51 protein-coding genes, 3 tRNA genes and 1 other RNA gene (2 of these 55 only partly in view) are annotated in these 56,816 nt (G+C 70.7%); 38 read left to right on the plus strand and 17 right to left on the minus strand.

Going from position 1 to position 56,816, the window contains the following annotated elements; all coding sequences use genetic code 11:
• Window positions 1-716 carry the 3' portion of an oxygen-dependent tRNA uridine(34) hydroxylase TrhO gene (trhO, locus tag M4D53_RS00290; RefSeq protein ID WP_259951374.1) on the plus strand. It extends 193 nt beyond the left edge of the window, so the window shows 716 of its 909 coding nt (coding positions 194-909); its start codon lies off the left edge, out of view; the stop codon is at window positions 714-716.
• An 18-nt stretch (window positions 717-734) separates the two neighbouring features.
• Here the strand turns inward: trhO and M4D53_RS00295 are convergent, their stop codons facing one another.
• The 4 genes from M4D53_RS00295 to M4D53_RS00310 all read right to left on the minus strand — a co-directional run bounded on the left by M4D53_RS00295 (window position 735) and on the right by M4D53_RS00310 (window position 8,222).
• Entirely contained in the window at window positions 735-3,002 is a 2,268-nt protein-coding gene (locus M4D53_RS00295; RefSeq protein WP_259951375.1) for a transglutaminase TgpA family protein, read from the minus strand.
• On the minus strand, window positions 2,989-4,179 hold the full coding sequence (locus M4D53_RS00300; protein WP_259951376.1) for a DUF58 domain-containing protein: 1,191 nt from the start codon (window positions 4,177-4,179) through the stop codon (window positions 2,989-2,991). The genes M4D53_RS00295 and M4D53_RS00300 overlap by 14 nt, the downstream gene beginning before the upstream one ends.
• Window positions 4,180-4,189: 10 nt before the next feature.
• Entirely contained in the window at window positions 4,190-5,179 is a 990-nt protein-coding gene (locus tag M4D53_RS00305; RefSeq protein ID WP_187662170.1) for an AAA family ATPase, read from the minus strand.
• 109 nt (window positions 5,180-5,288) lie between these two features.
• Window positions 5,289-8,222, minus strand: coding sequence for a DEAD/DEAH box helicase family protein (locus tag M4D53_RS00310; RefSeq protein WP_259951377.1), 2,934 nt, complete (start codon window positions 8,220-8,222; stop codon window positions 5,289-5,291).
• A gap of 65 nt (window positions 8,223-8,287) precedes the next feature.
• Between M4D53_RS00310 and ffs the strand changes: the two genes are divergently transcribed.
• The 16 genes from ffs to M4D53_RS00390 all read left to right on the plus strand — a co-directional run bounded on the left by ffs (window position 8,288) and on the right by M4D53_RS00390 (window position 27,556).
• Window positions 8,288-8,384: signal recognition particle sRNA small type (gene ffs, locus M4D53_RS00315), an RNA gene on the plus strand.
• A gap of 48 nt (window positions 8,385-8,432) precedes the next feature.
• Window positions 8,433-9,041, plus strand: coding sequence for a rhomboid family intramembrane serine protease (locus tag M4D53_RS00320; RefSeq protein ID WP_259951378.1), 609 nt, complete (start codon window positions 8,433-8,435; stop codon window positions 9,039-9,041).
• A complete protein-coding gene (locus M4D53_RS00325; protein ID WP_259951379.1) occupies window positions 9,038-9,736 on the plus strand; it encodes a hypothetical protein in 699 nt (232 codons plus the stop codon). The genes M4D53_RS00320 and M4D53_RS00325 overlap by 4 nt, the downstream gene beginning before the upstream one ends.
• Before the next feature lie 62 nt (window positions 9,737-9,798).
• The gene (pta, locus tag M4D53_RS00330; protein WP_259951380.1) at window positions 9,799-11,928 is read left to right on the plus strand and encodes a phosphate acetyltransferase; all 2,130 of its coding nucleotides are present in this window, start codon (window positions 9,799-9,801) and stop codon (window positions 11,926-11,928) included.
• Window positions 11,925-13,145: an acetate/propionate family kinase gene (locus M4D53_RS00335; RefSeq protein WP_259951381.1), complete on the plus strand. Its 1,221-nt coding sequence runs from the start codon at window positions 11,925-11,927 to the stop codon at window positions 13,143-13,145. The genes pta and M4D53_RS00335 overlap by 4 nt, the downstream gene beginning before the upstream one ends.
• Before the next feature lie 99 nt (window positions 13,146-13,244).
• Window positions 13,245-14,003 (plus strand): beta-phosphoglucomutase family hydrolase, encoded by a 759-nt coding sequence (locus M4D53_RS00340; RefSeq protein ID WP_187662165.1) that lies wholly within the window; start codon window positions 13,245-13,247, stop codon window positions 14,001-14,003.
• A complete protein-coding gene (locus tag M4D53_RS00345) occupies window positions 14,000-16,507 on the plus strand; it encodes a glycoside hydrolase family 65 protein (protein WP_187662164.1) in 2,508 nt (835 codons plus the stop codon). The genes M4D53_RS00340 and M4D53_RS00345 overlap by 4 nt, the downstream gene beginning before the upstream one ends.
• A gap of 126 nt (window positions 16,508-16,633) precedes the next feature.
• Entirely contained in the window at window positions 16,634-18,922 is a 2,289-nt protein-coding gene (locus tag M4D53_RS00350) for a DNA polymerase III subunit gamma and tau (protein ID WP_259951382.1), read from the plus strand.
• Window positions 18,922-19,515, plus strand: coding sequence for a recombination mediator RecR (gene recR, locus M4D53_RS00355; RefSeq protein ID WP_025104255.1), 594 nt, complete (start codon window positions 18,922-18,924; stop codon window positions 19,513-19,515). The genes M4D53_RS00350 and recR overlap by 1 nt, the downstream gene beginning before the upstream one ends.
• Window positions 19,512-20,426 carry a DMT family transporter gene (locus M4D53_RS00360; protein WP_187662162.1) on the plus strand — a complete coding sequence of 305 codons (915 nt, stop codon included), beginning with the start codon at window positions 19,512-19,514 and terminating at the stop codon, window positions 20,424-20,426. Before recR ends, M4D53_RS00360 begins: the two co-directional genes overlap by 4 nt.
• A gap of 81 nt (window positions 20,427-20,507) precedes the next feature.
• Entirely contained in the window at window positions 20,508-21,788 is a 1,281-nt protein-coding gene (locus tag M4D53_RS00365) for an aspartate kinase (RefSeq protein ID WP_025104257.1), read from the plus strand.
• A gap of 346 nt (window positions 21,789-22,134) precedes the next feature.
• Window positions 22,135-23,205 carry an aspartate-semialdehyde dehydrogenase gene (locus M4D53_RS00370; protein WP_187662161.1) on the plus strand — a complete coding sequence of 357 codons (1,071 nt, stop codon included), beginning with the start codon at window positions 22,135-22,137 and terminating at the stop codon, window positions 23,203-23,205.
• Window positions 23,206-23,251: 46 nt separating this feature from the next.
• Entirely contained in the window at window positions 23,252-24,724 is a 1,473-nt protein-coding gene (locus M4D53_RS00375) for a malate:quinone oxidoreductase (RefSeq protein ID WP_187662160.1), read from the plus strand.
• Between the two features lie 9 nt (window positions 24,725-24,733).
• Entirely contained in the window at window positions 24,734-25,387 is a 654-nt protein-coding gene (locus M4D53_RS00380; RefSeq protein WP_187662159.1) for a thymidine kinase, read from the plus strand.
• Window positions 25,388-25,545: 158 nt separating this feature from the next.
• Window positions 25,546-26,268 carry a FadR/GntR family transcriptional regulator gene (locus M4D53_RS00385; protein ID WP_259951383.1) on the plus strand — a complete coding sequence of 241 codons (723 nt, stop codon included), beginning with the start codon at window positions 25,546-25,548 and terminating at the stop codon, window positions 26,266-26,268.
• 10 nt (window positions 26,269-26,278) lie between these two features.
• Window positions 26,279-27,556: an alpha-hydroxy acid oxidase gene (locus tag M4D53_RS00390; RefSeq protein WP_259951384.1), complete on the plus strand. Its 1,278-nt coding sequence runs from the start codon at window positions 26,279-26,281 to the stop codon at window positions 27,554-27,556.
• Between the two features lie 85 nt (window positions 27,557-27,641).
• Here M4D53_RS00390 and M4D53_RS00395 read toward each other — a convergent pair whose 3' ends face one another.
• The 5 genes from M4D53_RS00395 to M4D53_RS00415 all read right to left on the minus strand — a co-directional run bounded on the left by M4D53_RS00395 (window position 27,642) and on the right by M4D53_RS00415 (window position 32,605).
• Entirely contained in the window at window positions 27,642-28,409 is a 768-nt protein-coding gene (locus M4D53_RS00395; RefSeq protein WP_187662156.1) for an HAD-IIB family hydrolase, read from the minus strand.
• Window positions 28,406-28,882: a VanZ family protein gene (locus tag M4D53_RS00400; protein ID WP_187662155.1), complete on the minus strand. Its 477-nt coding sequence runs from the start codon at window positions 28,880-28,882 to the stop codon at window positions 28,406-28,408. The genes M4D53_RS00395 and M4D53_RS00400 overlap by 4 nt, the downstream gene beginning before the upstream one ends.
• A gap of 68 nt (window positions 28,883-28,950) precedes the next feature.
• Window positions 28,951-29,027, minus strand: a tRNA-Pro gene (locus tag M4D53_RS00405).
• 84 nt (window positions 29,028-29,111) lie between these two features.
• On the minus strand, window positions 29,112-30,053 hold the full coding sequence (locus M4D53_RS00410; protein WP_259951386.1) for a metallophosphoesterase: 942 nt from the start codon (window positions 30,051-30,053) through the stop codon (window positions 29,112-29,114).
• Window positions 30,044-32,605 (minus strand): transglycosylase domain-containing protein, encoded by a 2,562-nt coding sequence (locus M4D53_RS00415; RefSeq protein ID WP_259951387.1) that lies wholly within the window; start codon window positions 32,603-32,605, stop codon window positions 30,044-30,046. Before M4D53_RS00415 ends, M4D53_RS00410 begins: the two co-directional genes overlap by 10 nt.
• Window positions 32,606-32,694: 89 nt before the next feature.
• Here M4D53_RS00415 and sp36 point away from each other — a divergent pair, with 89 nt between their 5' ends.
• Together sp36 and M4D53_RS00425 are read left to right on the plus strand one after the other, a co-directional pair.
• Window positions 32,695-32,919 carry a Sp36 family protein gene (gene sp36 / locus M4D53_RS00420; RefSeq protein WP_060921874.1) on the plus strand — a complete coding sequence of 75 codons (225 nt, stop codon included), beginning with the start codon at window positions 32,695-32,697 and terminating at the stop codon, window positions 32,917-32,919.
• Window positions 32,916-33,374: a RidA family protein gene (locus M4D53_RS00425; RefSeq protein ID WP_187662153.1), complete on the plus strand. Its 459-nt coding sequence runs from the start codon at window positions 32,916-32,918 to the stop codon at window positions 33,372-33,374. Before sp36 ends, M4D53_RS00425 begins: the two co-directional genes overlap by 4 nt.
• A gap of 98 nt (window positions 33,375-33,472) precedes the next feature.
• Here the strand turns inward: M4D53_RS00425 and acs are convergent, their stop codons facing one another.
• Complete coding sequence (gene acs, locus M4D53_RS00430; RefSeq protein ID WP_259951388.1) at window positions 33,473-35,440, minus strand: acetate--CoA ligase; 1,968 nt, start codon at window positions 35,438-35,440, stop codon at window positions 33,473-33,475.
• Between the two features lie 399 nt (window positions 35,441-35,839).
• Here acs and M4D53_RS00435 point away from each other — a divergent pair, with 399 nt between their 5' ends.
• From M4D53_RS00435 to M4D53_RS00490, 12 genes are all read left to right on the plus strand, one after another.
• Window positions 35,840-36,844, plus strand: a complete 1,005-nt coding sequence (locus M4D53_RS00435) for a TadA family conjugal transfer-associated ATPase (RefSeq protein WP_259951389.1) — start codon at window positions 35,840-35,842, stop codon at window positions 36,842-36,844.
• Complete coding sequence (locus M4D53_RS00440; RefSeq protein ID WP_259951390.1) at window positions 36,838-37,737, plus strand: type II secretion system F family protein; 900 nt, start codon at window positions 36,838-36,840, stop codon at window positions 37,735-37,737. The genes M4D53_RS00435 and M4D53_RS00440 overlap by 7 nt, the downstream gene beginning before the upstream one ends.
• A 38-nt stretch (window positions 37,738-37,775) precedes the next feature.
• Window positions 37,776-37,976 carry a DUF4244 domain-containing protein gene (locus M4D53_RS00445; protein ID WP_259951391.1) on the plus strand — a complete coding sequence of 67 codons (201 nt, stop codon included), beginning with the start codon at window positions 37,776-37,778 and terminating at the stop codon, window positions 37,974-37,976.
• Window positions 37,977-38,038: 62 nt separating this feature from the next.
• On the plus strand, window positions 38,039-38,332 hold the full coding sequence (locus M4D53_RS00450) for a TadE family type IV pilus minor pilin (RefSeq protein ID WP_259951392.1): 294 nt from the start codon (window positions 38,039-38,041) through the stop codon (window positions 38,330-38,332).
• On the plus strand, window positions 38,332-38,661 hold the full coding sequence (locus tag M4D53_RS00455) for a helicase (protein WP_187662110.1): 330 nt from the start codon (window positions 38,332-38,334) through the stop codon (window positions 38,659-38,661). Before M4D53_RS00450 ends, M4D53_RS00455 begins: the two co-directional genes overlap by 1 nt.
• Before the next feature lie 78 nt (window positions 38,662-38,739).
• On the plus strand, window positions 38,740-41,619 hold the full coding sequence (gene topA, locus M4D53_RS00460) for a type I DNA topoisomerase (protein ID WP_259951393.1): 2,880 nt from the start codon (window positions 38,740-38,742) through the stop codon (window positions 41,617-41,619).
• Window positions 41,616-42,245: a dTMP kinase gene (tmk, locus tag M4D53_RS00465; protein ID WP_259951394.1), complete on the plus strand. Its 630-nt coding sequence runs from the start codon at window positions 41,616-41,618 to the stop codon at window positions 42,243-42,245. The genes topA and tmk overlap by 4 nt, the downstream gene beginning before the upstream one ends.
• A gap of 83 nt (window positions 42,246-42,328) precedes the next feature.
• Window positions 42,329-43,486: a DNA polymerase III subunit delta' gene (locus M4D53_RS00470; RefSeq protein WP_187662107.1), complete on the plus strand. Its 1,158-nt coding sequence runs from the start codon at window positions 42,329-42,331 to the stop codon at window positions 43,484-43,486.
• Window positions 43,483-45,036, plus strand: coding sequence for an alpha/beta hydrolase (locus M4D53_RS00475; protein WP_259951395.1), 1,554 nt, complete (start codon window positions 43,483-43,485; stop codon window positions 45,034-45,036). The genes M4D53_RS00470 and M4D53_RS00475 overlap by 4 nt, the downstream gene beginning before the upstream one ends.
• A 69-nt stretch (window positions 45,037-45,105) precedes the next feature.
• Window positions 45,106-45,178, plus strand: a tRNA-Thr gene (locus M4D53_RS00480).
• A 78-nt stretch (window positions 45,179-45,256) separates the two neighbouring features.
• Window positions 45,257-45,838, plus strand: a complete 582-nt coding sequence (locus M4D53_RS00485; protein WP_187662105.1) for an isochorismatase family protein — start codon at window positions 45,257-45,259, stop codon at window positions 45,836-45,838.
• Window positions 45,835-46,368, plus strand: coding sequence for a DUF1697 domain-containing protein (locus M4D53_RS00490; protein ID WP_259951396.1), 534 nt, complete (start codon window positions 45,835-45,837; stop codon window positions 46,366-46,368). Before M4D53_RS00485 ends, M4D53_RS00490 begins: the two co-directional genes overlap by 4 nt.
• Here the strand turns inward: M4D53_RS00490 and M4D53_RS00495 are convergent.
• Window positions 46,349-46,567 (minus strand): hypothetical protein, encoded by a 219-nt coding sequence (locus tag M4D53_RS00495; RefSeq protein ID WP_259951397.1) that lies wholly within the window; start codon window positions 46,565-46,567, stop codon window positions 46,349-46,351. The two genes, M4D53_RS00490 and M4D53_RS00495, sit on opposite strands and share 20 nt — an antisense overlap.
• 25 nt (window positions 46,568-46,592) lie before the next feature.
• Between M4D53_RS00495 and M4D53_RS00500 the strand changes: the two genes are divergently transcribed.
• Complete coding sequence (locus M4D53_RS00500; protein WP_259951398.1) at window positions 46,593-47,111, plus strand: CGNR zinc finger domain-containing protein; 519 nt, start codon at window positions 46,593-46,595, stop codon at window positions 47,109-47,111.
• Window positions 47,112-47,114: 3 nt separating this feature from the next.
• Here the strand turns inward: M4D53_RS00500 and M4D53_RS00505 are convergent, their stop codons facing one another.
• Window positions 47,115-47,660 carry a type 1 glutamine amidotransferase domain-containing protein gene (locus M4D53_RS00505; protein WP_025104283.1) on the minus strand — a complete coding sequence of 182 codons (546 nt, stop codon included), beginning with the start codon at window positions 47,658-47,660 and terminating at the stop codon, window positions 47,115-47,117.
• A gap of 157 nt (window positions 47,661-47,817) precedes the next feature.
• Between M4D53_RS00505 and M4D53_RS00510 the strand changes: the two genes are divergently transcribed.
• Window positions 47,818-48,282, plus strand: a complete 465-nt coding sequence (locus M4D53_RS00510) for a hypothetical protein (protein ID WP_259951399.1) — start codon at window positions 47,818-47,820, stop codon at window positions 48,280-48,282.
• A gap of 8 nt (window positions 48,283-48,290) precedes the next feature.
• Here M4D53_RS00510 and M4D53_RS00515 read toward each other — a convergent pair.
• Window positions 48,291-48,363 (minus strand) — tRNA-Lys (locus tag M4D53_RS00515).
• A 135-nt stretch (window positions 48,364-48,498) separates the two neighbouring features.
• On the minus strand, window positions 48,499-49,158 hold the full coding sequence (locus M4D53_RS00520) for a fasciclin domain-containing protein (RefSeq protein ID WP_187662100.1): 660 nt from the start codon (window positions 49,156-49,158) through the stop codon (window positions 48,499-48,501).
• 167 nt (window positions 49,159-49,325) lie between these two features.
• Between M4D53_RS00520 and M4D53_RS00525 the strand changes: the two genes are divergently transcribed.
• From M4D53_RS00525 to M4D53_RS00545, 5 genes are all read left to right on the plus strand, one after another.
• Window positions 49,326-51,038, plus strand: coding sequence for a cytochrome c biogenesis protein DipZ (locus M4D53_RS00525; protein WP_259951400.1), 1,713 nt, complete (start codon window positions 49,326-49,328; stop codon window positions 51,036-51,038).
• Window positions 51,039-51,069: 31 nt separating this feature from the next.
• On the plus strand, window positions 51,070-51,672 hold the full coding sequence (gene sigK / locus M4D53_RS00530; RefSeq protein ID WP_187662098.1) for an ECF RNA polymerase sigma factor SigK: 603 nt from the start codon (window positions 51,070-51,072) through the stop codon (window positions 51,670-51,672).
• On the plus strand, window positions 51,669-52,442 hold the full coding sequence (locus tag M4D53_RS00535) for an anti-sigma factor (RefSeq protein ID WP_187662097.1): 774 nt from the start codon (window positions 51,669-51,671) through the stop codon (window positions 52,440-52,442). The genes sigK and M4D53_RS00535 overlap by 4 nt, the downstream gene beginning before the upstream one ends.
• A 29-nt stretch (window positions 52,443-52,471) precedes the next feature.
• Window positions 52,472-53,101 carry a hypothetical protein gene (locus M4D53_RS00540; RefSeq protein WP_060923078.1) on the plus strand — a complete coding sequence of 210 codons (630 nt, stop codon included), beginning with the start codon at window positions 52,472-52,474 and terminating at the stop codon, window positions 53,099-53,101.
• Window positions 53,102-53,272: 171 nt separating this feature from the next.
• Entirely contained in the window at window positions 53,273-54,157 is an 885-nt protein-coding gene (locus M4D53_RS00545; protein ID WP_187662096.1) for an aminodeoxychorismate lyase, read from the plus strand.
• 132 nt (window positions 54,158-54,289) lie between these two features.
• Here M4D53_RS00545 and M4D53_RS00550 read toward each other — a convergent pair whose 3' ends face one another.
• The 3 genes from M4D53_RS00550 to pstA form a co-directional block, all read right to left on the minus strand.
• The gene (locus M4D53_RS00550; protein WP_259951401.1) at window positions 54,290-55,102 is read right to left on the minus strand and encodes a hypothetical protein; all 813 of its coding nucleotides are present in this window, start codon (window positions 55,100-55,102) and stop codon (window positions 54,290-54,292) included.
• Between the two features lie 288 nt (window positions 55,103-55,390).
• On the minus strand, window positions 55,391-56,170 hold the full coding sequence (gene pstB / locus M4D53_RS00555; RefSeq protein ID WP_025104291.1) for a phosphate ABC transporter ATP-binding protein PstB: 780 nt from the start codon (window positions 56,168-56,170) through the stop codon (window positions 55,391-55,393).
• 29 nt (window positions 56,171-56,199) lie between these two features.
• Window positions 56,200-56,816: the 3' portion of a phosphate ABC transporter permease PstA gene (gene pstA, locus M4D53_RS00560; RefSeq protein ID WP_259951402.1), read on the minus strand. 481 nt of this gene lie beyond the right edge of the window; only the last 617 of its 1,098 coding nucleotides appear in the window; its start codon lies off the right edge, out of view — the gene reads right to left on this strand; its stop codon occupies window positions 56,200-56,202.

Here is a 56,816-nt window from a genome sequence, read left to right on the forward strand (position 1 = left end):
CCTATGCGCCCTTCCGCGACGCCGACATCAAGTGGAGCGAGGGCACCGGGCTCGACGCGTCGGGTCGCAGCCTCGACTTCCCGAAGTTGAGTGTGAAGGTGCGCGACGAGATCGTGTCGTTCGGCGCCCCGGATGAGCTGCGGGTCGACGCGGACGGCGTCGTCGGCGGGGGCGCGCGGCTCACCCCCGAACAGCTGCACGCCCTGGTCGCCGAGCGCGGGGACGAGGTCGTGTTCTTCGACGGACGGAACGCGCTGGAGGCCGAGATCGGACGCTTCCGTGGCGCCGTCGTGCCGGATACGGAGACCACCAGGGACTTCGTGCGCCTGCTCGACTCCGGCACCTACGACGACCTGAAGGGCAAGCTCGTCGTCACGTACTGCACCGGCGGCATCCGCTGCGAGGTGCTGTCGAGTCTCATGGTCGCCCGCGGCTTCGGCGAGGTGTATCAGCTGGAGGGCGGCATCGTCCGCTACGGGGAGACCTTCGGCGACGACGGCCTCTGGGACGGATCGCTCTACGTCTTCGACGGGCGTGGATCCGTCGACTTCTCGGACCACGCGCGGGTCATCGGTGTGTGCGTGGGATGCGGCGCGGCGACCAAGCGCACCGCCAACTGCCCTGACCCGTCGTGCCGCGTGCAGTCCGTCGTCTGCGCGGACTGCGAGGCCGTCGCGTGCCCGGCGCATGCGGCCACCGTGCCGACGCGGGCCTGAGCGGCGCGACGACGACGGTCACACCAGGAGCCGGGCGTCTGATCCGCGCGGGGCGTAGAGCGACCGCGGCAGCAGCAGTGCGCGTGCCCGCGTCGACCCGTCGACATGCGCGCGGAGACTGGCGAGCACGGACTGCAAGGGCGCGCCGAGGTCGTCCTCCGCCGCGGACGCGCGGGCGTAGTTGGCGCGCTCCACCGCCGCGATGAGCCGCCCCAGCGCAGCCTCGTCGGCTCCCGCATCCCTGACGAGCCCGGCGGCCCGCATCCGCGGACTGTCCGCATCCGAGACCGCGATCCGGAGATCGATCAGGGTGTCGCGCAGTTCCGCCCAGGCCGCGGCGGCGTCTCCGCGTGCGGCACGGCGCAGCCGGAGGCGCCGCTCGACGAGCCGGACGAGCGCGGGAAGGAGGAGGAGCGCCACGACGCCGAGCACGGTGAGGACCACCGGCATCGGGTCCAGCCGGCGCAGCTCTCCGGAGTCCGTCGAGCCGGCATCGGCATCCCGCCGATCGACCTCGGGGCCGGAGGTCTCCTCCGTCTGCGGTGCGGTCGTCGGCGCAGGAGTGGCGGGGCCTCCGCCGGTCCCGCCTGCGGTCGTGCCCGCCCGGAAGGCCGTGGGGACGCCGAGCGAGGCGGTCGGCTCGAACGGCACCCAGCCGATCCCGGGGAACAGCACCTCGGGCCAGGAATGCAGCTGATCGCTCGACACCGAGAAGATCGACTCGTCTCCGCGCTTCTCGTCCGTGAGGGCCCCGGGGAGGTAGCCCACCACGATGCGCACCTGCATGCCCAGGCTCTCGGCCATGAGGGCGAAGGAGCCGGCGAAGTGCACGCAGTATCCGGACCGCTCTTCGAGGAATCGTGCCACCGCGTCCGCGCCGGTCCCGTCGAACCCCTCGTCGACCGGCGTCTCCAGCGAGTACTCGAACTGCGACCGGAACCAGTTCTGCAGGGCGACGAGGCGGTCGTAGTCGGTCTCCTCGTCCGCGGTGACCTCCGTCGCCAGCCGGGAGATGATCCCCGGAAGCTCGACGTCCTCGTCCTCCGCGTCCGCGAGGGGCGGGGCGGCCTCCGCGGCGCGGATCTGCTCCAGGGTCGGCGTCACGCGGAGCGAGGTGACCGTGTAGTCGTTGCCGACCGCATCGGCGCGGCGGGAGAAGAGGGTGCGGTTCTCGGGCGACACGCGCCACGCGGCGCTCAGACCCTGCACTTCCGTCGCCGGATACGGCAGCGGGAGCCAGGAGCTCGACATGCGCAGCACCCGGATCGAGGTCGTCTGCTCCGCGGTGGTGATGTCGTCCCCCCACTCCGGATCCCCGAAGCCGTCGACCTGAGACTGCAGGTCCCCGCGATCCGGCTGCCAGACGCGGCCGTCGAACCGGGAGAGCGTCGTGAGGCGGAGATACGGGGCGGTGTCGGTCTTCGCGGCCACCGTCAGCACCTCGACCGGACTCGGCTGCCGCAGATCGTCGCCCAGCCGTAGCGAGGCATCGACGGTCACGCCGACCCCGGTGCCGGTGATGGTCGAGCCGACCGGGAGCAGCGGCGTCACGACGAGGGTGGTCGCGACCGCGGCGGCACCGACGGCGACCGCGACGCCGGCCGACGCGCGGCGCGGTGACTCCGGATGCCGACGTGCAGTGAAGCGGAACACGAGGAGCGCCACGACCGCCGCGAGGGCGAACCAGGCCACATTCGGGGCACCCAGGGTGATGATCATGGGCACCGCACCGGTGACGCCCAGCAGAACGGTCGTGAGCACGGCGGAGCGACTCGCGATCAGGAGATCGAGCAGGATCGCGACGACCGCGAAGCCTGCTCCGAGGGCGGCCGCAAGCCCCGGGGAGGCCTCCAGCGGGGCCGAACCGAAGACGATCTCCTCCGCCGCGGCGGAGGCGAGGGCCTGGAACAGGCCGAAGGTGCGGGGCGTCGGCACGACCCCCGCGATCGCGGTGTCTCCGGCGAGGAGCAGCGTGAGGACGCCGACCGCCACGATGACCTGCGCCACAAGGGCGAGCAGCCCGGCGATACCCTCCGAACGCCCGCGTAGGAGATGACGCACGAGCGCGCCGACCCCCACGACCGCGATGATGACGACGGTCGCGACGAACGACCAGGTCCCCGGAGCGATGACGGCGGTGAACGGCCACAGCGCCGTGAGGGCCGCGAGGCCGGCGAGGGCCGCCGGAGCGAGGACACCGGACGGCGGCTCCTCCCGGTCACGGTGCCAGCGTGCGCGGGTGTCGGCGGGCACGGGGGCGGGTCGCGTGCGCTCAGCGCGGAACATCGGCGGCTCCCGTCCGCGCCGACAGCGCGTCGTCCCAGGCATCCGCGACGTCGACGCCGAGCCGGGTCACGGTCCAGCCGTGCTGGCGGGCGGCGTCCTCCGTTCCCGGGAGCGGATCGGTACTGAACAGCAGCGGCGCTGCGGCCCCCGCCGGACGCAGGAGCGCGGCGTCCTCCTCGTCCAGCCGACCGGTCACGTAGACGAGCGGCCCCGGCGGTGTCCCGCCCAGGAGCGCGGCGAGGTCGCGCCTCTCGCCGCGCGGCGTCACCATCGCCAGGGAGACCAGCAGGCCGTCCCTGTCGTCCTCGTGTCCGCGGAGCACGCCGAGGAGCGTGCCGGCGCTGTCCAGCACGTCGACGCTGTACCCCTCCGCAGCGAGGTGCACGGCGGCGGACGCGCACAGGGAGACCGCGGCCTCGAACGCCGGGTCGACGGCATCGGTCCCCGTGGTCCAGCCGCCGGCGGCGCGGTCGAGCACGACGACCGCGTCGGGGCTCGACTCCTCCTCCTCCTGCCGGACCATGAGTTCGCCGCGGTGCGCCGTCGCCCTCCAGTGGATGCGTCGCATCGAGTCACCCGGTGCGTAGCCGCGGGGGGAGAGGTTGTCGCTGCCCTGGCCCAGGCGGGTGGACGAGGTGTGCGCGGTCCCGCCCGCGGCGCCGATCCGCACGGCGAGCGGGGTGAGCGCGAAGACCTCCGGCACGACCGTGATGGTGCGCGTGTCGCCGAAGGCCTGCTCGCGCTGGGCGAGACCGAACGGGTCGACGGTGCGCAGCAGGAGGGGGCCCAGCGGCCAGACACCCCGGCGGACACCGGTGATGAGGTAGTTCAGCTGGGGTGTGTCCCCGGGATACTCGCCCCCCGAGTCGCCGGCGACCGCGGTGGGGAGGACGTCGTGCCAGAGCCCGTGCGGGACCCGGAGGGCGCGCAGCGTGAAGCGGACCGTCACCCGCGAGGTCTCCGAGACCGTGAGCAGGTCGGTCGAGATCTGTCGGCTGACCGTTCCGGAGCGTCGCGGGAGACGCACGGCGAGGGCGGCGAACAGCGTGAGCGCAGCCAGCAGGATCCCGAGGTACAGGAGGATCCTGGCGCCGAGGACGTTGGCCGCGATCACGCACCCGAGCGCGGCGACGAGCGCACCGGTGCCGCGCGGCGTGAGCAGTCGACGTCGGCGCATGATCGCGTCCTCAGGAGCGGGTCGCGACGGGGACGCGGACGCGCTCGGCGATCTGGGTGAGTGCGGCCTCGACCGGCTGCGCGCCGGCACGGTGGGCCCCGCGGGCGGGGAGCAGCCGGTGCGCGAACACGGGGATCAGCAGGTCGGTGATGTCGTCCGGGATGACGTAGTCGCGGCCGTCCAGCGCGGCCCAGACCTTCGCGGCGCGGACGAGCTGCAGCGTGGCCCGCGGGCTGGCGCCGAGGTGCAGGCTGGGGTCGTTCCGCGTCGCCTGGGCGAGGGAGACGGCGTACTCCTCGAGGGCGGGCGCCACGTGCACGGCGCGCGCCCACGCGATGAGCTGGGAGATCGCGGCGGCGTCCGCGACGGGGGTGACGGTCGCCAGCGGATTCACGACGTCGCGCTGCCGGAGCATGAGGGCCTCGGCCGCGGGATCGGGGTAGCCCATCGAGATGCGCATCATGAAGCGGTCGCGCTGCGCCTCGGGGAGCGCGTACGTGCCCTCCATCTCCAGCGGGTTCTGCGTGGCGACCACGAGGAACGGATCGGGCAGCCGGTGGGTGGAGCCGTCGACCGTGACCTGCCCCTCCTCCATGGCCTCCAGCAGCGCCGACTGGGTCTTGGGGGAGGAGCGGTTGATCTCGTCGGCGATGACGATGTGCGCGAAGATGGCGCCGCGTTTGAACTCGAACTCGCGGTCGACGGGGTTGTAGACGGACACGCCCGTCACGTCGCCGGGAAGGAGATCCGGGGTGAACTGGATGCGCCGGACGGTGGCATCGACGGTGGCGGCGAGGGCGCGCGCCAGCATGGTCTTCCCGACCCCGGGCACGTCCTCGATGAGCAGATGGCCTTCGGCGAGCAGGCAGACGAGGGCGCTGCGCACGGCCTCGGGCTTCCCGTCGATCACCTGGCTGATCGAGCCGAGGATGGCCGCCGTCTGTGCGGCGAATCCGTCGGCGTCGATCGCGACCGGGCTCAGGGGGGCGTTCTCTGGCATGCGTTCCCTCTCGTCCGGCGCAACGATGCGCGTGCATCGATCGTACGCTCCGCACGGCCTGCGGGACCATGTCGGGCTGGCCGGTCTGCGGGGACGGCAGGGTCGGCCGTCAGCCCCAGATCCGGTACCGCGGCTCCGCGGGGTCGAGCAGCGCAGGGGTGAGGCGGGCGACCTGGAGCAGCGCGAGACCCGTCGTCCCCCGGAGTTCGTGGAGCTCGCACTGCCCGACCGTCTCCCGCCACCGCGCGGCGAAAGCCTCGGCGTCGGCTCGGCGGCGGGAGAGCGCTGCGGGAACCGGCAGCAGACGACGACCGGGGACGGCGCGGTCGACGATCGAGCGGATGCGGTCGAGCACGGGACCGGGCCGGCCGAAGATCCCCTGGTCGACCCGCAGGAGGAAGCGCGGGCTCTCGGCCACGGCGAACAGCTCCTGCAGGGCATCGGCGATCAGTGCGCGGTCGCTCCGCGGTCCGGCGATCTCGATCCAGAAGTCGGCGGCGGAGCGGTTGCGCACCCGGACGGTCGAGGCATCGAAGGGCCCCACCCGTCCGGCGTCGTGGAGGGACCGGGCGATGGCCAGCGCGGCGCCGCCGTACAGAGCAGCGGGGTCACGGAGGCGGTGCAACGCGCGCAGCACGCTGGACCCGCACACCACAGCGGTCGCCAGCACGCCGCCGAGCGCCGCGACGGTGACGCCCGCCTCCAGCGGGAGGGAGACTGCGCCGATCGCCCCCAACGCCGCCGTTCCGAGGGCGATGCCGGTCGCGCTGAATCCGAATGTCAGGGGCACGGCAGCGGCGAGGGTCGGTCCCGTCCGCAGCAGGCGGGCCTCCGGCGTCGTGCGGACGGAGACCACGTCGCGCTCCCGGGAGTCGTGAGGCTCGCCGATCCGCCAGTCCGCTCTGGTCTGGGCGCGGGTGGGGAGCCGCGAGAGCGTCTCCTCGTTGATCCTCTCGATCGTGGCGCCGGGGACCTTCTCGAGGACGTCGTCGAGTGCGGCGATCGCGGCGGAGGGGAGCGCGTGGTCCAGTCCCGAGACGATCCGGGTGCCGTCGTCGGCGCTGAGCCCCCAGAGGTGTCCGTGTCGTCGTCGCAGGCGCTGCGTCTCGGCGGGGCTGTCCAGGTCGACGGACGCGGGGATGACGCACGCCACCGACCAGTTGTGCGCCACCTTCTCCGGCCATGCGGGGTCGAGACGCAGGGTGCGCCCCCGGAGCTGCTGGGTGCCGGTGCTCGTCGCCACCGCGGTCAGATCGATCAGCGTGTTCACCGACGGGCAGTCCCACCCCTCGCCGAGGAGTCCTCGGGTGCCGACGAGCACCCGCACGGTGCCGCGTCGGATCAGCTCCGAGACGGCCGCGACGACCTGGCCCCGTCCGGCCTCGGCGACGCGGAGATCCCGCGTGCCTCCTGCTCCGTCGACGACCGTCACCTCGTCCCCGAGCACCGCGGACAGCTGCTCCGCGAGGTCGGCGGCATCGACGGCCCGCACCCGCAGATGATGGGCGGTCAGCAGCACCGGACGCAGCGTCCCTGTCACCTCGTCGGCGGCCAGGAGGTCGAAGACGCGGAGCGCGCCGGCGGGCTGCCCGGTGAGCCCGCGGCGGCTCCCGTGCTCGACGAAGTCGGTCACGATCACCGCCCGCATCCGGGCGCCGGCGTCTCCGCTCAGCTCGCGGCGCAGGATGTCCACGGCTGCGCGGTCCTTCGCCACCGAAGACGTCAGTGTGGTCTCCACCGGGTCCCGGCCGCGTCGCAGCCCCCGATCGGTCAGGTGCAGGCCGAAATCCGCGAGAGCTCCGCGCACGTGCTCCCATTGGCGCAGGGCGGTGGGGTCGGTGAGTAGGCGCGTCTGCGCGAAACGGGTGAGGACGGTGAGGAGGTCGTCGGTCGTGCAGCGGCCGAACAGCCCCGGCGGCAGGAGCGCGCCGAGCGGATGCCCCGGCGCCGCGGCTCGGAGGACGACGCCGGCGGCCCGGGTGAGCGTGAAGTCCGTGGAGAGCGCGTGCTCCAGCCGTGCCCGCCGCGCGATGTCGGGGTCATCCGTCCCCGTCGGTGGCACGGAGCCCGCCGCCGGCTCCGGCTGCAACGTCGCCTCCAGATACGCCACGCCATCCGGCGAGGACAACACCTGCCCGACGAGATCCGCGAGCAGGGCTTCGTGCCGGCGGATGAAGGCGGCCTCGGTCGGGTCCGGCTGGGTGAACCAGATCGAGTCCCGATAGGGCGCGAGGTGGCCCTCCTTCACCACCGCGGGGGCGGGCACCTCGTAGTCCACGTCTCCGAGCAGGCGCGTGTAGTTCTCGTACTCGACACCGTCGTCGGGGGAGGGGAGCGTCGCCGTCAGGCCGATCAGGACCGGGGGCGATCCCGCGGCCCGGATGCGCGCCGCCAGGTAGGCGACGACCAGCGCCCAGTGGTCGAGCAGGTGATGGCACTCGTCCAGGACGATCGTGCGCACTCCGGAGCCGACGATCGCGTCGATGACCTCCACGGCGTTGGGGTGCAGCACCCGGGCCAGCTCCTCCGGGCGCTGCTGCGAGAACGAGCGGCGCACCCGGCGTACCCGCCGCCGCAGTCCTGAGCGGTAGCGATCGGGATTGTCGACCTCGAGTGTGGCGAGCCAGGTCGCCGCATCGGCCTCGGACCGATCGGTCTCGGCGAGCTCGGCGATCCACCGATGACGCGCCAGCTCCTCGAACGGCGAACCGTCGCCGGTGACGCTGAGGAGTTGGTAGGTCAGCACGGTGAGGTCTCCGAGCCGCCGCGGATCGTCCGAGACAGCGTCGTCCTCGGGGGCGAGCTTCCGCGCCTCCCGGAGCCATTGCTGGCGGATGGTGAGCGTCGGAGTCAGGACGAGCGTGCGGTGTCCCTCCCGCGCGGCGAGCAGCAGTCCGAGCAGGGTCTTGCCGGAACCCGGCGGTGCGACGACGTGCATCTTCTCGTCGGAGCCGACCTCGATGCGCTCCAGCACCTCGGCCTGGTACGTGCGCAGCGGTCCGCGGAACCGCCACGACGAGAGCGGGTGGGCGAGCGGATCCATGACCTGCACAGTCTCTCAAAGAGTGCGGTGTGTCATCGCGCCGGTCGGCGTCGGGTAGAGTGGACGACGGCTCTCCGCGTGGCGGCATCCAGGCCAATTCCCCCAGGGCGGAAACGCAGCAAGGGTAACCGGGCTCTGCTGGGTGCGCGGAGGGTCTTTTCTTTTGCCCGCGTCCAGCCGGCCCCAGGGTGCTCCTGCGACAATCGAGCGGTGACCGTTCCTCCGCCGGCCAGACCCGAGCATCCGCTGCGGCGATTCGCGTCGCCCGTGCTGCTGCTCGCGGCGATGTGGGCGGTGCAGTTCGCGGACGCCGTGCTGCCGGGCTCGTTCAGCGGCCTCGGCATCCGCTCGTGGGATCCCGCCGGGCTGCTCGGGATCGTGTTCGCGCCGCTGCTGCACGCGAGCTGGGCGCATCTGATCGCGAACTCCGTCCCGTTCCTCGTGCTGGGCTGCCTGGTGGCCGTCGAGGGCACGCGCCGATTCTGGGCGGTCACCGTGATCGTCGCGGTCGTCGGCGGGCTCGGGACCTGGCTCGTGAACGCGCCCGGCACGCTGACGGTCGGCGCCTCCGGACTCGTGTTCGGCTACTTCGGCTACGTGGTGATGCGGGTGTTCGCCCCCGGCCGCGTGGCGCATCGCATCCTCTACGCGGTGATCGCCGTCGTCGTGATCGGCCTCTACGGCGGCACCATGCTGGCCGGGGTGTTCGGAGTGGCGGACGGCGTGTCCTGGCAGGGCCATCTGTTCGGTGCCATCGGGGGCGGTGCGGCCGCGCTCGCCGGACGGCGTCCCGACCAGCGCCGCGCCGTCGGACGATGACGGCTCCGCGCACGAGAGGGACGACGGGGACGCGGACCACGTCGACCCGGCGGCCCGCCGCGTCGCGCGAGGCCGCCAACCGCCGACGCCGCGAGGCCCGCCGTCGAGCCGCCCGGCGCGCACAGCGGAAGCGGACCCTGCGGCGCGTCGCCGTGTCCGCCGCCGTGGTGGCCGCGGGGGCGGCGCTGCTCGTGCTCATCCCGCTGGGGCTGGCGAGGGATCCGGCGCCGGTCTGCCTCGACCGTCCGTCGACCTTCCCCCAGGCAGGGGTGGCCGGATGGAGCGGTGAACAGCTCGAGAACGCTGCGACCATCATCCGCACCGCCGACGAGCTCGGGTTCGCGCGGGACGGCCAGATCCTCGGCGTCATGACCGCGATGGGCGAGAGCAGTCTGCGCAACATCGACTACGGGGACTGGGAGACGCGCGGCTGGACCAATCCGGATGGATCGCGCACGACGAGCATCGGCCTCTTCCAGCAGCAGGACTGGTGGGGGAGCGTGGAGCAGCGGATGGATCCGGCCACCGCCGCCCGGTTGTTCTTCGAGCGCCTCGGACGCGTGCCCGACTGGCCGTCGATGGCGCCCTCGCATGCCATCCACCGGGTGCAGGTGAACACCGATCGGGACTACTACACGCGGTATCAGGAGGACGCGACGGCGGTCGTCGACGTGCTCTCCGGCCCGTGCGAGTGACCGCCGCGATTGTCACGGCAGCTGTGGGGTGCGGTGTCGGGGCGCCCGCCTAAGCTGGAGCCGTGTCGCGGAGCATCTACATCACCTCGGCCGAAGGCCACACCGGGAAGTCGACGATCGCCCTGGGGGCGCTCGACGCGCTGATGCGCGTGTCACCGCGCGTCGGGGTCTTCCGCCCGATCGCCCGGGCGGTCGCGGAGCGCGACGAGATCCTCGAGCTGCTGCTCGCCCATGACGGCGTCCAGCTCGACTACGAGGACTGCATCGGCGTCACCTACGACGATGTGCGCGCCGATCCGGAGGGCGCGCTGTCGACCATCGTCGCCCGCTTCAAGGCCGTCGAGGCGCAGTGCGACGCGGTGGTGATCGTCGGCAGCGACTACACCGACGTCGCGAGCCCCGCGGAGCTCGGCTTCAACGCCCGGATCGCGGCGAACCTCGGCGCCCCCGTCCTGCTCGTGCTGAGCGGGCGCGACCAGCAGCGGCAGGCCGAGCAGCTCGGCACCACGACCGCGCGGGTGCCCGCCGCCGTCGGCCAGATCGCCGCCCTCGCGCTGCCGGAACTCGCCGAGGAGCGCGCGGAGCTGTTCGCGGTGGCCGTGAACAGGGCCGACCCGGACGGGCTCGATGCCATCGTCGACGCGGTGCGCGCCGTCCTCCCCGCCGGCACCCCGGTCTGGGCGCTGCCCGAGGACCGCGCGCTCGTCGCACCGTCCATCCGCGGCATCGTCTCCGCCGTCGACGGGACGCTGCTCAAGGGCGACGAGGATCGCCTGACCGCGGTCGCGCTGTCCATCGTCGTGGCCGGGATGTCGATGGTGAACGTCCTGCCGCGTCTCACCGACGAGGCCGTCGTCGTGATCCCCGCCGACCGCACCGAGGTGCTGCTCGCCGCCCTCCTCGCCGACTCCTCCGGCACGTTCCCGCGGATCGCCGGGATCATCCTCAACGGTCCCTTCCCCCTGCCCGAACCGATCCTCCAGCTGCTCGACGGCTTCGCCTCCTCGGTGCCGATCATCACGACCGACCTCGGCACCTACGACACGGCGGTACGGGTGATGGGCGCCCGCGGTCGCATCTCCGCCGACTCGCGCGGTCGCTACGACCGGGCACTCGGACTCTTCCAGGCGCATGTCGACGTGGCCGAGCTCACCGAGCAGCTCGGGCTCGCCGAGTCGCACGTCGTCACGCCGCTCATGTTCCAGTACGGACTGATGGAGCGCGCGCGGTCCGACCGTCGCCATATCGTCCTCCCCGAGGGCGACGACGACCGCATCCTCCGCGCGGCGGCGGCGCTGCTGTCCCGTGAGGTGGCGGAGCTGACCATCCTCGGCGACGACGGCGCGATCCGTGCGCGGGCGGCGGAGCTCGGCCTCGACATCGCCGGTGCGCACGTGGTGAGCCCCACCGACCCGGCCCTCGTGGAGCGCTTCGCCGCCGAGTACGCCCGGTTGCGCGCCCACAAGAGGATCACGCTCGCGCAGGCCGCCGACACCGTCACGGACGTCTCCTACTTCGGGACGATGATGGTGCACCTCGGACTCGCCGACGGCATGGTCTCCGGTGCCGCGCACACCACGGCGCACACGATCCGTCCGTCCTTCGAGATCATCAAGACGAAGCCGGGTGTGAACGTCGTCTCCAGCGTGTTCCTCATGGCCCTCGCCGACCGCGTGCTCGTGTACGGCGACTGCGCGGTCATCCCCGATCCCACGGCCGAGCAGCTCGCCGACATCGCGATCTCGTCCGCCACCACCGCCCGGCAGTTCGGCATCGACCCCCGCGTGGCGATGCTGTCGTACTCCACCGGTGAGTCCGGGTCGGGAGCCGACGTCGACAAGGTCAGGGCGGCGACGGCACTCGTGCGCGAGCGCGCTCCCGAACTCCTGGTGGAGGGCCCCATCCAGTACGACGCCGCCGCCGACGCGGCGGTCGCCAAGGCCAAGCTGCCGGATTCGGCTGTGGCGGGGCGGGCGACCGTGTTCGTCTTCCCCGACCTCAACACCGGCAACAACACCTACAAGGCGGTGCAGCGCTCCGCCGGCGCCGTGGCCATCGGTCCAGTGCTGCAGGGGCTCAACAAGCCCATCAACGACCTGTCCCGCGGTGCGCTCGTCGACGACATCGTGAACACGGTGGCCATCACGGCGATCCAGGCCCAGGGCGACGAGCGATCGGGGGAGGGGGCGTGAGCGCGATCCTCGTCATCAACAGCGGGTCGTCCTCGCTGAAGTACAGCCTCATCGACACCGCGCACGAGGACGAACTCGCCAGCGGGCTCATCGAGCGCATCGGACAGGAGTCCAGCCCTGTCGCCCACACCGTGCGCCCGGAGCCGGGTGACGGACCGTCGGCCACGATGCTCGACGCCACCTACCGCGACGAGCAGCCCATCCCCGACCACGCTGCGGCCTTCGAGGTCATGCGCGCGCAGTTCGCCGCGCACGGTCCTTTGCTCGATGCCCATCCGCCGGTCGCGGTGGGGCATCGGGTCGTGCACGGTGGGGCGCGCTTCTACGCGCCGACCCTGATCGATGCCGACGTCGAGCGGCAGATCGACGAGCTCGCCGTGCTGGCGCCGCTGCACAACCCCGCGAACCTCGCCGGCATCCGGGCGGCCCGCGCCGTGTTCGCCGACGTCCCGCACGTCGCGGTCTTCGACACGGCGTTCCATCAGACGCTCCCGCCCGCGGCTTACACCTACGCGATCGACGCGCAGCTCGCCGCCGCGCACCGGGTCCGTCGATACGGCTTCCACGGCACGAGCCACCAGTACGTCAGCGCGGCCGCCGCGCGTTTCCTCGGCCGCGATCTCAGCTCCCTGCGGCAGCTCGTGTTCCACCTCGGCAACGGCGCCTCGGTCACCGCGATCGAGGGCGGCCGCTCGGTGGAGACGTCGATGGGACTCACCCCGCTCGAGGGGCTCGTCATGGGGACGCGCTCGGGCGACCTCGATCCGGCCGCCCTCGTGCACCTGTCGCGCCGTGCCGGCTACACGATCGACGACCTCGACGCGCTCCTGAACACCCGCAGCGGGCTGGCCGGCCTCGCCGGTCGCAGCGACATGCGCGACATCCTCGCCGGGGTCGCTGCGGGCGAAGAGGCCGCGACACTCGCTTTCGACGTGTACGTCCACCGTCTCCGGGCCTACGCCGGCGCCTACATCGCCCAGCTGGGCGGGGTCGACGTCGTGTCCTTCACCGCCGGCGTGGGCGAGAACGCGGCCCCTGTGCGGGCAGCGGCGATGGCGACGCTCGGCTTCGCGGGGATCGAGATCGATCCCGCCCGCAACGAGGCGAAGGAGCGCGGCATCCGTGTCATCTCCACGGATGCGTCCGCCGTGACGGTCCTCGTCGTCCCCACCGACGAGGAGCTGCAGATCGCCAGGCAGACCGCCGAGATGCTCTGATCCCGGTCCGGGGTTACCCCGCGCGCGTCACCGCCATTACGCTTGCACAGTGGCACGGAGAGGTGCCGACCCGACCCTCGTCCTTCTCCTGGAGGCTCTGTGCCACACGCGCTGCCCGACCTGTTCCACGCCGACGGTGTGCTGTTCGACCTCGACGGCGTCCTCACGCCGACCGCCGAGGTGCACATGCGCGCCTGGAAGGCGGTCTTCGACGACGTCTTCGCCCGCTGGGACATCACTCCGCCGTACACCGACGAGGACTACTTCGCCTACGTCGACGGCAAGAAGCGCTACGACGGCGTCGCGAGTCTGCTGCGCAGCCGCAACGTCGAGGTGCCGTGGGGCTCGGTGGACGACGACCCGTCGGCCGAGACCATCTGCGGGATCGGCAACCGCAAGAACGCCGCGTTCGCGACCTCCCTCCGCAGCCAGGGCATCGCTCCGTTCCCCGGCTCCCTCGCCGTGGTCGAGGCGCTGCACGCCGCCGGGATCCCGCTCGGCGTCGTCTCCAGCTCGAAGAACGCCGAGGAGGTGCTGGCGGCCGCCGGCATCCGCTCCTTCTTCCGCGTCGTGATCGACGGCGTCGTCGCCGAGCGCGAGCACCTCGCCTCCAAGCCCGCTGCCGACATGTTCGCCGCCGGCGCCACGGCCCTCGGCGTCGACCCGGCCCGCAGCATCGCCGTCGAGGACGCCACCTCCGGTGCCGCCTCCGCCGCCGCGGCGGGGTATGCCGTGGTCATCGGCGTCGACCGCGGAGCGGGCGCCGACGCGCTCCGGGCCGCCGGAGCCACCCACGTCGTCGACGACCTCGGCGTCCTGCTTCCCGCCACCCGTACCGACACCCCGGAGACCGCATGATCGACCGCGACCGCTTCCCCGTCGACCCGTGGCGTCTCATCGAGACGCGCTACTCGGAGGAGGGCGTCGGCGAGACGCTGTTCTCGGTCGGCAACGGCTACCTCGGGCTCCGGGGCAACCACATCGAGGGGCGTGGCGCGCAGGAGCACGGCACCTTCATCAACGGTCTGCACGAGACCTGGCCCATCCGGCACGCCGAGCAGGCCTACGGCTTCGCCGAGGTCGGCCAGACCATCGTCAACGCCCCCGACGCCAAGGTGATGCGGCTCTACGTCGACGACGAGCCGATCTCCCTCGACGACGCGGACGTGCGCGAGTACGCCCGCACGCTCGACATGCGCACGGGCGTGCTGGAGCGGCGCGTGGTCTGGGAGACGCCTTCCGGCAAGCGGGTGCGCATGCGGGATCAGCGTCTCGTGAGCTTCGAGGAGCGCCACCTCGCGGTGCTGCGGCTCGAGGTCGTCGTCGAGAACGCCAACGCCCCGGTCACGATCAGCTGCCAGCTCCTCAACCGTCAGGACGGGGCGGGCGTGTATGCCGGCTCTCCGATGACGACCAAGGGCGCCGCCTTCGACCCGCGCAAGGCCGAGCGCATCGCGGACCGTGTGCTGCAGCCGGCCGAGCACTGGCAGGACGGCCTGCGCTCCGCCCTGTCGTATCGGGTCGCCGCGTCCGGGATGACCGTCGCCGTCGTCGCCGATCACATCATCGAGACGGAGAACGACTACAACGTCCGGACGCTCATCGAGCCGGACATCGCCAAGAACGTCTTCCGTGTGCAGGCGAAGGCCGGCGTCCCCATCACGATCACCAAGCTCGTCAGCTACCACTCCTCCCGCGGGGTGCCCCCGCGGGAGCTCGTCGACCGCTGCCGTCGGTCCCTCGACCGGGCCGCGGACGAGGGCGTGGAGACGGTGTTCCGTCGTCAGCGCGAGTGGCTCGACGCGTTCTGGGAGCGCAGCGACGTGCAGATCGGCGGGCGCGACGACCTGCAGCAGGCCACCCGCTGGTGCCTGTTCCAGCTCGCGCAGGCCTCGGCAAGGGCCGACGGCGCCGGCGTCCCCGCCAAGGGGCTGACCGGCTCCGGCTACAGCGGCCACTACTTCTGGGACACCGAGATCTACGTGCTCCCCTTCCTCACCTACACGACGCCGCGGTGGGCCTACAACGCGCTGCGGGCCCGGGTGAAGATGCTCCCCGCCGCGCGTCGCCGGGCCGCCCAGCTCAACGAGGCCGGCGCACTGTTCCCGTGGCGCACGATCAACGGCGAGGAGGCCTCGGCGTACTACGCCGCCGGCACGGCGCAGTACCACATCAACGCCGACATCAGCTTCGCGCTGGGCAAGTACGTGCGGGCGACCGGGGACGAGGCGTTCTTGCGTCGCGAGGGTGCCGACGTCGCGATCGAGACCGCGCGGCTCTGGGCCACCCTCGGCTTCTGGCGGGGGTCGCGGCTCGTGGAGCAGTCCGGTGCCGGCGATGGCCTCCAGACGTTCCACATCCACGGCGTCACGGGCCCGGACGAGTACACGACCGTCGTGAACGACAACCTGTACACGAACGTCATGGCGCGGTACAACCTCCGTTACGCGGCCAAGGTCGTGCGGGAGATCCGCGACAGCTACCCGGAGGACTACGCGGCCCTCGTCGAGCGGACGGGTCTCGGATCCGGTGAGGCGGAGTCCTGGGAGCGGGCGGCGGAGGCGATGTACATCCCGTACAGCGAGAGCCTCGGCATCCACCCGCAGGACTCGCTGTTCCTGGAGCGGGAGGTCTGGGACCTCGCGAACACCCCGGCCGACCAGCGTCCGCTGCTGCTGCACTTCCACCCGCTCGTGATCTACCGCTTCCAGGTGCTCAAGCAGGCCGACGTGGTGTTGGCGCTGTTCCTGCAGGGCAACCACTTCTCGCCCGAGGAGAAGAAGGCCGACTTCGACTACTACGACCCGCTGACGACGGGCGATTCGACCCTGTCGGCGGTCGTGCAGTCGATCCTCGCGGCGGAGGTGGGCTACCAGGACCTCGCGCAGAAGTACTTCGAGCAGTCGCTGTTCGTCGATCTGCACGACCTGCACCACAACGCGGCCGACGGCGTGCACGTCGCCTCGGCGGGTGGGGTGTGGACGGCCCTCGTGTGCGGTTTCGGTGGGATGCGCGACTACGGCGGCGACCTCAGCTTCGACCCGCGGCTCCCGGAGTCCTGGCCCTCGCTGTCGTTCCCGCTGCAGTGGCAGGGCACGGCGATGCAGGTGACCGTCACGCGGCACGAGCTGCGGGTGCAGGTGCGCAGCGGTCCTCCGGTGCCGTTCAGCGTGCGCGACAACGCCTACATCGCGACCCTGGAGGACGACGTCATCGTCCCCCTCGCGAACCAGGGGCCCGTGATCCCCGGTCGCCCGACGCTGCAGGAGTTCGCCGACGCCCGCCGCGACGACGGCACCCGGCTCTCCGCCTCGGTCCCGGTGATCACGAGCGCCATCCCCGTCATCGAGCCGATCGACTGACCGCCGACCCACCCCGTTGCGTGCGTCCCACCCCGTTGCGGGCGTCCGCAACGGGGTGGTTCGCGTTAAAGAGGCCGGGTCGAGCGAGAGGGGAGCAACGTCGGTGGCACGCCGTAGGCTGGAGGGGTGACCACAGCCCTCTACCGCCGCTACCGACCCGAGACGTTCGGCGAGATGATCGGGCAGTCGCAGGTGACCGATCCGCTCATGACCGCGCTGCGCGGCGACCGTGTGGGTCACGCCTATCTGTTCTCCGGTCCGCGTGGCTGCGGCAAGACCACCTCGGCGCGCATCCTCGCCCGTTGCCTGAACTGCGCGGAAGGGCCGACCGACACCCCCTGCGGGACGTGCCCGAGCTGCGTCGAGCTGTCCAGGGCGGGCGGGGGATCGCTCGACGTCGTCGAGATCGACGCGGCGAGCCACAACGGCGTCGATGACGCCCGCGACCTGCGGGAACGGGCCACCTTCGCTCCGAGCCGCGACCGCTTCAAGATCTTCATCCTCGACGAGGCGCACATGGTCACCCCGCAGGGCTTCAACGCGCTGCTGAAGCTGGTGGAGGAGCCCCCGCCGCACGTCAAGTTCATCTTCGCCACGACGGAGCCCGAGAAGGTGCTGGGCACGATCCGCTCGCGCACCCACCACTATCCGTTCCGACTGGTCCCGCCCGCTGCGATGCTCGAGTACGTCGAGAAGCTGTGTGCGGAAGAGGGCGTGATCGTCGAGCAGGGTGTGCTGCCGCTCGTCGTCCGCGCCGGAGGAGGCTCGCCCCGCGACACGCTGTCGCTGCTGGACCAGCTCATCGCGGGCTCGGACGCCCCGGCCGGCTCGGAGACCGTCACCGTCGGCTACGCGCGCGCGGTGGCGCTGCTCGGGTACACCCACGGGGCCCTCCTCGACGAGATCGTCGATGCGCTGGCGGCGGGCGACGCCGCGACCGCCTTCCCCGCCATCGACCGCGTCGTGCAGACCGGCCAGGACCCGCGGCGCTTCGTCGACGACCTGCTGGAGCGCCTGCGCGATCTCATCGTGATCGCCGCCGTCGGCTCCGGTGCCTCCGCCGTCCTCCGCGGCATCGCGGAGGACGAGCTCGACCGGATGCGCCGGCAGGCCGAGTCGTTCGGCGCCGCGCGCCTCTCGCGTACCGCCGACGTGGTCAGCGCGGCACTGGACGACATGTCCGGAGCCACATCGCCGCGGCTCCACCTCGAGCTCATGGTCGCTCGTGTCCTCGCCGCCGCACCCGGAGGCTCGGCGGCGTCCGGCACCGCCGCGTCGGGCGCGCTGCACCCGCCGGCCACCACGCACCCGCCGGTGGTCCCGCCGGCGACCGCGACGCCGTCTCCGACCGTCGCATCCGACACGGGGAGGACGCCCGCTCCGGCGGCGCCCTCGACGCCCGCGGCGTCGGCTCCATCTGCTCCGACCGCCCCTGCAGACGCGCCCGAGCCTGCGCCCGCTCCGGAGCCCGAGCGCACCCCGGAGCCCGAGATCACTCCCGAGTCCGGCCACGCTCCGGAGCCCCAGCCCGCTCCGACCCCGTCCCCGCAGTCGTCCTCCGCGCCGTCCGCTCCCGTCACGTTCGAGCGCGTCCGCGACGCCTGGCCGGCCGTGCTGAAGCGTCTGGAAGGCATCAGCCGCACGTCCTGGCTGCTCGCGACCGCCGTGCAGCCCCTCGCCTACGACGGTGATTCCGAGGTGCTGACCCTCGGGTTCACGAGCCAGCATGACGTCGCGAAGTTCAAGGGGACCACGCCGGGATCCGGCCCCTCCGACCACCTCCGCACAGCCATCGAGCAGGAGGTCGGGGTACGTGTCAAGTACCTCCCGGCACCGATGCCACCCGGCGGTGCGCCGCGGCAGCCGGCCTCGTCCGGATCCACCGCGCCGGCCGACGCCGCTCCCGCATCGGAGCCTGCGTCAGCACGGCCCTCCCGCCCGCAGACGCGCGCCGCCACCGCTCCCGTGACGGAGTGGGCGGTCGCCTCCATCCCGACCGCTGACGCCGCGACACCGGCCGCCGCCCCCGCGGCGCCCCTCGCCGTCGACGACGAGCCGGAGGAGGTCGAGGCCGCCTCCGCCGCCCCGACCCCGCCGGCCGACGGCAGGGTCGACCGCGACGAGCCGCCGCTGCCGGGCGAAGACGACGCTCCCGCGTTCGACGAGGAGCCGCCGTACGATCCGGCCTACGAGCCCCCGGCTCCGTACGACCGCCCTCCCTCCCCGCGGACGACACCGACGGCGGCCCCGCAGGCTGCCGCGCGCACGGCCCCCGCGGCTGCTCCGCCGGTCGTCATCGAGCGCACCCCCGCCGCGGGCGGCGTGCAGCGCTACGGTGAGGCCGTGATCCGCCAGGTGCTCGGCGCGACGTTCCTTCGCGAAGAGCCCTACGAGCCCCCCACGAGGTTCTCCTGATGTACGACGGCATCGTCCAAGAGCTGATCGACGAGTTCGGCCGCCTTCCCGGTATCGGCCCGAAGTCGGCGCAGCGCATCGCGTTCCATATCCTGCAGACGCCGACGTTCGACGTCGCCCGTCTCGCGGAGCTGCTGACCGAGATCCGCATCCGCGTCCGGTTCTGCGAGATCTGCGGCAACGTCGCGGAGCAGGAGCGGTGCGCGATCTGCCGCGACCCCCGCCGCAACCAGGCGCTGATCTGCGTGGTCGAGGACGCGAAGGACGTCGCGGCGATCGAGCGCACACGGGAGTTCCGCGGCCTGTACCACGTGCTCGGCGGCGCGATCAGCCCCATCGCGGGCATCGGGCCGGACGACCTCCGGATCGCCCAGCTCATGACGCGACTCGCCGACGGCACCGTGCAGGAGGTCATCATCGCCACGAACCCCAACCTGGAGGGGGAGGCGACGGCGAGCTATCTGAGCCGGCTCCTCACGACGATGCAGATCACGGTCTCACGGCTCGCCTCGGGCCTCCCGGTCGGCGGCGACCTCGAGTACGCGGACGAGGTGACGCTGGGCCGGGCCTTCGAGGGCCGGCGCGTGCTGTGACCCCGCAGTCCGGCTTCTCCCGCCGGGGCTGGCTGCTCTTCGGGGCCATGGCCCTGCTGTGGGGCGTGCCCTACCTCTTCATCAGCGTGGCGGTGGACTCGATCTCCCCGCCGGCGATCGTCGCCGGACGGACGCTGATCGCCGCGCTCCTCCTGCTGCCGTTCGCCCTGCGCAGCGGCGCCCTCCGTGCGGCGCTCCGGCACTGGCCGTGGGTGCTGGCGTTCGGGGCCGTGGAGATGGCCGGACCGTTCCTCCTCCTCGGACACGCCGAGATGACACTGCCCTCCGGCATGACCGGACTCCTCGTGGCCACGGTGCCGCTGTTCGCCGCCCTCATCGCGCTGGGCGGCGGCGACCGCGGCGTGCTGCGTCCCGCCCGCGGCATCGGTCTTCTGGTCGGCTTCATCGGTGTGGCCATCGTCGTGGCGGGTCCCGGGCTCTTCGGGGGAGAGGTGAGCCTGCTCGCGGCCGGGGAGGTGCTGCTCGTCGCGGTGCTCTACGCGATCGCGCCGTTCATCGTGGCGCGCAAGCTGAACGACGTCCCCTCACTCGGCACGATCACGCTGTCGCTGCTCATGATCGGCCTCTTCTACCTCCCGATCGGGCTGCTCACTCAGCATGAGGTGCCGACGCTCCCGTCGATCGGCGCCCTGCTCGCCCTCGCCGTGATCTGCACGGCGCTGGCCTTCCTGGCCTTCTTCGCGCTGATCCGCGAGGTCGGACCGGTCAGGGCGCCGCTGTTCACCTACGTGAACCCGGTCGTGGCGATCGTGCTCGGGGCGATCGTGCTCGCCGAGCCCCTCACCCCTGGTCTCCTCCTCGGATTCCCGCTGATCATCATCGGCTGCTGGTTCGCCGCCACCGGAGGCCGCCTGCGTCCGGTGACGCCCGTTCCGCCTGCGCCGGCCTGAGCCGTCACATGCGCGGGGCGGCATGCGCGCCGATCGTAGAATGACCGTGGGCGGATCCGCCCGACATCCCAGGGAGTGAACGTGGCCCTCATCGTGCAGAAGTACGGCGGCTCGTCCGTCGCCGACGCAGAGAGCATCAAGCGCGTCGCCAAGCGCATCGTCGACACCCGTCGCGCCGGTCACGACGTCGTCGTCGCCGTGAGCGCGATGGGCGACACGACCGATGAGCTGCTGGACCTCGCGAACGAGGTCGCGCCGATCCCTGCTCCGCGCGAGCTCGACATGCTCCTCTCCAGCGGCGAGCGGATCTCGATGGCGCTGCTGGCGATGGCGATCCACTCCATGGGCTTCGAGGCGCGGTCGTTCACCGGCAGCCAGGCCGGCATGATCACCGACTCGCAGCACGGCGCGGCGCGCATCGTCGACGTCACGCCCGTCCGGCTCCGCGAGGCGCTCGACGAGGGCGCGATCGTGATCGTCGCGGGCTTCCAGGGCTTCAACCGCGACACCCGGGACATCACCACGCTCGGCCGCGGTGGCTCCGACACGACGGCCGTCGCGCTGGCGGCCGCACTGTCCGCCGATGTCTGCGAGATCTACAGCGACGTCGACGGCATCTTCACGGCCGACCCGCGGGTGATCCCGAAGGCGCAGAAGCTCGACCACGTCTCCAGCGAGGAGATGCTGGAGCTCGCCGCCAACGGCGCCAAGGTCCTCTACATCCGTGCCGTGGAGTACGCCCGCCGGCACGGCGTCCTCATCCACGCCCGGTCGACGTTCTCGTCGGCCGAGGGCACATACGTTCTGGGCGAGGGCATGAAGAACCCTCGCGAAGCCGAGGGAGCAGTCATGGAAGAACCGATCGTCGCCGGCGTCGCCACCGACTTCAGCCAGGCCAAGATCACCGTCGCCGGGGTGCCGGACGTCCCTGGCAAGGCCGCCGAGATCTTCAAGATCGTCGCGAAGTCCGGCGCCAACGTCGACATGATCGTCCAGAACGTGTCGGCGACGGGACGCACCGACATCTCCTTCACGGTTCCCAAGGCCGACGCCGCTGCCGCGCTCAAGGCCCTCGCCGGCGAGCAGACCGAGGTCGGCTTCCAGAACCTCATCCACGACGACCAGATCGGCAAGCTGTCCGTGGTCGGCGCGGGGATGCGCACGCACTCCGGCGTCTCGGCGACCCTGTTCGAGGCCCTGTCCGCCGGCGGCATCAACATCGAGATGATCTCCACCTCGGAGATCCGCATCTCGGTCGTGCTCCGCGACACCGACCTCACCGAGGCCGCCCGCACGGTGCACACCGCCTACGGCCTCGACGGCGACGCGGAGGCCACGGTTCACGCCGGCACCGGTCGCTGACCCCCTCACGAGCTCCCTCTTCTCCCGCCACCGCAGGCTTTCGCGCCTGTTCAGGCCGTGCTGCCCACGCTCGCCTGCGCCCGCGCGCTCGCCTGTTTCCGCGGGTCTGCCTGTTCTCGCGCGCTCGCGCCACCGCAGGCTTTCGCGCCGACGCAGGCTCTGTCGCCCACGCTCGCCTGCGCCCGCGTGTCAGCGTGCTCTCGCGAGCGGCGTACGGAGGAGAGCCGAGGGGAGCGTGGCGCGATAGACTCGCGGAAACCCTGACACCGGCGCCAGGCGCAGCCTCAGCATCCCGACGCCGCGCCCGAAGCCTCGTACGCCGTACCGCACGAAGCCAAGGAACATCATGACCCGCATCTCCGAATCAGGACTCTCCGTCGCCATCGTCGGCGCCACCGGCCAGGTGGGCACCGTGATGCGCGAGATTCTCGCGGAGCGTTCGTTCCCGATCCGCGAGCTGCGGCTGTTCTCGTCGGCGCGTTCCGCCGGCACGGCGATCGAGTTCGGCGGGCAGACGGTGATCGTGGAAGACGTCGAGGCGGCCGACCCGTCGGGCATCGACATCGCCCTGTTCTCCGCCGGTGCCACCGCCAGCCGGGCATACGCGCCGCGCTTCGCCGAGGCCGGCGCCGTGGTCGTCGACAACTCCAGCGCCTGGCGCATGGACCCCGAGGTCCCGCTCGTCGTCAGCGAGGTCAACCCGCACGCGATCGACGACCGCCCCAAGGGCATCATCGCCAACCCGAACTGCACCACGATGGCCGCGATGCCGGTGCTGAAGGTCCTCGACGCCGAGGCAGGCCTCGAGCGCCTGATCGTGTCGACCTACCAGGCGGTGTCCGGCTCCGGACTCGCCGGCGCGCAGGAGCTGCTCGGCCAGGTCGAGGGCGTGCTCGCGCAGGGCGACACCCTCCGCCTGGTCCACGACGGCTCCGCGGTCGACTTCCCCGAGCCCGAGAAGTACGTCGCCCCGATCGCCTTCGACGTGATCCCGCTCGCGGGCAACCTCGTGGACGACGGGGACAACGAGACCGACGAGGAGAAGAAGCTCCGCAACGAGAGCCGGAAGATCCTCGAGCTGCCCGGCCTCCGCGTCGCCGGCACGTGCGTCCGGGTGCCGGTGTTCACGGGCCACTCGCTGTCGATCCACGCCGAGTTCTCCCGCGATCTGACGCCCGACCGCGCCAGGGAAGTGCTGAGCGCGGCGCCCGGTGTCGTGCTCGACGAGGTGCCGACCCCGCTGCAGGCCGCGGGCAAGGACCCGAGCTTCGTGGGCCGCATCCGCGCCGACCAGTCGGCTCCGGAGGGCAAGGGCCTCGTGCTCTTCATCAGCAACGACAACCTCCGCAAGGGGGCGGCGCTGAACGCGGTGCAGATCGCCGAGGTGCTCGCGGAGCGTCTCGCCCCGGTCTCCTGACGGCCGCATGGTCTGCGGTGTCCTGCCCGCGAACTAGACTGTTCGAGTGACTGAAAACGTCGATGTCGTCCTGATCGGCGGTGGCATCATGAGCGCCACCCTGGGTACCCTGCTGCACGAGCTGCAGCCGGACTGGAAGATCGTCGCCTTCGAGCGGCTGTCGGACGTGGCGCAGGAGAGCTCGAATCCCTGGAACAACGCCGGGACCGGGCACGCCGCGCTGTGCGAGCTGAACTACATGCCGCAGCAGGGTGACGCGCCGCTCGACCCCGCCAAGGCGATCTCGATCAACGAGCAGTTCCAGCAGAGCCGCCAGTTCTGGTCCTCCCTCGTCGAGAAGGGCGTGCTGGACGAGCCGTCGACCTTCATCAACGCGACGCCGCACATGACGTTCGTGCGCGGCGAGAAGGACGTGGCGTACCTCAAGAAGCGTTACGAGGTGCTCAAGGAGCAGCCGCTGTTCGCGGGCATCGAGTACAGCGAGGACTCCCGCGTCATCAACCAGTGGGCGCCGCTGCTCATGCAGAAGCGCCGCAAGGGTGAGCCGTTCGCGGCCACCCGGGTGCCCGCCGGCACGGACGTCGACTTCGGTGCGCTCACGCACCAGCTCTTCGGCCACCTCCGCGACTCGGGCGTCTCGGTCCGCACGAACCACGAGGTCAAGTCGCTCACGCGTCAGAAGGACGGCACCTGGCTCATCAAGTACCGCACGACGATCGGCCGCACTCCGAACGAGATCAAGGCGAAGTTCGTGTTCGTCGGCGCGGGCGGGTGGGCGCTCAAGCTCCTGCAGAATTCCGGCATCCCCGAGATCAAGGGCTACGGCGTCTTCCCGATCGGTGGACAGTTCCTCAAGACGACCAACCCGAAGATCGTCGCGCAGCACAAGGCCAAGGTCTACTCGCAGGCCTCGGTCGGCGCCCCGCCGATGTCGGTCCCACACCTCGACACGCGTGTCGTCGACGGCGAGGCCTCGCTCATGTTCGGCCCGTTCGCGACGTTCAGCCCCAAGTTCCTCAAGAACGGGTCGATGCTCGACATCGTCACGCAGGTCCGTCCGCACAACCTCTGGCCGATGCTGCGGGTGGCTTTCGCGAACCCCGACCTCATCACGTACCTCATCAGCGAGCTGATGAAGAATCACCGCAAGAAGGTCGACAGCCTCCGCACCTTCATGCCCACCGCGAAGGACGAGGACTGGACGCTCATCGACGCCGGTCAGCGCGCCCAGGTCATGAAGAAGGACCCGAAGAAGGGCGGCGTGCTCCAGTTCGGAACCGAGGTCGTCGCGGCCGGTGACGGCTCGATCGCGGGCCTCCTCGGTGCGTCGCCCGGCGCCTCCACGGCCGTGCCGATCATGCTCGACCTGCTGAAGAAGTGCTTCCCCGGCGAGTACCCGGGCTGGGAGTCGCAGCTGCGCGAACTCATCCCCACCTTCGGCCGGAAGCTCAACGGTGACGCGGAGCTCGCGGAGGAGTCCACCACCGCCACTGCCGCCGTCCTCGGCATCAACGCCTGACCCGGGACCGTGGCGAAGCTCTACTTCCGCTACGGCGCGATGAACTCGGGCAAGTCGACCGCCCTCCTGCAGGCTGCCTACAACTATGAGGAGCGCGGCCAGCACGTGCTGCTCGCCAAGCCCGCGATCGACACCAAGGGTGCGGGGGAGATCGAGAGCCGCCTCGGGGTCACGCGTCCGGTCGACGTCCTCATCGGACCGGAAGACGACGCCCGCGCGCTCTTCGCGATCCATCGGGAGCGCATGCGTCGGTCGACGGAGGAGGAGCTCATCCCGACGGGGCCCGTCGACGTGGCCTGCCTGCTCGTCGACGAGGCGCAGTTCCTGACGCCGACCCAGATCGACGACCTCTTCCGGATCGCGGTGGAGGACGGCATCCCGGTGATGGCCTACGGGATCCGCAACGACTTCCGCACGCACGCCTTCCCCGGATCAGCCCGGCTCCTCGCCATCGCGCACTCGCTCGAGGAACTGAAGACGATCTGTCGCTGCGGGCGCAAGGCGGTGTTCAACGGCCGGGTGGTCGGCGGCCGGTTCGTGTTCGACGGCGACCAGGTCGCGATCGACGAGGGCGCCGACGGTTCTTCCTCGCCCGAACTCACGACCTACGAGTCGCTGTGCGGCACCTGCTACCTGGAGGAGTCCGGCGGCCGTCTCGGCTGATCCCACCTCCGACCCACCCCCTTCCGGTCGACCCACCCCTCTGCGCGCGTACGCAAGCGGCCGGGACGCACGAAAAGGGGTGGGTCGGCGGTGCAGCGGTCCCGCATTGCGTGGTCTGACCACACGCGCTAACCTGTGGTCTGACCACAGGAGGCGGGATGACCGAGCAGCCGGCGCGTGCATGGCGACTCGTGCTCGAGCACATCGAGCGTGATCTGCTCGACGGTCGCCTCGGCCCGGGCGACCGGCTGCCGTCCGAGCGCGACCTCGCCAGCGACCTCGGCGTCGGGCGATCGAGCGTGCGGGAGGCCTTCCGGGTGCTCGAGGTGCTCGGGCTCATCCGCACCGCGACCGGCTCCGGCCCCCAGTCGGGCGCCATCGTCATCGCCACCCCCACCGGCGGCATGTCCGCGTTCCTGCGCCTCCAGGTGGCCGCGCAGGGTTTCCCGCTCGACGACGTGGTCCGCACGCGTCTCGTGCTGGAGGACGCGGTCGTCGAGGCCATGGCCGCCGCCTCAAACCGCGACACCTCCCGGGCACACGAGCTGCTCACCGCGATGGATGACGGTGCCCTCACGCCGGCCGAGTTCCTGGCCCTCGATGCGCAGCTGCATCTCTCCCTCGCCGAGGGCAGCGGCAACACGGTCATCGCGGCGATGATGGCGGGGCTCCGTTCCTCCATCGAGTCCTACGTGCTCGCCGGGGCTGCGACCGTCGACGACTGGGATCGGATGGCCGCCCGCCTGCGCTCCGAGCACCGCGCTCTGGTCGCGGCGATCGACGACGGCGACGCCGACACCGCCCGCCGTCTCGTCCGCACCCATATCACCGGCTACTACACCGCCGCGGGTCTCACCCGTGCCATCACACCGCAGAACTGAGAGGCAGAACATGGTCCAGCGCCAGCTCCCCAACCCCGCCGAGCTGTTGGAGCTCATGAAGTTCAAGAAGCCGGAGCTCGACGGGCGCAAGCGGCGCCTCGACGCCGCGCTCACCATCGACGACCTGCGGAAGATCGCCAAGCGCCGCACGCCGAAGGCCGCCTTCGACTACACCGACGGTGCCGCCGAGGGCGAGCTGTCGCTGAGCAGAGCACGCCAGGCGTTCCAGGACGTCGAGTTCCACCCCGGGATCCTCAAGCCGGCCCCGGACGTCGACACGGCCGTCGACATCCTCGGTGGCCCCTCCGCGCTCCCGTTCGGCATCGCGCCGACCGGCTTCACCCGCCTCATGCAGACGGAGGGCGAGGTCGCGGGCGCCGGAGCCGCGGCCGCCGCGGGCATCCCGTTCACCCTGTCCACCCTCGGGACCACGTCGATCGAGGACGTCAAGGCGGCGACGATCCGGGAGCCGCAGGGGCCCGTGCCCGGTCGGAACTGGTTCCAGCTCTACGTGATGCGTGACCGCGAGATCTCCTACGAGCTCGCCCGTCGTGCCGCGTCCGCCGGCTTCGACACCCTGCAGTTCACCGTCGACACCCCGGTCGCCGGTGCCCGTCTCCGTGACAAGCGCAACGGCTTCAGCATCCCGCCGCAGCTCACGCTCGGCACGATCATCAACGCGATCCCGCGGCCGTGGTGGTGGTTCGACTTCCTGACCACCCCGAAGCTGGAGTTCGCGTCGCTGAGCACGACCGGCGGCACCGTGGGCGAGCTCCTCGACGCGGCGATGGATCCGACCATCAGCTACGACGACCTCGCCGTCATCCGCGACATCTGGCCCGGCAAGATCGTCATCAAGGGCGTGCAGAACGTCGAGGACTCCGTGCGCCTGCGCGATGCGGGCGTGGACGGCATCGTCCTGTCGAACCACGGCGGCCGTCAGCTCGACCGCGCGCCCATCCCGTTCCACCTCCTGCCCGAGGTCCGTCGTGCGGTCGGCGACGACTTCACGGTCATGATCGACACCGGGATCATGAACGGCGCCGACATCGTGGCGTCCGTCGCGCTGGGCGCCGACTTCACGCTGATCGGCCGCGCGTACCTCTACGGCCTGATGGCGGGCGGACGGCAGGGCGTCGACCGCACGATCGCCATCCTGCGCAGCGAGATCGAGCGCACGATGCGGCTGCTCGGCGTCGCGTCGCTCGCGGAGCTCGAGCCGGCCCACGTGACCCAGCTCACGCGCTTGGTGCCCGTCTCCCGCGCCGCCGGCATCGAGGTGCACTGACCCACCTGCACGGCCAGGTCACGCCTGCACGACGGACTCCGCCCTCCCGTCGTGCAGGCGTGCCGAAGTCGTGCGGGCGAGCGTGTCAGACCCGGGTGGAGAGGGTCGGCAGCAGCTCCTGCAGGCGGGCGGCCGTGTCCTCCCAGCCCTCGACGGCCACCGACGGCACTCCGAGCGCGAGGACGGGGTAGTCGTTGCCGCCCTCGTCGAGGCGGTCGCCGTAGAAGAGCATCGCGGTCAGGTCGATGCCGGTGTGGGTGGCGAGCTGCCGCATGCCGAACGCCTTGTCGATCCCCGCGCGGGTGATGTCGATCGAGGTCGAGCCGCCCGAACGCACCTCGAGGCCCGGGAGCCGTGCGGCCACGGCATCGCGGAGGGCTCCGCGCTTCGAGCCCGTCGGATCCCACGCGTGCTTCGCGTCGCGCGGCGCCTGCTGACCGAGCGCGGAGAACGTGATCTGCGAGCCGCGGTCTTCCAGGATCTCCCCCCAGGGCTCCGCCTCCCACAGTCCGAGGCGCTCCGCCTCCTCGCGCAGGGCGGTGAGGGCGGCGGTCTTCTCGTCGTCGCTCAGGTCATGCGCGTACACCGCGACGAAGTCGGTGCCGTCATGCCGCAGGTAGCGCGTGCCGCATGTCGGCAGCAGGTGCAGGCGGGCGAGCGCCTCCGGATCGGCATCCGCGAGCTGAGCGACGACCTGCGAGCGGAACTGCGCCTCGTTGCCGCCGGAGATGATCGCGACCTCCACCGACCGCAGCAGCTCACCCAGAAGCGCGGCGATCTGCGGGTCGATCGTGCCCTTGGACGGCGCGAGCGTGTCATCGAGGTCGAAGGCGACGAGAGAGGGCGATGTCATGATGCCTCCACTGTAGGTGTTCGCGGCCGGGAGGACGGTGTGGCGGCGAGCAGCGTGCAGAATATCGCGAGGACGACGCCGATGGTCGCGCCGGTGGAGTTGGCCACCACGTCGCTCACGGTCGCAGCGCGATGGGGGAGGGCGACATACTGCGCGGTCTCGATGGCGAGGGACAGCGCGGGGCCGACGAGCAGCGACAGCGGCCACGTACGACGGGGGACGAGCAGGAAGGCGAGGACGCCGACGGGGATGAAGACGGCGATGTTCGCCAGCACCTCGAGGCGCGTGAAGTCCAGGCTCGTCCAGCCGAGCCGCTGGACAGCGCGAAGCAGGAGATCGAGCAGATTGGGCATCGTCTGCTCCACGCGGGCAGGCGTGAGGGTGAGGAGGGCCACCCCGATGAGGAAGGGGAGTCCGAGGGCGACGGCCCACAGGCGCGTCGAACGTCGCGGCGGTGGCAGGAGCCTCCCCATGCGTTCCCCTCTCGCACGACATCCCGATACAGAGAAGGCCGCCCCTGCGGGCGGCCTTCTCGTGTCACTGGTCGGGGTGACAGGATTTGAACCTGCGACCTCTTCGTCCCGAACGAAGCGCGCTACCAAGCTGCGCCACACCCCGTTTTGCAACCCTCCGAGTCTACAGCGAAATGCCTCCAGCACCGAATCGAGCCCTCCCACCCGCGTGGCGGATCCGTCTCGCGGGTCAGGCGCGCGGGGTCAGGGTGAGCAGTGTCGCCTCGGGGCGGCACGCGAAGCGGACCGGCGCGTAGATCGAGTGTCCGCAGCCGGCGCTGACGTTCAGGGGTACGGAACGGTCGCCGTGCGTCCAGGTGCTGAGCCCCTTGGCCTGCTTCAGTGGGATGTCGCAGTTGGCCACGATGGCCCCGAAGCCGGGGAGGCAGACCTGCCCGCCGTGCGTGTGCCCGCCGAGGATGGCGTCCGCGCCGAGGTCGACGAAACCGTTGAGCACGCGCTGATACGGCGCGTGCGTGACTCCGAGCACCGGCGTCGCATCCGTTCGGGGGCCCAGCGCCTCGAGGGCCGCAGGCAGCACGTCCAGCCGCTCCCAGTCGCGGTGGGCGTCGTCGACGCCGAACAGGTCGACGGCGGCGCCCCGCACCGTGAGGCGCGTCGCCGTGTTGTTCAGGTCGGCCCAGCCGAGCTCGTCCGTGAAGTAGTGGTCCATCGCTGCCGTGTCGAGCAGCGTGGGCTCGCGGTGCTTCTGCGACGGTCCGGAGAAGTACCGCAGCGGATTCCGGGGGGAGGGGCCGTTGACGTCATTGGAGCCGTGCACGAACACCCCGGGAATACCGGCGAAGGGAGCGAACGCCCGGCGGATGCCCTGCAAGCCCTCTTCGTGCCCGAGGTTGTCGCCCGTGTTGACGATGAGGTCGGGCTTCAGGTCGGCCAGGGACGCGAGCCAGTCCTGCTTCCGGTGCTGCCAGGGCGCCATGTGCGCATCGGAGAGATGCAGGATGCGCAGCGGCGCCGCGCCCGTCGGAAGCGCCTCTGCCGAGACCTCCCGCACCGTGAACAGATACCGCTCGATGCCGATACCCCAGATCGCCGCGGCCACACCGACGGCCCCCACCGCGCCGAGCGCGATGAGGGCCGGGTGCGCCGCGCGGGACGCGCCTACTTGCACGACACTCGGATCGGCGTGGCCTTCGTGGCCGCGGAGTTCGCAGCGGGGGTCGTCGCGGTCACGGTCGCCCCTTCCGCGTTGCAGGATCCTTCTCGCTCGACCGTCGTGAAGCCGGCGGCGACGAGGGCGGCGTTCGCCTCGGTCGGACTCTGCCCCGTCACGTCGGGGACGGTCGCGCCCTTGCCGTTGCTGGGCGAGATCGTGATCGTGGCTCCGGCAGCCGCCTGACCGGACGGGTTCTGCTCGACGACGATGTTCGTCGCCTTGTCGCTGTCCACGGGGGCGCCCACGGAGACATCGAAACCGGCGCGCTCGAGGGTCGCGGTCGCCTCCTCGACGGTCTGCCCGACGACATCCGGCACGTCGACCCGGATCTGTCGGATGAGGTTGCCGTCCGGCTCCGGGAACTGGTCGCCGCCGTACGCCTGGTTCGCGGCATGCTGCGCGGCCCTCGCGAGGGGGTACCGCACCTCGTTGAGCAGGTGACTGCCGGTCCAGACGTTGAACACGTTGTCGTGGTTGCCGTTCGAGCGGCCGGCCCAGACCGCGGTCGCGACCTTGGTGCTGGACTCGATCATCATGGTCGACCACAGGTCGTGTGTCCCGGTCTTGCCGATCAGCGGGGTGCCGTCGAACGGGTTGGCTCGCGCGCCGGTGCCGCCGCCGGCCATGACGCCCTGCAGTGCATAGGCCGCGGTCGCCGCGACCTCCTTCGAGAGCACGCCCTCGGTGCAGGACGCCTTGGGAAGCGGACGCTCCTTGCCCTCGGCGTCGATCACCTTGTCGATGGCGCGGGGCGTGCAGTACGTGCCGCCGCTGGCGACCGTCGCGTAGGCGTTGGCCATCGCGATGGGGGAGATGTTCTTCGGGCCGAGGACGTCGTAGGGGACGTTCTCCTCCGTGACCTTCTCGCCGCTGGCCAGGGTGACGCCCATCTTGTCGGCGACCTTGTTGATGTCGCAGACGTCGAGCTTGGAGGCCATCGCGAAGTACCCGCTGTTGAGCGACTGCGCGGTGAACGTCATCGGCGTCCCCGGATAGCCGCGGCTGCGGCCGAAGTTGCCGATCTTCGCGGTGTCCGTCGACTGCGGGCTGCCGCAGACCGGGATCTGCAGATTGGTCTGCACGGTTCCGTTCAGGTTCTCCCGCACGGAGTGGCCCTTCTCGAGCCAGTCGATGAGCGTGAAGAGCTTGTAGGTCGACCCGACCTGGAAGCCGCCGGATTTGCCGTACTTCTGGTCACCGGCGAAGACGAGCGACGAGTACTGCTGGTCGGTGGTCGGGGTCTCCGAGAACTTCGTGTTCTGCGTGATGGAGAGGATGCGGCCCGTGCCGACCTCGATCGATACGCCGGCAGCGCCGAAGTACTTGTTGTCGAAGTTCGCGGGGACGACGTTGGCCATCTCCTCGGCCGCCGGGTCCTGCACGCGGAAGTCCAGCGTGGTGTAGATCTTCAGGCCACCGCGGCGCAGGAGGTCACGGCGCTCCTGGATGTCCGCACCGAACGCCTCGTCGTTCTCGACGATCGACTTCACGTACTGGCAGAAGTACGCGTTGCGGCCGGCGGCCGCGCACCCCTGGGTGGGGACCTTGATGGCGGGCTCGATCGCCGCGGCCTTCGCCTCGTCATGCTGGGCCTGGGTGATCTTGCCGTCCGTGAGCATGCGGCCGAGCACGTAGTCGCGGCGATCCTTGGCGTCCTTGTAGCCGTCCTCAGCGGAGTTGTGCGCGACGCCGTCGTCGGTCGTGTACGTTCCGCCGGGCTTGTCGATGCGGTACGTGTTCGGGTTCTGCACGATGCCGGCGAGCGTCGCCGCCTGGCCGACGGTGAGCTTCGCCGCCGACGTCGAGAAGTAGTAGCGCGCGGCGGCCTCGATCCCGTAGACCGTGCCGCCGAAGTTCGCGATGTTGAGGTACCCGAGGAGGATGTCGTTCTTCGAGTAGTCCTTCTCGATCTGGATGGCGTAGCGCATCTCCTGGAGCTTGCGCTCGATGCCGTCCACACCAGAGGCGTTGGTGGCGTCCTGCCAGCACTGCTGCAGCTCGTCCGCATACGTCTCGGAAGCCGTGTTGACGTTCTGCTCGCACTGCTGGATGCGGACGTTCTTCACGAACTGCTGGCTGATCGTCGAGGCGCCGCGGCTGGAGGTGCCCCGCACGTTGTCGACGAGGGCCTTCACGGTCGCGCCGAGGTTGACGCCGCCGTGGGTGTAGAAGTTCTTGTCCTCACTGGAGAGGATCGCGTCGTAGAGGACCGGTGCGACCTGCTCGTAGGTGACCGGCACGCGGTTCTGCTCGTAGAACGACGCCAGCACGACCGGCTTGCCCTCGGGGTTGGTCGCGTAGATCGTCGACTGCTCCATCGGGGTGTCGACCTTGAGCACCTCGGGCAGCTCATCGAAGATCGTCAGTGCCGTGGAGCCGGCGACGCCGGTCATCGCGAGGACGGGGGTGACGCTGGCGGTGACCAGCAGACCGGCGATGGCGCTCAGTCCGACGAGCCCGACGAGACCGCCGAGCACGCCCTTCACCGTGCGGTTCTTTTGGGGCATACGCTTGATCGTAGGGGAGTTCCCTGAATACCGGCTTTGACGAGCGCGGCCCGGTCTGCCCTGGACGCGCCCTGATCGACAGGAGTGCCATGACCACGTGGGAGTACCTCACCACGCCGCTGCTGATCCACAACACCGCGGCCATCCTCAACAACTGGGGCAAGCAGGGCTGGGAGCTCGTCCAAGTGGTGCAGGGCCCCGAAGGCGGTCTGGTCGCCTACTTCAAGCGCCCCGTGACGACGGACGGCTCGGCCAACGCCGGTCTCGCCGCTGCCGCCGAGGCCTCGCGCCAGTTCGAGGGAGGCCAGGCATGAGCGTCGCCGCCCGTCTCTCCGAGCTCGGCATCGAGCTGCCCGCCGTCGCCGCTCCGGTCGCCGCCTACGTGCCGGCGGTCGTGCACGGCGGACTCGTCTACACGTCGGGCCAGCTCCCGTTCGTCGACGGCGCCCTCCCCGCGACCGGCAAGGTCGGCGCGGAGGTCTCCGCAGAGGACGCGAAGGCGTACGCCAGGACGTGCGCCCTGAACGCGCTCGCCGCGGCCGCCGATGTCGCGGGCGGTGTGGATCGGATCGCCGGTGTGGTCCGCGTCGGCGGCTTCGTCGGCTCTGCGGAGGGCTTCACCGGACAGCCTGCCGTCATCAACGGCGCGAGCGAGGTGCTCGGCGAGATCTTCGGCGAGGAGGGACGGCACGCTCGCGCTGCTGTCGGCGTCGCGGAGCTCCCGCTCGGCAGCCCCGTCGAGGTCGAGGTCACGTTCCGCCTCGCGTAGTCCCCGCGCCCGGCCCGCCGAGACCCCGCGCAAACGTCGAGACCCCCTGCTGCAGACATCTGCAGCAGGGGGTCTCGACGTGAACCCGGGGTCTCGCGTTACTTGACCTGGGCGGAGATGATGCTCATCACGGCGGTGTCGGCGAGCGTCGTGGTGTCACCGACCTCGCGGCCCTCGGCGACGTCGCGCAGCAGGCGTCGCATGATCTTCCCGGAGCGGGTCTTCGGCAGCTCGCCCACGATGTACACGTCGCGGGGACGCGCGATCGCGCCGATCTGCTCGCCCACCCAGAGCCGCAGCTGCTGCGCGAGTCCGGCCGGGTCGTGGGCGGAGAGGTAGCTCTCCTTGATGATGACGAACGCCACGACCGCCTGACCGGTGGTCTCGTCCGATGCGCCGACGACAGCGGCCTCGGCGGTGGCCTCGTGTGCCACGAGGGAGGACTCGATCTCCGCGGTCGACAACCGGTGGCCGGAGACGTTCATCACGTCGTCGACCCGGCCGAGCAGCCAGAGGTCGCCGTCCTCGTCGAGGCGGGCGCCGTCGCCGGCGAAGTAGTAGCCCTTGTCCTCGAACTTCTCCCAGTACGTCTCGCGGAAGCGCTCGGGGTCGCCCCAGATGCCGCGCAGCATGCTCGGCCAGGGCTCCGTGACCACGAGGAGACCGCCGTTGCCGTTACCGACCTCGACGCCCTGCTCGTCCACCACGTCGATCGAGATGCCCGGCAGCGGCACCTGCGCGGAGCCCGGCTTCGTGGCGGTCACGCCGGGGAGGGCGGACACCATGATCGCGCCGGTCTCGGTCTGCCACCAGGTGTCGACGATGGGGGCAGTGCCGGCGCCGATGACCTCGCGGTACCACATCCACGCCTCGGGGTTGATGGGCTCTCCGACCGAGCCGAGCAGACGCAGCGACGACAGGTCGAACTTCTGCGGGACGCTCCGGCCGATCTTCATGAAGGAGCGGATCGCGGTCGGGGCCGTGTAGAAGATCGAGACCCTGTACTTCTCGATGAGCTCCCACCAGCGGCCCGGGTGCGGGGTGTCCGGGGTGCCTTCGTACAGCACCTGGGTCGCGCCGTTGGCGAGGGGTCCGTAGGTGACGTAGCTGTGTCCGGTGATCCAGCCGATGTCGGCGGTGCACCAGTAGACGTCGGTCTCCGGCTTCAGGTCGAAGACGTTCTTGTGCGAGTACGCCGCCTGGGTGAGGTAGCCGCCGGAGGTGTGCAGAATGCCCTTCGGCTTCCCCGTCGTGCCCGAGGTGTAGAGGATGAAGAGCGGGTTCTCGGACGGGAAGGCCTGGGCGGTGTGGTCGGCCGAGGCCGCGGGAACGACGTCGTGCCACCACAGGTCGCGACCGTCCGTCCACTCCACGTCGTTCTCGCCGCGCTTGACCACGAGCACGTGCTCGACGGTCTGCTGCTCGCCCTCGCCGCGGTCGGCCAGGGCCTGGTCGACCGCAGGCTTCAGCGCCGAGACGCGGCCCTTGCGGTAGCCGCCGTCCGCGGTGATGACGAGCTTGGCGCCGGCGTCGTCGATCCGGGAGCGCAGGCTGTCCGCGCTGAAGCCGCCGAAGACGACCGAGTGGATCGCGCCGACGCGGGCCACGGCGAGCATCGCGGCGATCGCCTCCGGGATCATCGGCAGGTAGATCGCGACCCGGTTGCCCTGACCGATGCCGAGCCCCTCGAGCACGTTCGCGACGCGCTTGACCTCATCGGTCAGCTCGGCGTAGGTGATGCGACGGCTGTCCCCGGGCTCGCCCTCCCAGTACAGCGCGACGCGGTCGCCGTTGCCGGCCTCGACGTGACGGTCGAGGCAGTTGTACGCGACGTTGAGCTCGCCGTCGTCGAACCACTTGGCGAAGGGCGGGTTGCTCCAATCGAGGACCTGCGTGAAGGGCTTGTGCCAGTGCACGAGCTCGCGTGACTGGTCGGCCCAGAAGCCCTCGCGGTCCGCGGCTGCGCGCTCGTAGAGCTCCTGCGAGGCGACGGATTGGGCGGCGAACTCCTCCGACGGCGCGAAGCGCCGGGTCTCGTCGAGAAGGTGATCGATCTGACTGCTCATCGGCAGGCGCTCCTTTGCGGCGTTCGGGTCATGCAGGCATGGCCGCAGGGGGGAGTGCGACCAGGTCAGGGCGAATCTATCCCCGCCCCTGACCGCCGAATACTGCCGAAAGTCGGTACTCGGATGGGTTTTGTCAGGACGGTCGCCTTGCGTACACTCGACGACAGCCGAAATCTCATTCCGGCCCTGGCGCGCCCGATTCCCCCGATCGAGAGCCGCCGTGGGCGGCATCTCATTCCCCCCGTGAGGTGCCGCCCTTTCTCATGGGAGCGCTCTCTCTGGTTCGATGCCCTCCGCCCGCTCCTCCACTGCGGGTCGGTCCGTGGGGTTGTGCACATGCTCTGTGAGCGCCCACGCACGTCCGCTGGCTGAGGTCCGCAGGCCGCCTAGCGTCGCCGTATGCCCGATCGATTCGTCATCCACCCGCGGCCCTCAGGGCCCACGGATCCGGTGCGCGCCCCGCAGGAGGCGCTCCGGAACGAGCCGGCGTTCGCTCCGCTCGCCGCCTTCCTCGACGAGGACGTCACGGACCTGTTCGTGAACGGCGCGGACACGCTGTTCGTGGACCGGGGAAGCGGCGCGGAGCGCGTGCCGTCCTGGCGCGCCACGGAGCGCGAAGTCCGTGACCTCGCCGTCGCCCTCGTGGCCCTCGGCGGCCGCCATCTCGATGACCAGACGCCGTGCGTCGATGTGCGGCTCGGTTCCGGGGTGCGCGTGCATACCGCATTGGCCCCTATCGCTGCGCAGGGCACCGCCATCTCTATCCGGGTTCCTCGCGTACACGTGGCTGACCTCGACGCCCTGGCGGAACGCGGTGCCTTCGACGCCCGGCAGCAGCGATGGCTCGGCGGACTCGTGCGCGACCGGGCGAACCTCCTCCTCACCGGGGGGACCGGAACCGGAAAGACGACGCTGCTGTCGGCGCTCCTTTCCGCCGCCCCACCCGGTGAGCGGATCGTCACCATCGAAGACGTGGCGGAGCTCAGACCCCGGCATCCGCACCACGTGGCGCTGGAGGCGCGTCAGGCCAACCTGGAAGGAGCGGGTGGGATCGATCTCGCGCGGCTGGTGCGGGAGTCCCTGCGGATGCGACCGGATCGGCTCGTGGTGGGAGAGTGCCGGGGCGAGGAGGTACGAGAACTCCTCACTGCTCTCAACACCGGACACGACGGCGGGGCCGGCACACTGCACGCGAGCGGCCTGGCCGACGTGCCGGCGCGGCTGGAGGCGCTGGGAGCGCTCGCCGGTATGGACGTGGTGGCCCTCGGGCGTCAGGCGGTGAGCGCGTTCACCATGGTGCTCCATCTCGAGCGGGCGCCGGGCGGGACGCGGCGACTCGCGAAGGCCGGCCGGCTCGTGATGGCGGCGGATCGTCTCGCGATCGAGGAGGTGCAGCCGTGGTGAGGCTCGTCGCGCACGCACCGTCGGCGGAGCAGGGATCCGACGTCGCCGATTCCGTGCAGACGCTCGCGGTGCTGCTCCAGGCCGGCGCGGTCCCGCTCGTCGCCTGGCGTCATCTGGCGAGCACCGGAGACCCGGTGGCCGTGGCGGTGCTGGCACGAACGGAAAAGGGTGTGTCGTTGGTCTCCGCGATCGAGGAGCAGGGCGGGATGTGGACGGAGTTGGCGGCGGCGTGGGAGATCGCCACCACCGTCGGGGCCCCACTGGCCGATGTGCTGCGCTCGATCGCCGAGGCTCTGCGCGACGCCGCATCCGCGGCTGACGACGTGCGGGTCGCGCTCGCCGAGCCTGCGGGCACGGCGCGCCTGCTGCTCTGGATGCCGTTGGTCGGTCTGCTGCTCGGCGTCGCGCTGGGATTCGACGCCTGGGGCGTCATCGTCGGGAACCCTCTGGGGGCCGCCTGCGTCGTCACCGGTCTGGTGTTCGTCGTCCTCGCCCGGCTCTGGACGCAGGCTCTGCTGCGCCGCGCGCGGCCGCAGCCGGGGACCCCGGGGATGGCTGCGGAGCTCGTGGGGGTGGCGTTGGCGGGAGGCGCACCGATCGACCGCGCTGTCGAACTGGTGGCAGAGACGAGGGTGGTCGATGCGGCCGGACGCGACCGTGTGCAAGAGGTGCTCGATCTCTCCCGTGCGGCCGGCGTCCCCGCCGTCGAGCTCCTCCGCGCGACCGCGGCGCAGGACCGGCACCGGGCACGGATCCACGGTCGTCTTCGCGCTGCTCGGCTCTCCACGCGCCTGCTGCTTCCGCTCGGCGTCTGCACACTGCCGGCGTTCCTCCTGCTCGGCGTGGCACCGCTGCTGCTCAGCGTGTTCGCCGCCACACCGCTGCCGACCTGACGACCCCCTCCACACCGATGAAGAAAGAGGTACCAAAGATGAATGACACCCTTCCCACCCTGAACCGACGCCGCGCCCTCGCTCTCTTCGGGGACGACACCGGCGCGGCGACCGCCGAGTACGCCATCACCACGATGGCCGCTGTCGCGTTCGCGGGACTGCTGGTGGCCATCATGCGCTCGGATGAGGTGCGGGGCATCCTCACGGGGCTTGTCCGCCGCGCCCTGACCGTGTCGTGACGGCCCCTCGCGAGCGACCGCGCGGCGGGAGCGAACGAGGCGCCGTCGCGGCGGAGCTCGCCATGGCGCTGCCCGCCGTCGTGCTGGTGCTGCTGCTCGGGGCCGGGGCTCTCGCGGCCGCGTCCCGGCAGGTGGCGCTCCAGGATGCGGCAGCGGACGCAGCCCGCCTGCTCGGACGGGGCGAGGACACGGCGACGGCTGCGCGCATCGTGCACGCGGCGGTCCCCGGCGCCGGGGCCTCGTTCGCCTCCACCGGGGACCTGGTGTGCGCCACGGTGACCCTCCGGGTCTCGGTCGGCGCCGTCATCAGCTTCCCCTTGCGCGCCTCGAGCTGCGCACTCGATGGGGGCCGTTGATGGCGGGCTCGGCGCTCGCGGCCGCCCTCCTCGTCGTGAGCGCGACCTTGTCCGTCGGGCTCGCGGCGGTGGGCGGTGCGGCGGTCACGGCACAGCGCGCGGCGGGGGCGGCCGACGCCGCCGCACTCGCCGCGGCCGATGCCGCCAGCGGTGCCGTGGCGACGGCGGATGAGCCGTGCGCGCTCGCGGCGAGGGTCGCCGCGGCAGGCGGGGCGGCGTTGACGAGCTGTTCGCTGGAAGGGTATGTGGCGACCGTGTCTGTGGAGGCGGCGTACGCTGGACTCGCCGCCGTCTCCCGAGCCCGCGCCGGGCCACCCGAGGAATCATGACGGCGGCCTTACCCCTCGCCCGCTGTGAACGACCCCGAATAGCGGTGTGTATGGTGTGCTTCGAAGAAAGGACGCCCCTTGGCTGAAGGCAAGAAGCTCGTCATCGTCGAGTCCCCGACGAAGATGCGGTCTATTCAGGGATACCTCGGCGACGGTTACGAGGTGCTCAGCTCCGTCGGCCACATCCGCGATCTCGCCGACAAGAAGGACATCCCGGCCGAGGACAAGAAGGCGTACGGCAAGTACTCCATCGACATCGACAACGGCTTCGACCCCTACTACGTGGTGTCGGACCGCAAGACCAAGACGGTCGCCGAACTCAAGCGCGCGCTCAAGCACGCCGACGAGGTCCTGCTCGCCACTGATGAGGACCGCGAGGGCGAGGCGATCGCCTGGCACCTACTGGAGACGCTGAAGCCGAAGGTGCCGGTCAAGCGCATGGTGTTCCACGAGATCACCAAGGACGCGATCCAGGCCGCGGTCGGCAACACCCGCGAGCTCGACCATGCCCTCGTCGACGCGCAGGAGACCCGGCGCATCCTCGACCGCCTCTACGGGTGGGACGTCTCGCCCGTGCTCTGGTACAAGGTCAAGACGGGGATCTCCGCCGGTCGGGTGCAGTCCGCCGCGACGCGCCTCATCGTCGACCGTGAGCGCGAGCGCATGGCCTTCGTGTCCGCGGAGTACTGGGACGTGGACGCCGACGCCGCGGCGACCGGCACCTCCTTCCGCATCCGCCTCGTGCGCGTGGACGGCGGACAGCTCGCCCGGGGGTCCGACTTCGACGACACCGGGAAGCTCAAGAAGGCGGTCGTCGTCCTCGACGAGGCCAAGGCGGCTGCCCTGGCGCGAGCCGTCGACGCCGCGGGGGCGGGAACCGTCACCAAGGTCGAGGCCAAGCCCGGCACCCGCAGCCCGTATGCACCGTTCACGACCTCCACGATGCAGCAGGAGGCGGGGCGCAAGCTCTCGATGAGTGCGAAGCAGGCGATGAGCGTCGCCCAGCGCCTCTACGAGAAGGGGTACATCACCTATATGCGTACCGACTCCACGGCGCTGAGCACCCAGGCGGTGCAGGCGGCGCGGAGCCAGGCAGTGGCTCTCTACGGCGACAGCGCGGTGCCCCTGAAGCCGCGCGTGTACAAGTCGAAGAGCAAGAACGCCCAGGAGGCGCACGAGGCGATCCGTCCCTCGGGGGAGAACTTCCGCACGCCGTCCTCGCTGTCCGGCGAGCTCGACCGCGAGGAGCAGCGGCTCTACGACCTCATCTGGAAGCGCACCGTCGCCAGCCAGATGTCGGACGCGAAGTACGAGACGACGACCGTCACCATCGCGGTCGAGGCGGACGGCCAGACCGCCGAGTTCACTGCCTCGGGCACCGTCTACACCTTCAAGGGCTTCCTGGAGGCGTACGAAGAGGGGCGTGACGAGAAGCGCAGCGACGCGGACGCCGCCGAGAACCAGTCCCTGCCCGCGGTCTCCGTCGGGGATGAGCTGGCCGTGTCCGCCGCGGAGGCGAAGGGGCACCGCACCACGCCGAAGCCGCGCTACACCGAGGCCTCGCTGGTGAAGGTGCTCGAGGAGAAGGGCATCGGCCGTCCGTCGACCTTCGCCACGATCCCGGAGACCATCCTCGACCGCGGGTACGCGGTCAAGCGCGGACAGGCCCTCGTGCCGACATGGCTCGCGTTCAGCGTGGTGCGCCTGCTCGAGGAGCACTTCGCCGAGCTCGTCGACTACGACTTCACCGCCGCGCTGGAGGACGATCTCGACACCATCGCACGCGGCGAGCAGAACCGCGTGGAGTGGCTCAAGTCGTTCTACTTCGGCTCCGACTCGCACGTGGGGCTCCGACAGGTCGTCGACAATCTCGGGGAGATCGATGCCCGCGCGCTGAACTCGACGCGGATCACCGACACTGCGACGCTGCGCTTCGGCAAGTACGGCCCCTACCTCGAGGTGGCGGACCCGAAGGATCCGGAGGCCAAGCCGCGCATCGTCAACGTCCCCGAAGACCTCGCTCCCGACGAGCTCACGGCGGAGAAGGCCCAGGAGCTCATCGATGCGCCGGTCGCCGGCGACCGCGTCCTCGGCGTGAACCCGGAGAACGGCAAGGTCGTCGTCGTCAAGGACGGCCGCTTCGGTCCCTACGTGCAGGAGAACGATCCGGTCTCCGACGATGCCGCCGTCGACGAGGCCACCGGTGAGGTCGTCGACCTTCGACAGGCTCAGGCACCCAGCGCGAAGGGGAAGCGCGGCGCGAAGAAGGAAGCGGCGCCCAAGCCCCGCACCGCCTCGCTGTTCCGCTCGATGTCGGTGGACACGATCGACCTCGACACCGCGCTGCAGCTGCTGAGCCTGCCCCGCGTCGTCGGCGTCGACCCGGAGACGGGTGACGAGATCACCGCGCAGAACGGGCGCTTCGGTCCGTATCTGAAGAAGGGCGCCGATTCCCGGTCGCTGGAGAGCGAGTCGCAGATCTTCGACGTGACTCTGGAGCAGGCACTGGAGATCTACCAGCAGCCCAAGTACGGCGCCCGCCGGGCGTCGAGCGCGCTGGCCGAGTTCGACGCCGACCCGGTGAGCGGCAAGCCCATCCGTGTGCGCGACGGCCGGTTCGGGCCGTACGTCACCGACGGTGAGACGAACGTCACGATCCCGCGCGGACAGACCCCGGACGACATCACGTTCGAGATCGCCGTGCAGATGCTCGCGGACAAGCGCGCCAAGGGTCCGGCGCCCAAGCGCGGAGCGGCCAAGAAGGCTCCCGCGAAGAAGGCTCCGGCCAAGAAGGCCCCTGCCAAGAAGGCTCCGGCGAAGACGGCCGCCTCCACCGCGAAGAAGTCCACGGCGAAGACGTCGACCACCTCCGCGGCCCGTTCCGCGGCGGCCAAGAAGGCGGCGGCGACCCGGGCGGCGAATGCGGCGGCGAAGGCAGCACAGAAGGCGGACTCGTGACCGCAGGCTCCGGCCTCTGGATCACGCTGGAGGGCGGGGACGGCTCCGGGAAGACCACCCAGTCGAACCTCCTGGCCACCTGGCTGGAGCAGAGCGGTCAGACGGTCGTGCGCACCCGGGAGCCGGGAGGTTCCGAGGTCGGGCAGCTCATCCGCGACATCGTGCTCCACCACCGCGGCGACATCGCCCCGCGTGCGGAGGCGCTGCTCTACGCCGCCGATCGCGCACACCACGTCGCCACGGTCGTCCGACCCGCACTCGCTCGCGGTGAGATCGTGCTGCAGGACCGCTACCTCGACTCCTCGGTGGCCTACCAGGGCGCCGGACGTGTTCTGGACGCCACGGAGATCCGCGACCTGTCGCTCTGGGCCGCCGAAGGGGCTCTTCCGGATCTCACCGTCCTGCTGGACCTCGATCCGGCCACCGCGCGCATGCGCCTCGATTCGGCCGACAAGCCGTTCGACCGGCTGGAGGCCGAGAAGGAGGCCTTCCACTCCCGCGTGCGCGAGGCCTACCTCGACCTGGCCCGCGCGGAGCCTGGGCGGTTCCTCGTGATCGATGCCGCGGACGCACCCGAGCGCATCGCCGACCGCATCCGCGCCCGGGTCTCCGCCCTCATCGACTGATCCTCCCCGGAGACATCGTCATCCGGACGGACGCGGAGTCGCCGGGTGGTGGGAGCGTCGGCGGTGCCGATTAGGCTGAGTGCATGCCCTCGACCCTCGCCCCGCCTTTTCCGTGGGCAGACGTCTGGGGGCAGGAAGCCGCCGTCGAGACGCTGCGCTCCGCCTCATCCGATCCGGCCGCACTCTCGCACGCCTGGCTGATCACCGGCCCTCCGGGGTCCGGACGGTCGACCCTCGCCTATGCCTTCGCCGCCGCGCTCATCGCCGAGGGGCCCGACGACGAGGCCACGATGCGCCAGGTCCTCGCCGGGACGCACCCCGATGTGACCGCATTGCGCACCGACAAGGTGATCATCACCATCGCCGAGGCGCGCGCCCTCGTCGAACGCTCCTACTTCGCCCCGTCCGCCGGTCGCTACCGGGTCATCGTGGTGGAAGACGCCGATCGGATGGTGGAGCGCACCTCCAACGTGCTGCTCAAGGCACTGGAGGAGCCGCCGGAGCAGACCGTCTGGATCCTGTGCGCGCCGAGTGAGGCCGATCTCCTCCCCACGATCCGGTCGCGCGTGCGGTCGCTCCGCCTCCGCGAGCCCGACGTGGCGGACGTGTCCCGCCTCATCAGCCTCCGCACGGGTGTGGACGAGGCGGTCGCCGAGCAGGCCGCCCGACACGCGCAGCGGCACATCGGCATGGCTCAGCGTCTGGCCACCGACGATGCCGCGCGGCGCCGCCGCGACGAGACGCTCCGTGCTGTGATGGGGGTGCGCGGGGTCAACGACGCCGTCGAGGTCGCCGGACGCATCATCCAAGCGGCGACGGAAGACGCCAAGGCCCTCACCGCCGAGCGGGACGCGGCCGAACGCGCCGCCCTGCTGCGCACCGTCGGGGTCGCCGAGGGTCAGGCGGTGCCTCCGGCGCTGCGCGCTCAGGTGTCGGCACTGGAGGACGATCAGAAGAAGCGGGCCACGCGGAGTCTGCGGGACGGCATCGACCGCGTCCTCACCGACCTCCAGTCGCTCTTCCGCGACGTCGTGATGCTGCAGTACGGTCGCGGAGACGACCTCATCAACCGCGAGCTGCATGCCGAACTTGCCGGGCTCGCGTCCGCATGGAGCGTGGAGCGCACGCTCGTCGTGCTCGACCACCTGGCCGAGACCCGTGAGGCGCTGGAGCGCAACGTCGCCCCGCTGCTCGCGCTCGAGAGTTTGCTCGTGACCGTCACGAGCGGGAGGAAACCGTGAAGACTCGATCCCTGCCCCGCCTCCGTCGCTCCGCGGCGCTCATCGCCGGTCTTGCCGCCGCCTCGGTCGCGCTCTCCGGGTGCCTCTACGCCATGATCCCGGAGCAGTCCTCGAAGCCGGCCGTGGAGAAGACCCCGGACACCGAGGGCGTCGCCGAAGAACTCCTGCCCTACTACTCCCAGGAGCTGGACTGGACCGAGTGCGGCCAGGGCTTCGACTGCACCACCGTCACCGCCCCGCTCGACTGGGAGGACCCGAGCGTGGGAGAGATCGAGCTCGCCGTGGTGCGGCACCGCGCCGAGGGCGAGGCTGTCGGCTCGCTGCTCACGAACCCCGGAGGACCCGGTTCCAGCGGCGTCGACCTCATCCAGGGCAGCTTGGACTATGCGGTCGGCCCGGCGCTCATCGAGAACTACGACGTGATCGGCTTCGACCCCCGCGGTGTCGGGGCCTCCACCGCCGTCACCTGCTACGACGCGAAGGAGATGGACGACTACCTCTACGGTATCCCCGCCGCGCCGCGGGGCACCCCGGAGTGGGAGTCCGAGCTGCTCGACTCCGCTCGCGCCTTCGGAGAGGCGTGCGACGCGAACAGCCAGGGGATCCTGCCGTACATCACCACGGTCAACGCCGCCCGCGACATGGACGTCCTCCGCGCCGTCCTCGGCGACAAGGAGCTCAACTACCTCGGGTACTCGTACGGCACGTTCCTCGGCGCGACCTACGCCAAGCTCTACCCGGAGAAGGCCGGACGGCTCGTGCTCGACGGGGCGATCGACCCCTCCGTCCCCGGTCTCGACGTCGGCGCCACGCAGGCACTCGGCTTCGAGTCGGCACTGCGGGCCTACATGCAGAACTGCCTCGACTCCGGCTCCTGCCCCTTCAGCGGGACGGTCGACGAGGCGATGGCCGATCTCGGCGCCCTGCTCGCGAGCGCGGACCGCACGCCGTTGAAGAACGGCGACGGCCGGCTCATGGGCGCCGACGCCCTGATGACGGCGATCATCGCGGCGCTGTACTCGGAGGACAGCTGGGAGATCCTGACCCAGGCCCTGGACGAGGCGCTGCAGGGCGACCCGTCGACGGCCTTCCGCCTCGCCGACTTCTACAACGGTCGGGAGAACGGCACCTACATCGACAACTCGACCGAGGCCTTCCGTGCGTACAACTGCATGGACTACCCGGTCGAGGACGACCCTGCGGCCGAGGCGGCCACCGAGAAGAAGATCGCGGAGGGGGCGCCGACCATCGCTCCGTACTGGTCGGGACCCGACCCGTGCGAGGTGTGGCCGTATCCGCCCACCGGCACCCGCGAGAAGATCACCGCGGAAGGCGCGGGTCCCATCGTCGTCGTCGGCACCACCAACGATCCCGCGACCCCGTACGAGTGGTCGGAGTCGCTCGCCGACCAGCTCTCCGAGGGCGTCCTCATCACCCGTGTGGGCGAGGGGCACACCGGCTACAACAAGGGCAACGTCTGCGTGGATGACGCGGTGGAGGCCTTCCTGCTCGAAGACGTGGTGCCGGAGGACGGCCTGCGCTGCGAGTGAGCGCGCCTCGATTCGCGAGCGAGCGCGAGACAGGGTAATATCGGTGATCGCGCCGCTCACGCGTCGCACGCCGCTTTAGCTCAGTCGGCAGAGCATTTCACTCGTAATGAAAAGGTCGTCAGTTCGATTCTGACAAGCGGCTCAGGAAAACCCCCGGAACCCTCGTGGTCCCGGGGGTTTCCTCGTCTCCGGGCCCGGCCGTGGGGCGTACGCTCGGAGCATGAGCAGAGCGCTTCTCATCGTCGACGTGCAGAACGACTTCACCGAGGGCGGCGCCCTGGCCGTCCAGGGTGGTGACGCGGTGGCCGCCGCGATATCCGCCCACCTCGCGTCGCACGCCGCCGACTATGAGGTCATCGTGGCCTCCCGGGACTGGCACGACGCGGACGGCGACAACGGCGGGCACTTCTCCTCCACCCCCGACTACACCGACTCCTGGCCCGTGCACTGCGTCGCCGGCACCGCGGGGGCGGACTACGATCCGCTGCTGGTGACGGACGGCGTCACCCACCACGTGCGAAAGGGTCAGGGGCGCCCGGCGTACTCGATGTTCGAGGGCGTGTCCGACGACGGCGCGACGGTCGCCGCGGTCCTCAGCGCCGCGGGGGTCGTCACGGCGGACGTCGTCGGCATCGCCACAGACCACTGTGTCCGCGCCTCGGGACTCGACGCGATTGCCCACGGCGTCCACGTCCGCATCCTCACGGACCTGATCGCCGGAGTCGCCCCCGAATCGAGCGCCGCGGCCCTCGCCGAACTCGCGCATGCCGGTGCCGAACTCCTCGAGAGCGCGGAGGCGTGAGTCGCAGCGTCCTCCTCCTCCGCGCGGTCAACGTCAGCGGACGCAGCAGCGTACCCATGGCCCGGCTGCGGGAAGTCCTCGACGCCGAGACCGACCTGCAGGACGTCTCCACCTACATCGCCAGCGGCAACATCGTCTGCGCGACCCCGCGAGACCCGGCGGCGTCCTGCGCGACGGTGCGCGCGCTGATCGCAGCCGAGTTCGGTGTCGACACCCCGGTCATCCACCGCACGCACGCCGAGCTCGCCGACTCCGAGGCGGCCCAACCCTTCCCGGAGGGGGATCTGAAGCTGGTGCACGCGATGTTCCTCGAGGGTGCTCCGGCGGCCGGCGCCCTCGACGCCCTGCAGGGACGTCTCGTGCCGGGAGAGCGTCTCGCCCTGGTCGGGCACGATCTGTGGATCGACTACGCCGCCGGGGGAGTGCACACGACCAGACTCACGAAGGCGGTGCTCGACCGTGCGCTCGGGACTGCCGGGACGGCCCGTAACCTGCGCACCGTGCGGAAGCTCATCGCCCTGACGGCATGACCACCGCGCGGCTCAGCGCGGCCGGTGGCACCTGAGCGTGCGCGGCCAGGTCGACCCGGCGGGAATCGCAGCCGACGCAACGGACGTAGACGACGACGCCCTCGCTGGTGGGATGGCGCGACTCCACGAGCCAGGCGTGCTCATGGGTGTCGGCGGGGGAGGCGAGCCGGGGGATCGGAAGGGTGTCGGAGGAGGTCATGGGACCAGCGTGATGTAATGGTCTTATGCATCTCAACCCTTACGGCGAGTATGCGGTGCTCCTTGCCGCCTCCCTCGCGAATGACTGGCCGGAGGACCGCGCGGGGATCGAGGAGCGCACGCTCGCGCTGGGGATGACGCAGACGTTTCCCCCGGCACCCGATGACCACGCGGAGGTGCGCGCCGTGATCGACGACTGGCTGGCCATCGTCGACGAACCGGACGCCGATGCGCGGGCCGCTCTGCTCAACGATCAGCTCGCCGCCGCTGGGGCCTATCCGCGGCTCACCAACCACGATGACGAGGGGTGGCATCTGCACTATCGCGACGACGTGCGCTCCTTGCCCTTCGTGCTGCGCGCGATCATCAACCTCGGCACCGCGCTGCACCTCGTGACGAGGGGGATGAACCGCCTCGGACGCTGCGACGCTCCGCCGTGCACGAACGTCGTCGCGGATGTGACGCGCAACGGCCGCCAGCGGTTCTGCTCCGTGAGGTGCGCGAACCGGGCGGCCGTGCGGCGCCATCGGGCGCGCGTCGGCTGAGCATCAGGCGGTCTGCCCCGCGTGCTTGCCCTCGCCGATCTCCTCGACGAGCTTGGCGTTGAACGCCGGGAGGTCGTCGGGGGTGCGGCTCGACACGAGACCCTCGTCGACCACGACCTCCTCGTCCACCCAGCTCGCGCCGGCGTTGCGGAGGTCGGTCTTCAGGCTGGGGTAGCTCGTGATCGTCCGACCGTCGACGACACCGGCCTCGATGAGGATCCAGGCGCCGTGGCAGATCACGCCGACGGGCTTGTGCTGCTCGAAGAACGCACGGGCCAGGTCGATGGAGGCCTGATCCATGCGGAGGTGGTCGGCGTTCACCACGCCGCCCGGCAGCACGAGCGCGTCGAACTGGTCGGCGGAGGCGTCGGCGGCCTTCAGGTCGACAGCCTGCTCATGTCCGTTCTTGCCGGTGATCGCGGCACCGTCCGGCGCGATGAGAGTGGCGCTCGCGCCCTCCGTCGTCACCGCCTCCCAGGGGCTCGTGAGCTCGCTGTCCTCGAAGCCGTCCGTCGCCAGGAATGCCACGCGGTTTCCGGTGAGAGTCATGGTCCGTCCTTTCGGTGGGAAGTCGCCCTGTTCCGGGGACTCCTCGACCCTCTCGCAGGGCTCCGGGCGTCGCCAGGGGGTGGCCAGCCGGAGACGACGGTGATACAGAGCGGCCGCGCTGGAGGGAAGGGCATCGGCGACTCGATACGATCCAGACATGCGCCTCCGTCCCGCTCTCCTCCTCCTGCCGGTGCTGGTCGTCCTCGCCGGCTGCACGCCGGCCCCGGAACCGACGCCGACCGCGACCTCCAGCGACACGGCGACGCCGTCGTCCTCGCCCGCCCCCACGCCGACCCCGACGCCCGCGGAGACGTCGTCGCCGCCGGCCGCCGGTGCCTTCACGAAGGGGCAGCTCGTCTCCCTCTGCACCGACAAGATCCGCACGATCTCGCCGAACGCCACGTTCTTCGCCGACATGGCGACCACCGAGTGGCTGGAACAGTCGGCGGTGTGGTTCGTGGCCGTCCCGGAGACGATCGACGGTCAGGACAACGTCGCCGTCTGCGGCATCGGGGGGAGCCCTGACGCTCCCGACTTCGTGATGCACGGCGAGACGCTGCCGGACGGCGTCGCCGGGATCCGCGACGACCTGCTCGCCGGGAACGCCGGCGGCGACGACTGAGGATGCGGTGGGCCCCGTGGGGCTCGAACCCACGACCCGCGGATTAAAAGTCCGATGCTCTGCCAACTGAGCTAGAGGCCCGTGCTCCCAGTCTAGGGGGCGCACGACGAGGGGCCGTCGGCGCCACAGCCGCCGACGGCCCCTTCACCTGCCCCGTGTCCCTCCTGACAACAGGGGAGGCCGTGTGCCGGTCGGGTCACCGGCACCGTCCCTGGCTTACTCAGCCGGGGGCATCAGGACCGAGTCGATGAGGTACACGGTCGCGTTCGCGGTCTGCACGCCGCCGCAGATGACGTTGGCGTCGTTGACCATCCACTCGTCACCGCTGCCGGTCACCTCGAGGTCGGCGCCCTGGACGGTGGTGTGCATGCCCTCGATGTCGGACGGCTCGATCTGGCCGGGGACCACGTGGTACGTGAGGATCGAGGTCAGCAGGTCGCTGTCGGTCTTCAGGGTCTCGATCGTCGCGGCGTCGATCTTCGCGAAGGCGTCGTCGACCGGTGCGAACACGGTGAACTCGTCGCCGTTGAGCGTGTCGACGAGGTTCACGTCGGGGTTCAGCTCACCGCTGACGGCCGAGACGAGCGTCGTCAGCATCGGGTTGTTCGAGGCGGCGACCGCCACCGGGTCCTGGGACATGCCCTGGATCGAACCGGCGCCGTCCGGGACCTCTTCGGCGTACGCCGCGCAGCCGGGACCGACGAGGTTCGCGGCGGGGTCCATCTCCATCGGCGTCGACTCCGACGACTCCGGCGTCGTCGGCTCCGACGACTCCTCCGTGCTCGTCCCGCTGCCCATGGAACATGCCGAGAGCAGGAATGCGCTCGCCAGACCCAGGGTGACTGCTGCGGTGACCTTCTTCTTGGTGCTGAACATGTCGAGCTCCTTCGAAACTCCGGCCACGGCCTCTCCGTGGCGTCGAGGGCTGTTCGGAAGCCTCCGCGGATCGGATGGGAGGAATTTCGAGATTCTCCGAAATCGGATCCGATCCAATCCGTTGCGGGGGGTCGGCGCGAACAGCACCCGACAGAGACGAGGACCTCATGGACCTGATCATCATCGGCCTGCTCGGCGGGCTCATCACCGGCATCTCGCCGTGCATCCTGCCCGTGCTCCCGGTGATCTTCCTCACCGGCGGCGCCCAGTCGGCGTCGTACGAGGGGGAGGCGGTGCCGGCGAAACGCAGCCGCCCCTACTTCGTCATCGCGGGGCTCGTGCTCAGCTTCACGCTCGTGACGCTCGCCGGGTCGCTTCTCCTCGGACTGCTGAACCTGCCGCAGGACATCATCCGCTGGGTCGGCATCGCGGTGCTGGTCATCATCGGGGTGGGACTCATCGTGCCGCGGTTCCAGCACATCCTGGAGCGGCCGTTCCAGCGCTTCGGGCAGCGCGAGGTGAAGAACCGCGGTAACGGGTTCGGCGTCGGTCTCGCCCTCGGGGCGGTCTTCGTCCCGTGCGCGGGTCCTGTCCTCGCGGCGATCATCGTCGCGGGCTCCACCGGGCAGATCGGCGTCGGCACCGTGCTGCTCACCGTCTCCTTCGCGATCGGCGTCGCCGTGCCCCTGTTGGTCTTCGCGCTCGCCGGTCGCAGCGTCATCGAGCGCATCCGGGCCTTCCGCACGAAGGAACGGGCGCTCCGGATCGCCGCCGGGGTGGCGATGATCGCGCTCGCCGTGGGTCTCGTCTTCAACGTGCCGCAGGCGCTGCAGCGTCTGCTCCCGGACTACACCGCACCGCTGCAGGAGCAGATCGCCGACTCCGAGCAGGTGCAGGACGCCCTCGACCTCGGCGGCCTGGTCAACGAGGAGAACAAGGACCTCGACCAGTGCACGAACGGCGCGACCGAGCTCGAGTCCTGCGGAACGGCGCCGTCCATCAAGGGCATCCAGCAGTGGCTCAACACCCCGGACGGGGCAGCGATCGACCTGAAGGACCTGCGCGGGCAGGTGGTGCTCATCGACTTCTGGGCGTACTCCTGCATCAACTGCCAGCGCTCCATCCCGCACGTCGTGGCCTGGGATGAGACCTACCGTGATGCGGGGCTGCAGGTGATCGGCGTCCACTCGCCCGAGTACGCGTTCGAGAAGGACCCGGGGAACGTCGCCGCCGGCGCACGCGACTTCGGCATCGAGTACCCCGTCGCGCTCGACAACACGCTCTCCACCTGGACCAACTACCGCAATCGGTACTGGCCCGCGCACTACCTCATCGACGCGGAGGGCACCGTGCGCCACATCTCCTTCGGTGAGGGCAACTACGCCGCGACCGAGAAGATGATCAGGGAGCTGCTGCAGGACGCCGACCCCGACGTCGAGCTTCCCGCCGCCACGGATGTGAAGGACGAGACCCCCGAGGTGGGAGCCACGACCCGGGAGACCTTCCTCGGCTCCTCGAAGGACGTCAACTACGGCGGCGGCGACGAGTACCGTCGCGGCGACGACAGCTTCACCTTCCCCGACGACCAGCCGGACGACAGCTTCGCGCTGGACGGGGACTGGACCGTGGACACCCAGTACGTGACGCCGACGGCTGACGACGCGCGGATCCGGCTGCAGTATCGCGCGGCCGAGGTGCGCATGGTCGTCGCGGGGTCGGGTGAGGTCGTGGTCACGGACGCCGACGGGAACGAACAGACGATCCGGATCGACGGAACGCCGCGTTCGTACGGCCTGCTCGAGGAGGGCGACATCGAGAAGGGCACGTTCACGCTCGAGGTCCCCACCGGCGTCGAGGTGTATTCGTTCACATTCGGGTGACGTCTGCACGGGAAGAGGGAGGAGATACGGCATGCTTATGGAGATGGTCATCGATGGGATGGACGTCCCCGAGGACGGGGCGGCGCCGCAGGATGCTGTCGCCGACCTCCTCGTCCGCGTCGCCTCCGGTGATCAGGCTGCCTTCGCCGCGCTGTACGACTCCCTCTCCTCCCGTGTGTTCGGCCTCATCCTCCGCGTGCTCGTGAACCGCGCGCAGAGCGAGGAGGTGCTGCAGGAGGTGTTCCTCGAGATCTGGCAATCCGCTTCCCGGTTCGCTCCGAACAAGGGACAGGGACGAACCTGGGTGATGACGATCGCGCATCGCCGGGCCGTGGATCGGGTGCGGGCTTCGCAGTCGAGTGCGGACCGGGACGTGCGTGCGGGCTATCGAGACCTCGGCGTCGCGCACGACAGCGTGGCGGAACGGGTCGAACTGGGGATCGAGGGAGAGCGGGTCGTCGCAGCGCTGACGGGGCTTCCCGAGGCGCAGCGGGAGGCGCTCGTCCTCGCCTACTACGGCGGTTACAGTCAGAACGAGATCGCGGCGCTCGTGGGAGCACCGCTCGGCACGATCAAGACACGGATGAGAGACGGGCTGACCCGGCTCCGCACGGCGATGGGGGTGACGGCATGAACGAGAAGGACTTCGCAGAGCTCGCGGCAGGTGCCGCGCTCCACGCGCTGTCGGCGGACGACGAGCGTCGGTACCGACGCGCCCTCGCCGAGCATCCGGAGTGGGCGGCGCAGCACGACGCCGACGCCGAGGCTGCTGCTCTCCTCGCTGACGGCATGGCTCCGGTCGCTCCGCCCGCCGGCATCCGCGCGGCCCTGCTCGCCCAGATCGCCCAGACTCCGCAGGATGACGCCACGGACCCCGAGGCCGACCCGGAGGTCCCGGCGGCGGCGAGTTCGATTCCCGCCGATGAGACGGCGCCCCGCACGCCCCGACGCTGGACCCGGCTCGCGTTCGCGCTCGCCGCATGTCTCGCGCTCCTGGTGGGTGTCGGTATCGGTGCCGTCGCCCTCAACGATCAGCTGAACCGGCCGGAGAGCGTCGTCGCGCTGCAGGAGATCGAATCCGCGGGCGATGCGCAGAAGGCCACGGTGGAGCTCGACGACGGTGCGACGGCCACCGCGCACTGGTCGGGTTCGGTCGGCAAGGCCGTGCTGGTCACGGATGGGCTGCCCGAGGTCGCGGACGGGAAGACGTACGAGCTGTGGTTCGTGCGCGGGGAGGACCCGATCGCCGCCGGCGTGTTCGATGTCGACGGTGGGGAGGCCACCGCGCTCCTCGAGGGCGAGATGCAGGCCGGCGATGCCATCGCGGTGACGGTCGAGCAGGAGGGCGGATCGCCGTCCGGACTGCCCACGACCGACCCGGTGATCGTCATCCCGACGGCCTGAGAGGCCCCGGTCCGGCGTACCCTGGAGGGATGCCCGAGCAGCACCACCGTCCCGTGCGTCGACCGACGAGCGCCTTCGACAACATCGTCGGCGCCCATGACCCCGCCGAGGAGACGCGCGTCGCGCACGCCACCGCCTCCGCGCTGCTGACCCGCGTCCGCGAGGACGAGAGCGGGGCGAGCGTCGAACGGCTGATCGCCTTCACGAGCGAGCACGGCATCGACGAGATCGCGGAACTGTGGTCGAAGGCACCGTCGCGCACCCTCCCGGGGTCGCTGTGGCGACTGTACGTCCTCCAGCTCGCCATCCACGGCGATCCGCGCACGGCGGCCCTCCTCTACGACCGCGGGCGGGTCGAACTGCCGTCGGCCGATGCCGTGGTCGCCGGTGCACCGGTGCCGGCGAGCCCGGACGAGCTCGTGGCGCTCATCGACACGATCCTGCGCGGCGCCTTCCGCGGCGACTTCGCCGTGGCGCTGGAGCGCGCGGCGGCGTTCTGCCGCGTCCAGGCCTCCGGCGCGACGCACACCGCCGACGACTACGAGCCGACGGAGCCCGCCCGTGCCAGCGAGCTCACCACGCGGGCGCTGCGGCTGAGCAGCTATGCCCAGGACCTCGCGGCGTCGGCGGCTCTGTGGCGCACCGGAGCGCTGGCCTGACTTCGGCTCTGTCGGGACGGCATCCGGACAGAGAAAGACCGGGCCGCAAGAACGCCTCTCGGCGGAAGGCCGCTCGCAGCGGCGAAAATTGGAGCCCGGGGTTATGCGGCCCGGCCACTCCAGTGTAACGCGAGGACGCGGTGGGTATTCCCGGCGGCCTAGGCTCGTCACATGACCCGTCGCTTCGCCCTCATGATCGACCCCGTCGCCGCCGACGAGCAGCGTGACGACTACGCCGACACGTTCACGCAGGTGGACGCCGCGGCCCCCGCCCTCAGCGTCGGCGAGCTGAGCACGCAACGGGGCGACGGCGTGTTCGAGTCCATCGGCGTGATCGACGGACATGCGCAGGAGGTCGTCCCGCATCTGGAACGCCTTGCGCACTCGGCGCGACTCTGCGACCTCCCGGTGCCGAACCAGGAGCAGTGGCGTCAGGCGATCCAGCAGGCCGCAGCACAGCTCGGTACGGGGGAGTCGGTCATCAAGCTGATCCTCAGCCGGGGCGTCGAGCACGGGCCGACGCCGACCGCCTGGGTGACGGCGGCTCCGGCGGCGGACTTCGCGGCGGTGCGGCGGAACGGCGTCAAGGTCGTCACCCTGGACCGCGGATACGACCTCGGCGCCGCGGAACGCGCCCCCTGGCTGCTGCTCGGGGCCAAGACGCTGTCCTACGCCGTGAACATGGCGGCCCTGCGCGAGGCCAAGCGCCGCGGAGCCGACGACGCGATCTTCCTGTCGAGCGACGGCTTCGTGCTGGAGGCTCCGACAGCCTCCCTCATCCTGCGCGTCGGCGACCGGTTCACGACCCCGGCCCCGAACGGCGGCATCCTGCACGGGACCACGCAGCTCAGCGTCTACGACCACCTCCTCGCACGCGGCTTCGAAGTGGGGTACGACCGCATCCCCGCCGCCGATCTGACGCAGGCCGATGCCGCGTGGCTCGTGTCGAGTGTGCGTCTCGCGACCGCCATCACCGCGATCGACGGCACGCCGGTTCCCGTGGACACCGCCCTCACGGACGACCTCAACACCTACCTCCTCTCCCCGCGCGACTGAGGTCCTCCCGCTCCCCGGACACGAGTTCGGAGACGTCGGACGACACGCCGACACTCACCGCCCGATTCCGGCGTGTCCTCGATGATCTCCGAAGCTGTGCACGGCACAGGGCGGCAAGATGCTGGGCCGAGGTCAGGGGCGGCGACGCATGGTCTCGACGATGGCGCGCTCGACGAGGGGCCAGTCATGGAGGACCATCGCGTAGTCGAAGCGGAGCGTGGGGTGACCCCAGCCGGCAGCGGTCGCATCGCGGACCAGATCGCGGTGCCGGAGCGAGCTCTCCTCGTGGTTGGCGCGTCCGTCGGTCTCGATGATGAGCCAGCCGTCGATGAGGAGGTCCACCCGGCCCGTTCCGACCACGCCGACCTGCGTCCGCACGCGCCACCCATACCGCCGGATCCGCAGCCGCACCAGAGACTCCAGCCCGCTGTCGGCGTCGGCACGCGAGAACGCGATGAGGTCGCGTCCCTCGGCTCCGAGCCGGTCGCCGAGCCGGCGCAGCCCGACCTCGTCGATGAGTCCGAGCCGGCGGGCGGACTCCACAGCGACGAAGAACGCCTCCGGCCCTCGGCAGCCGTAGATCTGCCGGAGCACGAGGGGCACCCCCGGCTGCTCGAAGGCACTGCTCGACGTCGCAGCATCCCAGTGCGTCACGCACCGGCAGTCCTCGTGCGGATACTGGTGGCGGTCGTGGTGCATCCAAACGTGCAGGGCCGGCTCGTCGAGCACCCAGAGCCCGAGATGCCGCGCTGCGGACTCGCAGCCGAGGACCCCGCCGTGGGCGGCGGCGGTCACGACCTCCACGCAGGCGCGGTCCGTTGCGTAGACCCCGCGCCGCACCCGGAGGAGGGTGCCGCCGCGCACCCGACGCTCGATCTGCCGTCGTCCGTGTCGTGAGCGCAGCGCGGCATACGTCCACACCTGCGTCCCTCGCCCCGTGCACATCCCGCCATCATTCGCGCCGTCTCGGCCTCCCCGGCCGCGACTCGCCTCGGTAGCCCACCGCCTGTGGACGGTCCTCCCGACTCGCGATCTGTGCAGGAGTCACGACCCGGGCAGAGCTTCGGAGATCGAAGGAGACACGCCGTGGCCGGAGCCCGGGCGACGGCGTGTCGCGCGGCATCTCCGAAGTTGTGCCCGGGGACAGGCCCGGGGACGGGCCCGGGGACGGGCGGGGGACAGGTTCGGGCCCGGACGCGAGGCGTCCGGGCCCGAAGGTCGAAAGAGTGCGGGTCAGCCGAAGCGGCCGGAGACGTAGTCCTCGGTGGCCTGGACGGACGGGGTGGTGAAGATGCTCGTGGTGTCGTCGTACTCGATGAGCTTGCCGGGCTTCCCGGTGCCGGCGATGTTGAAGAACGCCGTCTTGTCGGAGACTCGGGACGCCTGCTGCATGTTGTGCGTGACGATCACGATCGTGAACTCGTTCTTCAGCTCGCCGATCAGCTCCTCGATCGCGTAGGTCGAGATGGGGTCGAGCGCCGAGCACGGCTCATCCATCAGCAGCACCTCGGGGGAGACGGCGATCGCGCGGGCGATGCACAGGCGCTGCTGCTGGCCGCCCGAGAGTCCGGAGCCGGGACGGTCGAGGCGGTCCTTGACCTCGTTCCACAGGTTCGCGCCGGTGAGGGACTTCTCGACGAGGTCGTCCTGCTCGCTCTTCGACATGCGCTTGTTGTTGAGCTTCACACCCGCGAGCACGTTCTCCTTGATCGACATCGTCGGGAACGGGTTCGGGCGCTGGAACACCATGCCGACCTGGCGACGCACGAGCACGGGGTCGACACCGGCACCGTAGAGGTCCTTGCCGTCCAGGAGCACTTCGCCCTCCACACGGGCGCCGGGGATGACCTCGTGCATGCGGTTGAGGGTGCGGAGGAAGGTGGACTTGCCGCAGCCGGACGGGCCGATGAAGGCCGTGACGCTGCGCGGCTGGATGTCGAGGGAGACGCCTTCGACCGCGAGGAAGTTGCCGTAGTAGACGTTGAGGTCGTTGACTTCGATGCTCTTGGACACGTGGATTCCTATTCTGAGTGGTCGGGCGCTCAGCGGCCGTTGACCTTCGGGGCGAACAGCTTCGCGATCAGGCGCGCGAGCAGGTTCAGCACCATGACGATGAGGATGAGGGTGAGGGCGGCGGCCCAGGCGCGCGCGACGGCGGCGTCCGGGCTCGTGCCCTGGTTCATGTACTGGTTGTAGGCGAACACCGGGAGGGTCATCATCTGGCCGTCGAAGATGTTCGTGTTCAGGCTCTGCGTGAAGCCGGCGGTGAGCAGCAGCGGGGCGGTCTCGCCGATCACGCGGGAGATGGCGAGCATCACCGAGGTCATGATGCCGGCGATCGAGGTGGGCAGCACGACCTTGAGGATCGTGAGCCACTTCGGCACGCCCAGGGCGTAGGAGGCCTCGCGCAGCTCGTTCGGAACGATCCGCAGCAGCTCCTCGCTGCCTCGCACCACCACCGGGGTCATCAGCACCGCGAGCGCGAGCGCGCCCATGAAGCCCATCGAGATGCCGGGGCGGATCAGGAGCGCGAACACCGCGTAGATGAACAGACCGGCGACGATCGAGGGGATGCCGGTCATCACGTCGACGAAGAACGTGATGGCCTTGGCGATCTTGCCGCGGCCGTACTCGACGAGGTAGATCGAGGTCATCAGGC

Origin of the sequence: Microbacterium meiriae (assembly GCF_025143875.1) — a bacterium.
Lineage (GTDB): Bacteria > Actinomycetota > Actinomycetes > Actinomycetales > Microbacteriaceae > Microbacterium > Microbacterium meiriae.

What these genes read in the sequence shown, in the direction of transcription:
- M4D53_RS00295 (WP_259951375.1), bottom strand. Translation starts at nt 3,002, where the DNA reads ATGTTCCGCGCTGAGCGCACGCGACCCGCCCCCGTGCCCGCCGACACC.
- M4D53_RS00300 (WP_259951376.1), bottom strand. Translation starts at nt 4,179, where the DNA reads ATGCGCCGACGTCGACTGCTCACGCCGCGCGGCACCGGTGCGCTCGTC.
- M4D53_RS00305 (WP_187662170.1), bottom strand. Translation starts at nt 5,179, where the DNA reads ATGCCAGAGAACGCCCCCCTGAGCCCGGTCGCGATCGACGCCGACGGA.
- M4D53_RS00310 (WP_259951377.1), bottom strand. Translation starts at nt 8,222, where the DNA reads ATGGATCCGCTCGCCCACCCGCTCTCGTCGTGGCGGTTCCGCGGACCG.
- M4D53_RS00325 (WP_259951379.1), top strand. Translation starts at nt 9,038, where the DNA reads ATGACGGCTCCGCGCACGAGAGGGACGACGGGGACGCGGACCACGTCG.
- M4D53_RS00345 (WP_187662164.1), top strand. Translation starts at nt 14,000, where the DNA reads ATGATCGACCGCGACCGCTTCCCCGTCGACCCGTGGCGTCTCATCGAG.
- recR (WP_025104255.1), top strand. Translation starts at nt 18,922, where the DNA reads ATGTACGACGGCATCGTCCAAGAGCTGATCGACGAGTTCGGCCGCCTT.
- M4D53_RS00370 (WP_187662161.1), top strand. Translation starts at nt 22,135, where the DNA reads ATGACCCGCATCTCCGAATCAGGACTCTCCGTCGCCATCGTCGGCGCC.
- M4D53_RS00385 (WP_259951383.1), top strand. Translation starts at nt 25,546, where the DNA reads ATGACCGAGCAGCCGGCGCGTGCATGGCGACTCGTGCTCGAGCACATC.
- M4D53_RS00390 (WP_259951384.1), top strand. Translation starts at nt 26,279, where the DNA reads ATGGTCCAGCGCCAGCTCCCCAACCCCGCCGAGCTGTTGGAGCTCATG.
- M4D53_RS00395 (WP_187662156.1), bottom strand. Translation starts at nt 28,409, where the DNA reads ATGACATCGCCCTCTCTCGTCGCCTTCGACCTCGATGACACGCTCGCG.
- M4D53_RS00400 (WP_187662155.1), bottom strand. Translation starts at nt 28,882, where the DNA reads ATGGGGAGGCTCCTGCCACCGCCGCGACGTTCGACGCGCCTGTGGGCC.
- M4D53_RS00415 (WP_259951387.1), bottom strand. Translation starts at nt 32,605, where the DNA reads ATGCCCCAAAAGAACCGCACGGTGAAGGGCGTGCTCGGCGGTCTCGTC.
- sp36 (WP_060921874.1), top strand. Translation starts at nt 32,695, where the DNA reads ATGACCACGTGGGAGTACCTCACCACGCCGCTGCTGATCCACAACACC.
- M4D53_RS00425 (WP_187662153.1), top strand. Translation starts at nt 32,916, where the DNA reads ATGAGCGTCGCCGCCCGTCTCTCCGAGCTCGGCATCGAGCTGCCCGCC.
- acs (WP_259951388.1), bottom strand. Translation starts at nt 35,440, where the DNA reads ATGAGCAGTCAGATCGATCACCTTCTCGACGAGACCCGGCGCTTCGCG.
- M4D53_RS00435 (WP_259951389.1), top strand. Translation starts at nt 35,840, where the DNA reads ATGCCCGATCGATTCGTCATCCACCCGCGGCCCTCAGGGCCCACGGAT.
- M4D53_RS00445 (WP_259951391.1), top strand. Translation starts at nt 37,776, where the DNA reads ATGAATGACACCCTTCCCACCCTGAACCGACGCCGCGCCCTCGCTCTC.
- M4D53_RS00450 (WP_259951392.1), top strand. Translation starts at nt 38,039, where the DNA reads ATGGCGCTGCCCGCCGTCGTGCTGGTGCTGCTGCTCGGGGCCGGGGCT.
- M4D53_RS00455 (WP_187662110.1), top strand. Translation starts at nt 38,332, where the DNA reads ATGGCGGGCTCGGCGCTCGCGGCCGCCCTCCTCGTCGTGAGCGCGACC.
- M4D53_RS00470 (WP_187662107.1), top strand. Translation starts at nt 42,329, where the DNA reads ATGCCCTCGACCCTCGCCCCGCCTTTTCCGTGGGCAGACGTCTGGGGG.
- M4D53_RS00485 (WP_187662105.1), top strand. Translation starts at nt 45,257, where the DNA reads ATGAGCAGAGCGCTTCTCATCGTCGACGTGCAGAACGACTTCACCGAG.
- M4D53_RS00495 (WP_259951397.1), bottom strand. Translation starts at nt 46,567, where the DNA reads ATGACCTCCTCCGACACCCTTCCGATCCCCCGGCTCGCCTCCCCCGCC.
- M4D53_RS00500 (WP_259951398.1), top strand. Translation starts at nt 46,593, where the DNA reads ATGCATCTCAACCCTTACGGCGAGTATGCGGTGCTCCTTGCCGCCTCC.
- M4D53_RS00505 (WP_025104283.1), bottom strand. Translation starts at nt 47,660, where the DNA reads ATGACTCTCACCGGAAACCGCGTGGCATTCCTGGCGACGGACGGCTTC.
- M4D53_RS00510 (WP_259951399.1), top strand. Translation starts at nt 47,818, where the DNA reads ATGCGCCTCCGTCCCGCTCTCCTCCTCCTGCCGGTGCTGGTCGTCCTC.
- M4D53_RS00520 (WP_187662100.1), bottom strand. Translation starts at nt 49,158, where the DNA reads ATGTTCAGCACCAAGAAGAAGGTCACCGCAGCAGTCACCCTGGGTCTG.
- M4D53_RS00525 (WP_259951400.1), top strand. Translation starts at nt 49,326, where the DNA reads ATGGACCTGATCATCATCGGCCTGCTCGGCGGGCTCATCACCGGCATC.
- sigK (WP_187662098.1), top strand. Translation starts at nt 51,070, where the DNA reads ATGCTTATGGAGATGGTCATCGATGGGATGGACGTCCCCGAGGACGGG.
- M4D53_RS00535 (WP_187662097.1), top strand. Translation starts at nt 51,669, where the DNA reads ATGAACGAGAAGGACTTCGCAGAGCTCGCGGCAGGTGCCGCGCTCCAC.
- M4D53_RS00540 (WP_060923078.1), top strand. Translation starts at nt 52,472, where the DNA reads ATGCCCGAGCAGCACCACCGTCCCGTGCGTCGACCGACGAGCGCCTTC.
- M4D53_RS00545 (WP_187662096.1), top strand. Translation starts at nt 53,273, where the DNA reads ATGACCCGTCGCTTCGCCCTCATGATCGACCCCGTCGCCGCCGACGAG.
- M4D53_RS00550 (WP_259951401.1), bottom strand. Translation starts at nt 55,102, where the DNA reads ATGTGCACGGGGCGAGGGACGCAGGTGTGGACGTATGCCGCGCTGCGC.